At 67.6% G+C, this 57,671-nt stretch carries 47 protein-coding genes (1 of these 47 running past the window's edge); 21 read left to right on the forward strand and 26 right to left on the reverse strand.

The window, feature by feature from the left end; all coding sequences use genetic code 11:
• Positions 1–107: 107 nt before the first annotated feature.
• From CXY91_RS19355 to CXY91_RS19365, 3 genes are all read left to right on the forward strand, one after another.
• On the forward strand, positions 108–3,284 hold the full coding sequence (locus CXY91_RS19355; RefSeq protein ID WP_100962934.1) for an efflux RND transporter permease subunit: 3,177 nt from the start codon (positions 108–110) through the stop codon (positions 3,282–3,284).
• Complete coding sequence (locus tag CXY91_RS19360; protein ID WP_280141477.1) at positions 3,281–6,433, forward strand: efflux RND transporter permease subunit; 3,153 nt, start codon at positions 3,281–3,283, stop codon at positions 6,431–6,433. The genes CXY91_RS19355 and CXY91_RS19360 overlap by 4 nt, the downstream gene beginning before the upstream one ends.
• Positions 6,434–6,514: 81 nt before the next feature.
• The gene (locus CXY91_RS19365) at positions 6,515–7,894 is read left to right on the forward strand and encodes an L-serine ammonia-lyase (protein WP_100962860.1); all 1,380 of its coding nucleotides are present in this window, start codon (positions 6,515–6,517) and stop codon (positions 7,892–7,894) included.
• Between the two features lie 36 nt (positions 7,895–7,930).
• Here the strand turns inward: CXY91_RS19365 and CXY91_RS19370 are convergent, their stop codons facing one another.
• Both CXY91_RS19370 and CXY91_RS19375 read right to left on the reverse strand, forming a co-directional pair.
• A complete protein-coding gene (locus tag CXY91_RS19370) occupies positions 7,931–9,403 on the reverse strand; it encodes a protein adenylyltransferase SelO (RefSeq protein WP_100962861.1) in 1,473 nt (490 codons plus the stop codon).
• Between the two features lie 89 nt (positions 9,404–9,492).
• Complete coding sequence (locus tag CXY91_RS19375) at positions 9,493–10,836, reverse strand: aminotransferase-like domain-containing protein (protein ID WP_100962862.1); 1,344 nt, start codon at positions 10,834–10,836, stop codon at positions 9,493–9,495.
• Between the two features lie 175 nt (positions 10,837–11,011).
• Between CXY91_RS19375 and CXY91_RS19380 the strand changes: the two genes are divergently transcribed.
• Both CXY91_RS19380 and hmgA read left to right on the forward strand, forming a co-directional pair.
• Positions 11,012–11,248, forward strand: a complete 237-nt coding sequence (locus CXY91_RS19380; RefSeq protein WP_100962863.1) for a DUF1127 domain-containing protein — start codon at positions 11,012–11,014, stop codon at positions 11,246–11,248.
• Between the two features lie 440 nt (positions 11,249–11,688).
• Positions 11,689–13,041 carry a homogentisate 1,2-dioxygenase gene (hmgA, locus tag CXY91_RS19385; protein ID WP_100962864.1) on the forward strand — a complete coding sequence of 451 codons (1,353 nt, stop codon included), beginning with the start codon at positions 11,689–11,691 and terminating at the stop codon, positions 13,039–13,041.
• Between the two features lie 28 nt (positions 13,042–13,069).
• Here the strand turns inward: hmgA and CXY91_RS19390 are convergent, their stop codons facing one another.
• From CXY91_RS19390 to CXY91_RS19410, 5 genes are all read right to left on the reverse strand, one after another.
• Entirely contained in the window at positions 13,070–13,771 is a 702-nt protein-coding gene (locus CXY91_RS19390) for an ABC transporter ATP-binding protein (protein WP_091833204.1), read from the reverse strand.
• Complete coding sequence (locus CXY91_RS19395) at positions 13,758–14,543, reverse strand: ABC transporter ATP-binding protein (protein WP_100962865.1); 786 nt, start codon at positions 14,541–14,543, stop codon at positions 13,758–13,760. Before CXY91_RS19395 ends, CXY91_RS19390 begins: the two co-directional genes overlap by 14 nt.
• Entirely contained in the window at positions 14,543–15,496 is a 954-nt protein-coding gene (locus CXY91_RS19400; protein WP_199777510.1) for a branched-chain amino acid ABC transporter permease, read from the reverse strand. Before CXY91_RS19400 ends, CXY91_RS19395 begins: the two co-directional genes overlap by 1 nt.
• Positions 15,497–15,498: 2 nt before the next feature.
• Positions 15,499–16,371, reverse strand: a complete 873-nt coding sequence (locus CXY91_RS19405; RefSeq protein WP_091833196.1) for a branched-chain amino acid ABC transporter permease — start codon at positions 16,369–16,371, stop codon at positions 15,499–15,501.
• A 185-nt stretch (positions 16,372–16,556) separates the two neighbouring features.
• A complete protein-coding gene (locus CXY91_RS19410; protein ID WP_100962935.1) occupies positions 16,557–17,693 on the reverse strand; it encodes an ABC transporter substrate-binding protein in 1,137 nt (378 codons plus the stop codon).
• A 223-nt stretch (positions 17,694–17,916) separates the two neighbouring features.
• On the opposite strand from CXY91_RS19410, the gene paaG reads away from it, so the two are divergent.
• Genes paaG through CXY91_RS19430 form a run of 4 tightly spaced genes read left to right on the forward strand, consistent with a single transcriptional unit; the run spans position 17,917 to position 21,112 of the window.
• Positions 17,917–18,717, forward strand: a complete 801-nt coding sequence (gene paaG, locus CXY91_RS19415) for a 2-(1,2-epoxy-1,2-dihydrophenyl)acetyl-CoA isomerase PaaG (protein WP_100962867.1) — start codon at positions 17,917–17,919, stop codon at positions 18,715–18,717.
• Positions 18,714–19,160 (forward strand): hydroxyphenylacetyl-CoA thioesterase PaaI, encoded by a 447-nt coding sequence (gene paaI / locus CXY91_RS19420; RefSeq protein ID WP_100962868.1) that lies wholly within the window; start codon positions 18,714–18,716, stop codon positions 19,158–19,160. Before paaG ends, paaI begins: the two co-directional genes overlap by 4 nt.
• Before the next feature lie 38 nt (positions 19,161–19,198).
• The gene (gene paaK / locus CXY91_RS19425) at positions 19,199–20,509 is read left to right on the forward strand and encodes a phenylacetate--CoA ligase PaaK (protein ID WP_100962869.1); all 1,311 of its coding nucleotides are present in this window, start codon (positions 19,199–19,201) and stop codon (positions 20,507–20,509) included.
• Between the two features lie 6 nt (positions 20,510–20,515).
• On the forward strand, positions 20,516–21,112 hold the full coding sequence (locus tag CXY91_RS19430; protein WP_100962870.1) for a TetR/AcrR family transcriptional regulator: 597 nt from the start codon (positions 20,516–20,518) through the stop codon (positions 21,110–21,112).
• Positions 21,113–21,119: 7 nt separating this feature from the next.
• Here the strand turns inward: CXY91_RS19430 and paaZ are convergent, their stop codons facing one another.
• From paaZ to pcaF, 8 genes are all read right to left on the reverse strand, one after another.
• On the reverse strand, positions 21,120–23,180 hold the full coding sequence (paaZ, locus tag CXY91_RS19435; RefSeq protein WP_100962871.1) for a phenylacetic acid degradation bifunctional protein PaaZ: 2,061 nt from the start codon (positions 23,178–23,180) through the stop codon (positions 21,120–21,122).
• A 63-nt stretch (positions 23,181–23,243) separates the two neighbouring features.
• The gene (locus CXY91_RS19440; protein ID WP_248307558.1) at positions 23,244–24,008 is read right to left on the reverse strand and encodes a Phenylacetic acid catabolic protein; all 765 of its coding nucleotides are present in this window, start codon (positions 24,006–24,008) and stop codon (positions 23,244–23,246) included.
• On the reverse strand, positions 23,998–25,071 hold the full coding sequence (gene paaE / locus CXY91_RS19445; RefSeq protein ID WP_091833174.1) for a 1,2-phenylacetyl-CoA epoxidase subunit PaaE: 1,074 nt from the start codon (positions 25,069–25,071) through the stop codon (positions 23,998–24,000). Before paaE ends, CXY91_RS19440 begins: the two co-directional genes overlap by 11 nt.
• A complete protein-coding gene (gene paaD / locus CXY91_RS19450) occupies positions 25,071–25,574 on the reverse strand; it encodes a 1,2-phenylacetyl-CoA epoxidase subunit PaaD (protein ID WP_091833171.1) in 504 nt (167 codons plus the stop codon). The genes paaE and paaD overlap by 1 nt, the downstream gene beginning before the upstream one ends.
• Before the next feature lie 10 nt (positions 25,575–25,584).
• A complete protein-coding gene (paaC, locus tag CXY91_RS19455) occupies positions 25,585–26,364 on the reverse strand; it encodes a 1,2-phenylacetyl-CoA epoxidase subunit PaaC (RefSeq protein ID WP_100962872.1) in 780 nt (259 codons plus the stop codon).
• Positions 26,364–26,648, reverse strand: coding sequence for a 1,2-phenylacetyl-CoA epoxidase subunit PaaB (gene paaB, locus CXY91_RS19460; protein ID WP_038360406.1), 285 nt, complete (start codon positions 26,646–26,648; stop codon positions 26,364–26,366). The genes paaC and paaB overlap by 1 nt, the downstream gene beginning before the upstream one ends.
• 24 nt (positions 26,649–26,672) lie before the next feature.
• Entirely contained in the window at positions 26,673–27,677 is a 1,005-nt protein-coding gene (gene paaA / locus CXY91_RS19465) for a 1,2-phenylacetyl-CoA epoxidase subunit PaaA (protein ID WP_100962873.1), read from the reverse strand.
• Between the two features lie 28 nt (positions 27,678–27,705).
• Positions 27,706–28,911, reverse strand: coding sequence for a 3-oxoadipyl-CoA thiolase (gene pcaF, locus CXY91_RS19470; RefSeq protein WP_100962874.1), 1,206 nt, complete (start codon positions 28,909–28,911; stop codon positions 27,706–27,708).
• 432 nt (positions 28,912–29,343) lie between these two features.
• Here pcaF and CXY91_RS19475 point away from each other — a divergent pair, with 432 nt between their 5' ends.
• Positions 29,344–30,255, forward strand: a complete 912-nt coding sequence (locus CXY91_RS19475; RefSeq protein WP_248307559.1) for a cell wall hydrolase — start codon at positions 29,344–29,346, stop codon at positions 30,253–30,255.
• Between the two features lie 38 nt (positions 30,256–30,293).
• Here the strand turns inward: CXY91_RS19475 and CXY91_RS30990 are convergent, their stop codons facing one another.
• On the reverse strand, positions 30,294–30,632 hold the full coding sequence (locus tag CXY91_RS30990; protein WP_248307560.1) for an SDR family oxidoreductase: 339 nt from the start codon (positions 30,630–30,632) through the stop codon (positions 30,294–30,296).
• Between the two features lie 186 nt (positions 30,633–30,818).
• On the opposite strand from CXY91_RS30990, the gene CXY91_RS19485 reads away from it, so the two are divergent.
• Entirely contained in the window at positions 30,819–31,619 is an 801-nt protein-coding gene (locus CXY91_RS19485) for an HpcH/HpaI aldolase family protein (RefSeq protein ID WP_100962875.1), read from the forward strand.
• Positions 31,620–31,945: 326 nt separating this feature from the next.
• On the opposite strand, the gene CXY91_RS19490 is transcribed toward CXY91_RS19485, so the two are convergent.
• Positions 31,946–32,818 carry a flagellar motor protein MotB gene (locus tag CXY91_RS19490; RefSeq protein WP_091833156.1) on the reverse strand — a complete coding sequence of 291 codons (873 nt, stop codon included), beginning with the start codon at positions 32,816–32,818 and terminating at the stop codon, positions 31,946–31,948.
• A gap of 65 nt (positions 32,819–32,883) precedes the next feature.
• Positions 32,884–33,741: a flagellar motor stator protein MotA gene (gene motA, locus CXY91_RS19495; protein WP_091833153.1), complete on the reverse strand. Its 858-nt coding sequence runs from the start codon at positions 33,739–33,741 to the stop codon at positions 32,884–32,886.
• A gap of 359 nt (positions 33,742–34,100) precedes the next feature.
• On the opposite strand from motA, the gene CXY91_RS19500 reads away from it, so the two are divergent.
• Positions 34,101–34,661 (forward strand): aromatic amino acid lyase, encoded by a 561-nt coding sequence (locus CXY91_RS19500; RefSeq protein ID WP_158673504.1) that lies wholly within the window; start codon positions 34,101–34,103, stop codon positions 34,659–34,661.
• 4 nt (positions 34,662–34,665) lie between these two features.
• Here CXY91_RS19500 and CXY91_RS19505 read toward each other — a convergent pair whose 3' ends face one another.
• The 7 genes from CXY91_RS19505 to CXY91_RS19535 all read right to left on the reverse strand — a co-directional run bounded on the left by CXY91_RS19505 (position 34,666) and on the right by CXY91_RS19535 (position 44,108).
• On the reverse strand, positions 34,666–37,149 hold the full coding sequence (locus CXY91_RS19505) for a glycosyl hydrolase 2 galactose-binding domain-containing protein (RefSeq protein ID WP_100962877.1): 2,484 nt from the start codon (positions 37,147–37,149) through the stop codon (positions 34,666–34,668).
• Between the two features lie 3 nt (positions 37,150–37,152).
• Positions 37,153–38,166 carry a DUF1839 family protein gene (locus CXY91_RS19510; RefSeq protein WP_248307564.1) on the reverse strand — a complete coding sequence of 338 codons (1,014 nt, stop codon included), beginning with the start codon at positions 38,164–38,166 and terminating at the stop codon, positions 37,153–37,155.
• Positions 38,167–38,171: 5 nt separating this feature from the next.
• Positions 38,172–39,092, reverse strand: a complete 921-nt coding sequence (locus CXY91_RS19515) for an amino acid--[acyl-carrier-protein] ligase (RefSeq protein ID WP_100962878.1) — start codon at positions 39,090–39,092, stop codon at positions 38,172–38,174.
• Positions 39,093–39,096: 4 nt separating this feature from the next.
• Entirely contained in the window at positions 39,097–40,332 is a 1,236-nt protein-coding gene (locus tag CXY91_RS19520; protein WP_282569388.1) for an acyl-CoA dehydrogenase family protein, read from the reverse strand.
• Positions 40,332–40,577, reverse strand: coding sequence for an acyl carrier protein (locus tag CXY91_RS19525; RefSeq protein WP_091833139.1), 246 nt, complete (start codon positions 40,575–40,577; stop codon positions 40,332–40,334). The genes CXY91_RS19520 and CXY91_RS19525 overlap by 1 nt, the downstream gene beginning before the upstream one ends.
• A gap of 286 nt (positions 40,578–40,863) precedes the next feature.
• Complete coding sequence (locus CXY91_RS19530; RefSeq protein ID WP_100962879.1) at positions 40,864–42,120, reverse strand: UDP-phosphate alpha N-acetylglucosaminyltransferase; 1,257 nt, start codon at positions 42,118–42,120, stop codon at positions 40,864–40,866.
• Positions 42,117–44,108: a GumC family protein gene (locus CXY91_RS19535; protein ID WP_158673500.1), complete on the reverse strand. Its 1,992-nt coding sequence runs from the start codon at positions 44,106–44,108 to the stop codon at positions 42,117–42,119. The genes CXY91_RS19530 and CXY91_RS19535 overlap by 4 nt, the downstream gene beginning before the upstream one ends.
• A gap of 425 nt (positions 44,109–44,533) precedes the next feature.
• Between CXY91_RS19535 and CXY91_RS19540 the strand changes: the two genes are divergently transcribed.
• From CXY91_RS19540 to CXY91_RS19580, 9 genes are all read left to right on the forward strand, one after another.
• A complete protein-coding gene (locus CXY91_RS19540; protein ID WP_100962881.1) occupies positions 44,534–45,760 on the forward strand; it encodes a glycosyltransferase family 4 protein in 1,227 nt (408 codons plus the stop codon).
• Positions 45,757–47,139 (forward strand): lipopolysaccharide biosynthesis protein, encoded by a 1,383-nt coding sequence (locus tag CXY91_RS19545; RefSeq protein WP_100962882.1) that lies wholly within the window; start codon positions 45,757–45,759, stop codon positions 47,137–47,139. Before CXY91_RS19540 ends, CXY91_RS19545 begins: the two co-directional genes overlap by 4 nt.
• The gene (locus CXY91_RS19550) at positions 47,136–48,920 is read left to right on the forward strand and encodes an alpha/beta fold hydrolase (protein ID WP_158673501.1); all 1,785 of its coding nucleotides are present in this window, start codon (positions 47,136–47,138) and stop codon (positions 48,918–48,920) included. Before CXY91_RS19545 ends, CXY91_RS19550 begins: the two co-directional genes overlap by 4 nt.
• The gene (locus CXY91_RS30995; protein WP_158673502.1) at positions 48,917–49,945 is read left to right on the forward strand and encodes a glycoside hydrolase family 5 protein; all 1,029 of its coding nucleotides are present in this window, start codon (positions 48,917–48,919) and stop codon (positions 49,943–49,945) included. Before CXY91_RS19550 ends, CXY91_RS30995 begins: the two co-directional genes overlap by 4 nt.
• Positions 49,942–51,093: a glycosyltransferase family 4 protein gene (locus tag CXY91_RS19560; RefSeq protein ID WP_248307561.1), complete on the forward strand. Its 1,152-nt coding sequence runs from the start codon at positions 49,942–49,944 to the stop codon at positions 51,091–51,093. The genes CXY91_RS30995 and CXY91_RS19560 overlap by 4 nt, the downstream gene beginning before the upstream one ends.
• Positions 51,094–51,219: 126 nt before the next feature.
• Positions 51,220–51,927, forward strand: a complete 708-nt coding sequence (locus CXY91_RS19565; protein ID WP_091833113.1) for a GntR family transcriptional regulator — start codon at positions 51,220–51,222, stop codon at positions 51,925–51,927.
• An 82-nt stretch (positions 51,928–52,009) separates the two neighbouring features.
• Positions 52,010–53,593, forward strand: coding sequence for an ABC transporter substrate-binding protein (locus CXY91_RS19570; protein ID WP_100962886.1), 1,584 nt, complete (start codon positions 52,010–52,012; stop codon positions 53,591–53,593).
• Between the two features lie 66 nt (positions 53,594–53,659).
• Positions 53,660–55,255: a gamma-glutamyltransferase gene (ggt, locus tag CXY91_RS19575; RefSeq protein ID WP_100962887.1), complete on the forward strand. Its 1,596-nt coding sequence runs from the start codon at positions 53,660–53,662 to the stop codon at positions 55,253–55,255.
• Positions 55,256–55,351: 96 nt separating this feature from the next.
• Complete coding sequence (locus tag CXY91_RS19580; RefSeq protein WP_100962888.1) at positions 55,352–57,055, forward strand: IlvD/Edd family dehydratase; 1,704 nt, start codon at positions 55,352–55,354, stop codon at positions 57,053–57,055.
• Between the two features lie 101 nt (positions 57,056–57,156).
• Here the strand turns inward: CXY91_RS19580 and CXY91_RS19585 are convergent, their stop codons facing one another.
• Positions 57,157–57,671, reverse strand: the 3' portion of a protein-coding gene (locus tag CXY91_RS19585) for an ABC transporter ATP-binding protein (protein WP_100962889.1). 454 nt of this gene lie beyond the right edge of the window; the window shows 515 of its 969 coding nt (coding positions 455–969); its start codon lies off the right edge, out of view; it ends in the stop codon at positions 57,157–57,159.

Genomic DNA, 57,671 nt, shown 5'->3' on the forward strand with positions numbered 1-57,671 from the left:
GCGCAATGGCGGGGCGCGCGAGGGCGCAGCACCCGGCGGGCAGGGTTCCCCGGCCGGCGGATCGGGTGCACAAAGACCGCAAGCGCAGCCATGACGGGGCAGCCGCGATGAGCGTGTCCGCGCCTTTCATCAGCCGGCCGATCGCGACCTCCCTGCTCGGCGTCGCGGTACTGCTCTGCGGCATCCTCGGCTATCTGCGCCTGCCGGTCTCGGCCCTGCCGCAGGTCGATTTCCCGACCATCCAGATCACCACGCAGCTTCCCGGGGCGAACCCCGAGACGATCGCGTCGCTGGTGACGGCGCCGCTGGAGCGGCAGTTCGGGCAGATCCCGGCGCTCTCGACAATGTATTCGCAGAGCTCCTTCGGGCTCAGCCAGATCACGCTGCAATTCGATCTCGATCGCGACATCGATGCCGCCGCCCAGGACGTGCAATCGGCGATCAATGCGGCAGGCTCGACCTTGCCGCGCACGCTGCCCTATCCGCCGACCTATTCGAAGATCAACCCGGCCGACGCGCCAATCATGGTACTGGCGCTGACCTCAGAGACGGTCTCGCTGCGCCAGCTCAGCGATCTCGCCGACACGCTGCTCTCGCCGCGCCTCTCGGAAGTCTCCGGGGTCGGCCATGTCTCGATCGAGGGCGGCGTCAGGCCGGCAATCCGCATCCAGGCCGATCTCGCTCGCCTTGCCGCCTACGGCCTCGGCATGGAGGACCTGCGCACCGCCATCGTCAACGCCAATGTCGCCGGCTCGAAGGGCGCGCTCGACGGCAATCATCAGGCCTATACAATCAGCGCCAACGACCAGATCGGCAGCGCCTCGGCCTATCGCGACATCGTCGTCGCCTATCGCAGCGGCGCACCGATCTTCCTGCGTGACGTGGCCGTGGTGCTGGAGGACCTCGAGAACAGCCGCGTCGGCGCCTGGTTCCGCGGCAAGACGGCAGTCGTGCTCGACGTGATGCGCCAGCCCGGCGCCAACATCGTCACCACGGTCGCGCGGGTGAAAGAGGAGATTCCGCGCCTGCGCAACGGCATGCCGGCGGGCGTCGAGCTGCAGGTGGTCAGCGACCGCACCGAGACGATCCGCGCCTCGATCGCCGACGTCCAGTTCACGCTGGTTCTGGCCTGCGCGCTGGTGGTGCTGGTGGTGCTGCTGTTCCTGCGCACGGTGCGTGCCACGATCATCGCCGGCGTGGCGCTGCCGCTCTCGCTGATCGCGACCTTCGCGGTGATGTGGCTCGCCGGCTTCAGCCTCGACAATCTCTCGCTGATGGCGCTGACCATCGGCACCGGCTTCGTCGTCGACGATGCGATCGTGATGATCGAGAACATCGTGCGCAACATGGAGCAGGGCAAGAAGCCGCTCCGCGCCGCCTATGACGGCGCCAAGGAGATCGGTTTCACCGTGATCTCGCTGACGGTCTCGCTGGTGGCGGTCTTCATCCCACTGCTGTTCATGACCGGGCTGGTCGGCCGCATGTTCCGCGAATTCGCGCTGACGCTGACCATCGCGGTCGTGGTCTCGGCGGTGGTCTCGCTGACGCTGACGCCGATGATGTGCGCCCGCATGCTGCGCCAGGGCGGCCATGGTGCCGGCCAGGAGCGCGAGAACTGGCTGATGCGGCTGGCGGAGTGGCCGGTCACTGCGATGGCGCGGCTCTACGAGATCACGCTCGGCTGGGCGCTGAAGGCGCGCGGGCTCGTGCTGCTCGCCACTGTCGCCACGGCGGTGCTGACGGTGTGGATGTACATCGTCATCCCCAAGGGCTTCCTGCCGAGCCAGGACACCGGCCTGCTCAATGTCGTGCTCGAATCCTCGCCGGACGTCTCCTTCGTCGAGATGAAGCGGCTGCAGGAGAAGGCGACACGGGCCTTCGAGCAGGATGGCGACGTCACCGGCGTTGTTTCCGTGCTCGGCATCGGCCAGGCCAATGCCACCCTGAACACCGCCCGCCTGACGGTGACCCTGCGGCCCAAGGACGAGCGGCGCGACGACGCGGTGGTGATCGCCGAGCGGCTGCGCCTCGCCGCCGCCGCGATCCCGGGCCTAGTGGCCTATGTCCAGCCGGTGCAGGACATCCAGATCACGACCCGCGCCAGCCGCTCGCAATACCAGTACACCCTGACCGGAGCCGAGCAGGCCCAGGTCATGGAATGGGCGCGCAAGCTCTCGGAGGCACTGCGGCGCGAGTCGATCGTGCGCAACGTCGCCAACGAGACACAGGATGGCGGGCTGCGCGCCCATGTCGAGATCGACCGGGCCAAGGCGGGCCGGCTCGGCATCTCGATCCAGGCCGTCGACGACACGCTCTACGACGCCTTCGGCCAGCGGCAGATCGCGACGATCTACGAGCAGTCGAACCAGTATCGCGTGATCCTGGAGGCTGCGCCGCAATATCTGCGCGACCCGTCCGCGCTGTCGAAGCTCTACGTCACCGGCAACACCAACACGCAGGGGCAGACCAACACCGCCGGCACCATCACGGTGACGCAGAACAGCGTGCAGGTACCGCTCTCGTCCTTCACCCGGCTGATCCGCGAGACGGCGCCGCTCTCCATCGCCCATCAGGAGCAGTTCCCGGCGGCGACCATCAGCTTCGATCTCGCGCCCGGCGAAGCGCTCGGCGATGCCGTCACGATGATCGCCGCGGTCGAGCGCGAAATCGGCATGCCGAGTGCGATCTCCGGCGCCTTCAGCGCCGATGCCGCCGAATTCAATCGCTCACTCGCCAATCAGCCCTGGCTGATCCTCGCCGCGATCGTGACGATCTACCTCGTCCTCGGCATCCTCTACGAGAGCTATGTCCACCCGTTCACGATCCTGACGACGCTTCCTTCCGCTGGCGTAGGCGCCCTGCTCGCTTTGGTCCTGACCGGCCGCGAGCTCTCGATCGTCGCGCTGATCGGCATCATCCTGCTGATGGGCATCGTCAAGAAGAACGCGATCATGATGATCGACTTCGCGCTCGACGCCGAACGGCAGGAGGGGCTGTCGGCGGAGGAGGCCATCGTCAAGGCCTGCCTGCTGCGCTTCCGGCCGATCATGATGACGACGCTCGCGGCGCTGCTCGGCGCCCTGCCGCTGGCACTGGCGACCGGAACGGGGAGCGAATTGCGCCAGCCCCTCGGCATCACGATCGTTGGCGGCCTGCTGCTCAGCCAGCTCCTCACCCTCTACACCACGCCGGTGATCTATCTGGCGCTCGAGAACCTGCGCCGGCGCCTCGGCGGCGGCCGCGACGGCGTCGTGGCCCGTCCTGATCCGGAGGCGGCCGAGTGAGCGAGGTCTCCGACAAAAGCGACGACGACAAGGGCTGGAAGTCGGTCAGGGGCCTGTCCGACGCCTTCATCCTGCGCCCCGTCGGCACCACGCTGATGGCGATCGGCCTCTTCCTCGTCGGCATGGTCGCCTATGTCTTCCTGCCGGTGGCGAGCCTGCCCAGCGTCGACTTCCCGACGATCCGCGTCTTCGCCAGCCGGCCGGGCGCCGATCCTGCGACGATGGCCGGCAGCGTCGCCGCGCCCCTCGAGCGACGCCTGGGCTCGATCCCCGGCGTCACCGAGATCACCTCGACGAGCTCGCTGGGTTCGACCTCGATCGTGCTGCAGTTCGACCTGACGCGGAACACCGACAGCGCCGCCCGCGACGTCCAGGCCGCGCTGAACGCGGCTGCTACCGATCTGCCCGGCGACCTGCCGACCCTGCCGCAATTCCGCAAGGCCAACCCCAACGCCGCGCCGATCCTGATCCTGGCCCTGACCTCGGACACGATGACGCCGAGCGCGATGTACGACGCCGCCGATACCGTCATCGCCCAGCGCATCTCGCAGGTGGAGGGCGTCGGCGAGGTCACGGTCAACGGCGCCGAGCAGCCGGCGATCCGCGTTCGCGTCGATCCTGCCCAGCTTGCTGCCATGGGCCTGAGCCTCGACACGATCCGCACCGCCATCGTCGGCGCCAACACCGTCTCCGCGGTCGGCTCCTTCGACGGCGAGCGGCGCAGCGAGACGCTCTCCGCCAACAACCAGATCCGCGAGCCGGAAGATTACGGCAATATCGTCGTGCGCTCGGCCAGAGGCACGGTGGTCCGGCTCGCCGATGTCGCGACCGTCGAGCGCGGCGTGCGCAACAGCCGCGCCGCCGGCTGGTACAACGGCAAGCCGGCGATCCTCATCACCATCACCAAGCAGGCCGACGCCAACGTCATCGACACCGTCGACCGGGTGAAGGCGTTGCTGCCCGAGATCCAGCGCTGGGTGCCGGCCGGGATCCAGTTCTCGATCATGTCGGATCGCACGGTCACGATCCGTGCCTCGATCGCCGATATCCAGCATACGCTGCTGATCTCCATCGCCCTGGTGATGCTGGTCGTCTTCCTGTTCCTGCGCCGCACCACGCTCACCATCGCTGCCGGCGTCACCGTGCCGCTCTCCATCGCAGGCACCTTCGCCGCGATGTGGCTCGCCGGCTTCACGCTCGACAATCTCTCGCTGATGGCGGTGACGATCTCGGTCGGCTTCGTCGTCGACGACGCCATCGTCATGATCGAGAACATCGAGCGCAACGTCGCCCGGGGCATCTCGCCGCTGCGCGCCGCCTTGCTCGGCGCCGGCCAGATCGGCTTCACCGTGGTCTCGATCAGCCTCTCGCTGATCGCGGCCTTCATCCCGCTCTTCTTCATGGACGGGGTCGCCGGCCGCTTCTTCCGCGAGTTCACGCTGACGCTGACCTTCGCCATCCTCGTCTCGACGGCGGTCTCGCTCAGCGTCACGCCGATGGTCTGCGCGCATTTCCTGAAGAGCGGCCCACATGCCCCCAACCGCTTCGACCGGGCGGTCGAGCGCCTGCTGGCGGCGATGATCGGCTTCTATGCCCGCACGCTCACGGTCGTGCTGCGGCATAGCTGGCTGATGCTGGTCGTGATGGTCGCGACGGTGGCGCTGACCGTGCAGATGTTCCGCAGCGCCCCGAAGGGCTATTTCCCGCAGGACGACACCGGCCTGATCATCGGTTTCACCCAGGCTTCGACCGACATCTCCTTTCCGGCGATGGCGCAGCTCCAGCAGCAGGGGGCGGCGATCGTCGCGAGCGATCCTGCGATCCTCGGCGTCGCCTCCTTCATCGGTGGCGGCGGCTCGGTGAACACCGGGCGCTTCTTCGTCAGCCTGAAACCTCTGGAGGAACGCGGCCTGAGTTCGGCCCAGGTGGTCAATCGCCTGCGCGGACGCCTCGGCTCGATTCCGGGTCTGCGCATCTTCCTGACCCCGGTGCAGGATGTGCGCGCCGGTGGGCGGCAAGGCCGTTCGCAATACCAGTTCACGCTCTGGGATCCCGATCTGCCGGAGTTGCAGGAATGGGTGCCCAAGGTGCTGGAGAAACTGCGCACCCTGCCCGAACTCGTCGACGTCTCCACCGATCGCGAGCAGGGCGGCCTGCAGGCCAATGTCGTGATCGACCGTAACAAGGCTTCGCAATTCGGCGTCGCGATCCAGGCCATCGACAACGTGCTGGCGGACGCCTTCAGCCAGCGCCAGATCTCGACGATCTACGGCGCACGCAACCAGTACCGCGTCGTGCTCGAGGTCGCACCTTCGCGCAGCCGCGACCCCAATGACATCCTCGATCTCTATGTGCCCGGCCGCAACGGCGTGCAGGTGCCCCTGCGCAGCCTCGTCAAGGTCGAGCGCGGCACCGCGCCGCTCGTCATCAACCATCAGGGCCAGTTCCCGGCCGTGACGATCACCTACGATCTGGCTCCCGGCGTCGGCCTGCAGGAGGCGAGCGACGCGGTCGTCGCCGCCGTCGAGGGCCTGCACATGCCGGCCTCGCTGCGGGCGGAATTCGCCGGCGACGCCAAGGCGTTTTCGCAAGGCGCCGGCAGCCAGGGCATGATGATCCTGGTCGCGATCCTGGCGGTCTACATCATCCTCGGCGTTCTCTACGAGAGCCTGATCCACCCGGTGACGATCCTCTCGACCCTTCCGTCGGCCGGGCTGGGCGCGCTGATCGCGCTGCGGATCGCGGGGGCAGACCTCACCATCATCGCCTTCATTGGCATCATCCTGCTGATCGGCATCGTCAAGAAGAACGGCATCATGCTGGTCGACTTCGCCATCAGCGCCGAGCGCCAGCGCGCGATGCCGTCGCGCGAAGCGATCTTCGAGGCCTGCCTGGAGCGCTTCCGGCCAATCCTGATGACCACCCTCTCGGCCATGCTGGGTGCGGTGCCGCTGATGATCGCAACCGGTCCAGGCGCGGAGCTGCGCCGCCCGCTCGGCATCACCATCGTCGGCGGGCTGGTCCTCAGCCAGATCCTGACGCTCTACACCACGCCGATCATCTATCTCTGGATGAGCAAGCTGAGCGCGCGCCGGAAAGGTGAGGCAGCCGCCCCGGAGCCGGTTTCGGCCGGCACGACGCCAGGCTGATCCTTCCGGCCGGGCGCAGATCGCGTCGCTCGCTCTCCCGCCCGGACCGTGTAGGATCGCGCGCTCGGCTGGAGGCGGTTGATGTTCCTGAGTGTGTTCGACGTCTTCAAGATCGGGATCGGCCCGTCATCCTCGCATACGATGGGGCCGATGACGGCGGCGGCGCATTTCCTGGAGCTCCTGCGCCGGCACCCGTCCCGCGCGGATGCCGCGGCGGTCGGCGCCACGCTCTACGGCTCGCTCGCCTTCACCGGGAAGGGCCACGCCACGGATCGCGCCGTGGCGCTCGGCCTGCTCGGCTGGACGCCGGCCGAATTCGATTTCGACGCGGCAGCGCGTCAGCTCGATGCGCTCGGGGAAACGCATCTGCTGCGCCTCGACGGCCTGCCGCCGCTCGCCTTCGACCCGGCCGTCGACATCGTCTTCGACTACGGGCCGCCCTTGCCCGGCCATGCGAATGGGCTCGTCTTTTGCGCTCGCGATTCCGCCGGAGCCGAGTTCCTGTCCGAAACCTATTATTCGATCGGCGGCGGCTTCGTGGTGACGGCGCAGGAGCGCAAGGCGCCTCCCCTCGCCGCCACCACATCCTCCTGGCCCTATCCGTTCGCGAATGCGGCAACGATGCTGCGCATGGCGCGCGAAAGTGGGCTCTCGATCGCGCAGATGAAGCGTGCCAACGAGATCCACCTGCGCTCGGCGGACGAGGTCGACAACGGCCTTGCCCGCCTCTGGGCGGTGATGAACGGCTGCATCGAGCGGGGCCTTTGCCAAGAGGGCGAATTGCCGGGTGGCCTGCGCGTGCGCCGCCGGGCCGCGAAGATCCACCGGCAACTGGAGGCAGAGCGGCAGAGCAATCGCGCCCAGCCCCATGCGGCCTCGGACTGGCTCGGCGTCTATGCCATGGCCGTGAACGAGGAGAACGCGGCGGGTGGCCGGGTGGTGACCTCGCCGACCAACGGGGCGGCCGGCGTCGTGCCTGCCGTGCTGCGTTACTATCTCGACCATTGCGTCGGGGCCGAGCCCGGCAGGATCCCCGACTTCCTGCTGACGGCTGCGGCGATCGGCGGACTGATCAAGCACAACGCCTCGATCTCCGGCGCCGAGGCCGGCTGCCAAGGCGAAGTCGGCTCCGCCGCGGCGATGGCGGCGGCCGGGTTCTGCGCAGTGCTGGGCGGATCACCCGAGCAGGTCGAGAACGCTGCGGAGATCGCCCTCGAACACCATCTCGGCATGACCTGCGACCCTGCGGCAGGCCTCGTCCAGGTGCCCTGCATCGAGCGCAACGGCATCGGCGCGATCAAGGCGGTCGCGGCCGCCTCGCTCGCCCTGCGCGGCGACGGCTCGCATTTCATGCCGCTCGACAATTGCATCGAGGCGATGCGCCAGACCGGCGAAGCCATGAACGAGCGCTTCAAGGAAACCAGCCTCGGCGGTCTGGCGGTCAATCTGCCGGAATGCTGAGCCCTGAAGGCGAACCGGCTTTCGCCGGAAACGTCCTCAAGTCCCGCAAAATGTCGCGATCACGCGCTCATGTGCTGCAGGCGGGCGTGCGTGATCCTCACGGCCGGGCTGCGCGTCGAAAGGCCTGGAGAGAACGTCGATCAGGGTCTCGAACGGAGCGAAGTCATCGCGCTCCACGGCAGCCTGGATCGCCGCCTCGACCAGATGGTTTCGCGGGATGAACAGCGGGTTCGTGCCCAGCATGGCATCCTGCCGCTCATTCGCCGATGCAGGCTCCCGCGACAGGCGCCGGCGCCAGCGCTCGTCCCAGGCATCGAACGCGGCGGGGTCGGCAAAGAGGCCGCGGCAGGCCTGCGCGCCGTCAGCTCGCCCGGCCGCCTCGCTCAGGCGCCGGAAGACCAAAGTGAAATCGGCCTCGCCGCGCTGCATCGTCTCGAGCAGCGCCTTGATCAGCTCGACATCGTCAGCCTCCTCGGTGGCGAGGCCGAGCTTGCGACGGAAGCCTGCGATCAGGTTGTGCTGGAATTGCGGGTCGAACCGGCCGAGCGCCGCCTGCGCGATCGCCACGGCCCTGTCGGGGTCGTCGGCCAGCAGCGGCAGCAGCGCCTCGGCCAGGCGCGCCAGATTCCAGCGGGCGATCGGAGGCTGGTTGCCGAAGGCATAGCGCCCGTGTTCATCGATCGAGCTGAACACAGTCGTCGGATGATAGATATCCATGAAGGCGCAGGGCCCGTAATCGATGGTCTCGCCGGCGATCGACATGTTGTCGGTGTTCATCACGCCGTGGATGAAGCCGATCGTCATCCACTGCGCAACGAGCGCGGCCTGCGCGGCGACCACCGCCTCGAAGAGGGCGAGATAGCGACCATCGCCGGTGCAGTCCGGATAGTGCCGCTCGATCACGTGGTCGGCGAGCAGGCGCAGCGCCTCGACATCGCCGCGCGCGGCGAAAAACTGGAAGGTGCCGATCCGGATATGGCTGGAGGCGATGCGGGTCAGGACAGCGCCGGGCAATGCCGTCTCGCGCCTGACAGCCTCGCCGGTCAGGACCGCAGCTAGCGCGCGCGTCGTCGGGATGCCCAGCGCAGCCATCGCTTCGCTGACGATGTATTCGCGCAGGACCGGCCCCAGCGCCGCCCGGCCGTCGCCGCGACGCGAGAACGGGGTCGGGCCAGATCCCTTGAGCTGGAGATCCCGGCGCCTGCCGCGCCGATCGACCAGCTCGCCGAGCAGGATGGCTCGACCGTCGCCGAGCTGAGGGCTGAAGCCGCCGAACTGATGGCCCGCATAGGCGGTCGCGATCGATGCTGCGCCGACCGGTACGTCGTTGCCGGCCAGCATGGCCACGCCCTCCGGGCCTTCCAGCCAGTCGGGATCGAGCCCGAGGTCCAGTGCGAGCGGCGTGTTCAGCCGGATCAGACGGGGCGCAGCCACGGGCGTCGGGGCCACGGTCGCGTAGAAGCGCTCCGGCAGGCGCGCATAGGAATTGTCGAAGGCGATCGGGCTCATCGATCGTAGATATACGCGGAAAGCGCCATCGCAACATGAGGCCGAGCTCCGGCAGGCCGTTCCGCCGGCCGTCGCCTGCGGTGCCTCGCTTACTCCGTCGAGTCGAAATCGTCCTCCCGGGCGTGCAGGAGCGCGGCCAGCGTATGCAGGCCGAGATCGAGCTGCTCCATGCTCGGCGTCGCCAAAGCCAGCCTGACCGCGTTCGGCGCATGACCAGGCGTCGCCGCGAAGGTGCTCGACGGGGTCAGTGCGATGTCGCGCCGGGCCGCGGCCGCAACGAAGCTCTGCGAGCGCCAATGCGCCGGCAGCGTCAGCCACAGATGGTAGCAGTTCCTGTTGGCCTGGACCTCGAAGCCGGCGAGGCGCTCTGCCGCGAGTGCCTGGCGCGCGCGGGCATCGAGGCGCTTCGCCTCGGCGAGCTCGGCGATGGTGCCGTCGCTCATCATCCGCTGGGCGGCCGCGAAGGCGAACCCCGTCGCCGTCCAGCCGCCGGAACGCACCGAGGCCTTGATGCTCTCGCGCAGGCGTAGCGGCACCACGACGAAGCCCAGCGTCAGCCCCGGCGCGACCTTCTTGGACAGACTGTCGATCACGATGCAGGAGTCCGGCGCGAGCGCCGCCAGCGGCGGCCCATCCTCGAGGAAGCCATAGACATTGTCCTCGATGATCGGCAGGCCGAGCGCCTGGGCGACCCCCAGCAGATCGGCCCGGCGCGCCTGCGGCATCGTCGTTCCCAGCGGGTTCTGGACCGCCGGCTGGATATAGAGCGCCGACAGATGGGCTTCGCGATGCGCCTTCTCCACGGCGTCTGGCCGTATGCCACTCTCGTCCATCGCCAAAGGCACCAGCGTGATAGCCAATCGGGCGGCGATCCCCTTGATGAAGGGGTAGGTCAGGGCCTCGACGCCGCAGCGGCCGCCGGTCGGAACGAGAGCGGCGAGCGCCGCAGCGACGGATTGGCGGCCATTGCCGGTGAAGACCAGCTGCTCGGGCGCCGGAGTCCAGCCGCCTTGCGAGAGGAAGGCGGCACCAATGCTGCGGATCGCCGGCGTGCCGACGCTGGTTGCCTGCCGCAAGGCGGCATCGAGCGCCGCGGCCTCATCGAGGCCGGCGAGACTCCTGGCGATCAGAGCGGCCTGCCGCGGCAGGATCGGGTAGTTGAACTCGAGATCGATCCTTGTGCCGCTCGGTTCGCCGGGCGCCGCGACGCCACGCCTGGCCTCGCCCGAGACGAACGTGCCCCGGCCGACCTCGCCGACGACGAGCCCGCGGCGCAGCAGCTCGGCATAGACCCTGCTCGCCGTCGAGACGGCGATCTTGCGCTCATAGGCGAAGTTGCGCTGCGGCGGCAGGCGCTCGCCCGGCTTGAGCGTCCCGGCGGCGATATCGGCCGCGATCATGTCGGCCAGCCTCAGATAGTCGGATTTCGACATTTATTGCACCGAGATCAATGTTTTCATTGATCCGATATTTGTATCGGATCATTTTGCCTTCATCAACCTAGCCGCACCGGAAATCGCGAAGGTTACGACGGCCGAGGATCACCTCGTCGACGTGACGAGAGCGTGTTGCCGACGTCTGGCCCGGTGCTGCCCAACGGAGGCCAACATGTCTGCGGTTCTGCCGACCATCGCCCGCCTCGTCAGTGCAAAGCGCTCCGAGGCATGGCTCCGCTTGCCGGCCGCATGGTGCCAGGCCGTCGTGCGCTATTTCGAGCGCCGCGGCGCGATCGACCACCTGCGCGAGCTCGACGAGTGCGCCCTGCACGACATCGGCATCGCCAGAAGCCAGATCGAGGCGGCCGTGCAGGGGCGCATCCCACGCACCGGCCGGAAGCGCATGTGACGGACATGCGCGGCCGACACGCTGCCGATCGCAGATCATCGTCAGATTGAGGCCGACCGGTCAGCAGCTTCCCGAGCCCGTCCTCGGTGGTCATCCGATTCCGAGGCGAGGAGGACGGCAGGGGCTCGAACGCCGCCGGCCAGAGCTCGAGCGGCAGGTAATCTCGCGCGAGCGGTCGCTGACGCGGCGCATCCAACCGTGCCGTCGGTCGGCTACCGCCATCGCGCCCATTGAGGCTACCCCTCTTCCGAACGACGTCCCCTCGGGCCGGCGCGGCGAGACCTCGCCAATCCGGAACGGCCGGCCCATGATGCGGATCATGAGCGCCTGCGAAGCGAGCTATCCTCGCTTGTTAGTCACACGAAAAATGGTTACAAACGCAACTATATGATACCTCCTGCCGGCGGCGGGAGGGCTGCCGTGTCTTTCGGGAGGGTGTCATGAACGTTCGGAACACGGCTGCCGCGCAGGACGGCACGACCAGGAGCGCGATCGCGACCGGCTATATGTCCGGCTTCGGCAACGGCTTCGAGACCGAGGCCCTGCCGGGCGCGCTCCCGCTCGGCCGCAATTCGCCGCAGCAATGCGCCTACGGGCTCTATGCCGAGCAGCTCTCCGGCTCGCCCTTCACCGCGCCGCGCACCACCAATGAGCGCTCCTGGCTCTATCGCATCCGGCCGACGGTCGCCCATTGGAACACGTTCAGGAAGGTCGATACCCGCCTCTGGCGCACGGCACCGGCCCGCGAGGTCGACATGCCGATCGCGCCGCTGCGCTGGAGCCCGATCCCGATCCCATCGGAGCCGCTCTCCTTCGTCGAGGGCGTCCATAGCATCACCACGGCCGGCGATGCCGGCAGCCAGGGCGGCATGGGCGCGCATGTCTACCTGATCACGCGCTCGATGGTGGACGAGTACTTCTACAATGCCGATGGCGAGATGCTGTTCGTGCCGCAGCAAGGTTCCTTACGCCTGTGGACCGAGTTCGGCATCATCGATATCGAGCCGGGCGAGATCGCGGTCATCCCGCGCGGCGTCAAGATTCGGGTCGAGCTCACGGATGGCCCGGCCCGCGGCTATATCTGCGAGAACTATGGCGGCGCGTTCACTTTGCCGGAGCGCGGGCCGATCGGCGCCAACTGCCTCGCCAATCCCCGTGACTTCCTGACGCCGGTCGCGGCCTATGAGGACCACGACGCGCCCTCGAAGATGTATGTGAAATGGGGTGGTAATCTCTGGGCCGCCGATATCGCGCATTCGCCGCTCGACGTCGTCGCCTGGCACGGCAACTACGCGCCCTACAAATACGATCTCAGGCGCTTCTCGCCGGTCGGCCCGATCCTCTACGACCATGCCGATCCGTCGATCTTCACCGTGCTGACCTCGCCTTCGGAGACGCCCGGCACCGCCAACATCGACTTCGTCATCTTCTCCGACCGCTGGCTGGTGGCCGAGAACACCTTCCGCCCGCCCTGGTACCACATGAACGTGATGAGCGAGTTCATGGGGCTGGTCTACGGCGTCTACGACGCCAAGACCGGCGGCGGCTTCGTGCCGGGCGGCATTTCCCTGCACAACACGATGCTGCCGCATGGGCCGGATGTGGCCGCGTTCGAGAAGGCCAGCACCGTCGAACTGAAGCCGCACAAGCTCGAAGGCACCCTCGCCTTCATGTTCGAGACGCGTTTTCCCCAGCAGGTCACGGCCTTCGCCGCGCAGAGCGAGGCGTTGCAGCAGGACTATGGCGGCTACGGCCACAAGCTGACCAAGCATTTCGACCCGACCAAGCCCTGAGGCCGGGGCGTATTGGCTGCGCGGCACCTCAGATGCCGAGATAGGCCTCGCGGATGCGCGGATCGGCGATCAGTTCCTCGGCCGTGCCGCTGAAGCCGATGCGGCCTGTCTCCATGACATAGCCGCGATCGGCGATCCTGAGAGCCGCATAGGCGTTCTGCTCGACCAGCAGCACGGTGACCCCGAGCGATTTCAGGTTTTTCACCACGTCGAAGATCTGCGCCACCAGGATCGGCGCCAGCCCCATGCTCGGCTCGTCGAGCAGGAGGCAGGCGGGCCGGGCCATCAAGGCGCGGCCGATCGCCAGCATCTGCTGCTGGCCGCCGGAGAGGCCGCCGGCCGGCAGGTTGCGCTTCTCCTTCAGGATCGGGAACATGGCGAAGGCATCGGCCATGTCGCGCTCGACCCGTTCGTCGGCGAAGAGATAGGCGCCGAGCCGCAGATTCTCCTCGACGGTCAGGTTGGTGAAGATCAGCCGGCCTTCCGGCGACTGCGAAAGTCCCAAGGCCACGCGGCGATGCGCCGGAATCGCCTTCAACGCCTCGCCGCGGAAGATGATCGCGCCACCGCTCGCCGGCTGCACGCCGGAGATGCAGCGCAGCAGCGTCGTCTTGCCGGCACCGTTGGCGCCGACCACGGTGACGATCTCGCCCGAGCCGACTTCCAGGTCGACCCCGTGCAGGACCTCGATGCGGCCATAACGCGAGCGTAAGCCCTCAACCGAGAGCATGGCCCACCTCCGCGCTTTGTGTGCCGAGATAGGCCTCGATCACCCTGGGATCGCGCGAGACGGCGGCCGGCGCACCCTCGGCGATCTTCTCGCCGCGATCGAGCACGACGATGTGCTGGGATATCCGCATCACCATCTTCATGTCGTGCTCGACCAGGAGAATGGCGACGCCGGACCTGGCGACCTCGGCGATCAGGTGGTCGATCTCCTCGGTCTCGACGGCGTTGCAGCCGGCCGCCGGCTCGTCGAGCAGAAGGATGCGCGGCTCCAGCGCCAGAGCGCGCGCGATCTCCAAGCGCTTCAGCGCGCCATAGGAGAGCGAGGAGGCCTCCCGCTCGGCGCCGCGCGCCAGGCCGACGCGCTCCAGCAGTTCGGTGGCGCGCGCCCTGGCGTCGGCGCTGCGGCGGCGCGAGGACGGCAGGCTGAGGAGATCGCCGAGGATCGGCCCGCGTTCCCGGAGATGGCAGCCGGTCATGGCATTCTCCAGCACGCTCATGCGCTGGAAGATCTGCAGGTTCTGGAAGGTGCGGGAGAGGCCGCGCTCGGCGAGGCGGTTCGGCGCCAGGCCGGTGACGTCCTGCCCGTCCAGCGCGATCCGGCCGCGCTGCGGCTGATAGACGCCCGAGATCATGTTGAACAGCGTGGTCTTGCCCGCGCCGTTCGGACCGATCACCGAAACGATCTCGCCGGGCGAGACCGAGAAGCCGACATCGTTGACGGCGCGCAGGCCGCCGAAATCGATGCCGAGCCCTTCGACCGAGAGAAGCGTCATCAGCCCCTCCCCTTCAGGCGGCGCATGATCGAGGGCAGCAGCCCCTCGCGCATGAAGATCATCACCAGCATCATGATCAGGCCGAGGATGAGGTTCTCGTATTGCTGCAGCACAGTCAGCGCCTGCGGCAGCAGGGTCAGCGTCGCGGCGCCGAGGATGGCGCCGGGCACCGAGCCGACGCCACCGAACACCGTCATCGTCACCAGCTCGACCGAATGCAGGAAGCCGGCGACATCGGGCGTGATGAAGCGGTTCATCAGCGCCAGCAGCGAACCGGACAACGAGGCGTAGACGGCCGAGATCACGAAGGCCGAGAGTTTCAGCCGGGCGACGTCGACACCGACGGTGCGGGCCGCGACCTCTGAATCGTGCAGGGCACGCAGCGCCCGTCCCGAGGGGCTATCCTGCAGGTTGAGCGCGATCCAGGCGCCCGCGAGCATCGAGAGGCCGGTAGCGGCATACCAGAACTGGGCGTTGCTCAGGCCGATGCCGATGGCGGCAAGCACGCTGCGCAGGCCAAGCTCGGCGACCTCGCGCCCGTCCGGCCCGCCGGTGATCTTCGCCTCGTTGGCAAGGACCATCGAGACGAGGATGCCGAAGCCGAGGGTGGCGACGGCGAGGTAATAGCCCTTGAGGCGCAGGATCGGCCGTCCGATCAGCCAGGCGACGCCGCCCGATAAGACGGCGCCGAGCAGCATGGCGAGGCCGGGATGCAAACCGAGATAGCCCGGCGCCAGGGCGCAGGCATAGGCGCCGATTCCGGCGAAGCCGGCATGGCCGAGGCTGATCTGGCCGGCGAAGCCGATCAGCACGACGAGGCCGGTAACAGCGAGCCCGTTGACGAAGATCAGCGCGCCGATGCGGTAGTAGAAATTCGAAGGGAAGAAGGCCGGCGCCAGTGCGATCAGCGCCGCCAGCACGATCAGGATCAGATGCTTTTGGGACAGGCGCATCGTCAGACCCGGTCCATCGCCTTGCGGCCGAACAGCCCTTGAGGCCGCGCGAACAGGATCACGAGGATCAGCACGAAGGCGACCGCGTCCTTGTAGACCGAACTGACGTAGCCGGCGGTCAGCGCCTCGATCAGTCCGAGCAGCAGGCCGCCGATCAACGCCCCGGCCGGAACGCCCATGCCGCCGAGCATGGCGGCGGCGAAGCCCTTCAACGCCATCGCGACGCCGAGATCATAACTGGTGAGGGTGATCGGGGTGACGAGCACGCCGGCGAGCGCGCCGATCGCGGCCGAGACGGCGAAGCTCAGTGTCATCATGTGATTGGGATTGATGCCGACCAGGCTCGCCGCGATGCGGTTGTTGGCGGTGGCGAGCACGGCCTTGCCGGTCAGCGTGCGGGCGAAGAACAGCCACAGGACAACGAAGATCGCGACCGCCCCGGCGATGACCCAGAGGCCCTGCGGCAGCATCGTCGCGCCGAAGACCCTGAGCGGATCATCGCCGGAGAAGCTCGGGAAGCGGTGGAGTTGCTTGTCGAAGACGAGCTGGGCGCTGCCGCGCAGGAAGATCGAGGCGCCGATGGTGATGATGATCAGGCTGGCGACCGGCGCGCCGCGCGCCGGCTCGATCGCGAGCTTGTTGAGGAGCACGCCGATCGTCGCGGCGGCGAGGATGGCGAGCAGCGCCGCCAGCGGCAGCGGGATGCCGGCCTGCCAGGCGAAGAAGGTGATCATGCCGCCGAGCATGACGAACTCGCCCTGGGCGAAGTTCACCACGTCGGAGGCGTTGTAGATCAGGGTGAAGCCAAGCGCGACGAGCGCATAGACAGCCCCAACCGTCACGCCCGACAACAGGTATTGGAGAAGTTCGGGCACTCTAGGCTCCCCGTGGCGAGATCAGATGCTGAAGGCCAGTCCAGCCCGTCATGCTCGCCCTTGTGGCGAGCATCCACGTCTTGAACACCGCCTTGCCCGAGGGAAGACGTGGATGGTCGGGACAAGCCCGACCATGACGCAAAGGGCGTCGCTCAGCGACCGCAGACGCGCCCCATTCCGGCGCCCTACTGCACCAGTGCCCAGTTGCCGCCCTTGATCTCGAGCATGCGGAAGGCGGAAAGGTCGAGGCCGAGATGGTCTGATGCCGCCATGTTGAAGGTGCCGGTGACGCCGACGAAGCCCTTGGTGCCCTCGAGCGCGTCGCGGATCGCCTTCGGCTCGGCCTTGCCGGCACGCTTGATCGCATCGACCAGCAGCCGCAGGCCATCATGTGCATAGCCGCCGAAGGTGGAGGCGGGCTGGTTGAACTTCGCCTGGTAGGTGCTCGTATAGGCCGAGACGACCGCCTTCTGCGGGTCGTTCGCCGGCAGGAGGCTAGCGACGAGGACGGCGGTGCCTGGCAGGCGCACGCCTTCCGAGGCCGGGCCGGCGAGGTCGATGAAGCTCTTCGAAGCGACGCCATGCGACTGGTAGAGCGGTGTCTTGATGCCGAGCTGGCCGTAATTGCGGGTCACGATCGCCGGGCCCTGGCCGAAGCCGGGATTGAGGATCGCCTGCACATCGGCCTTGGAGCGGATATTGGTGAGCTGCGGGGTCATGTCGGCGTCGTTCGGGCCATAGGTCTCCTCCGCCAGCACGGTGATGCCGAACTCGCCGATGACCTGCAGGCACTGCTTGCGCATCGAGGCGCCGAAGCCGTCAGAGCCTGAGATCAGCGCGATCTTGCTGAAGCCCTTGGCCTTCATGTCCTCGAAGATCTTGCGGCAGGCCATCCGGTCGGTATGCGGCGTCTTGAAGACGAAGGGCTTCACGGGATCGACGATCTCGATCGCGCCCGCCAGCGAGATGAACGGGATCTTGGCGTTCTCGACGACCGAGATGATCGACATGGTGGTGCCGGTGGTCGAGCCGCCGACGATCGCGACGACCTCGTCGTCCTCGACCAGGCGGGTGGCGAAGGTGCGCGCCTTGTTCGGATCGCCGCCATCGTCATAGAGGACGAGCTTGAGCTTCTGGCCGAGCACGCCGCCGGCGGCATTGATCTCGTCGACCAGCATCTTGAGGGTCTTGGCCTCGGGGTCGCCGAGCGAGGAGGCCGGGCCGGTCTCGGAGACCGAGGCGCCGATCTTGATGTCGGCGAAGGCCGGGCCAGCCAGGCCGAGCGTCAGCGCGAGCGCGCCGCCGATTAGTCCGAACTTCATCGTTTCCTCCACCGTCCCAGGCGCTTTTTTGTCGAAGCGCTTTGTGGCTGTCGCCGCGCCGCCGAAGGTTCGGAGCACAGTCCTTATCGTTCCCCGCAGACTCGATCGGCTTGGATCGGGCGGACCCATCCAGCTTGCTCGCGCCTGTGTTGAGTTAATAATTGACCGACCGTTCGGACTATGCAAGGAATTTTTTGGAGCGACGGCCCAAGGCCGCGACGATATGGGAGGACGGCGCGTGTCCGACACGGTCAAGATCGAGCTCGCCGACGGCCTGCTGCGGCTGACGCTCAATCGTCCCGACAAGCTGAATGCCTTCAACGACGAGATGCATCTGGCGCTGCGTGCCGGCTTCCAGCGTGCGCATGACGAGAGCGACATCCGCGCGGTGCTGCTCACCGGCGCCGGCCGCGGCTTCTGCGCCGGCCAGGACCTCGGCGATCGCGATCCGCGCAAGGAGACGGCGCCGGATCTCGGCCGCACGATCGAAAGCTTCTATAATCCGCTGATCCGCCAGATCCGCAGTCTCGACAAGCCGGTCGTCTGCGCGGTCAACGGCGTCGCCGCCGGCGCCGGCGCCAATATCGCGATCGCCTGCGACATCGTGCTGGCGGCGCGGTCGGCGAAGTTCATCCAGGCCTTCTCGAAGATCGGCCTCATCCCCGATTCCGGCGGAACCTGGAGCCTCGCGCAATTGCTCGGCGAAGCCCGCGCCAAGGCGCTCGCGCTGACCGCGGAGCCGCTGACGGCGGAAACCGCCGCCGCCTGGGGCCTGATCTGGCGCACCGTCGACGATGCAGAGCTGATGAGCGAGGCCGAGGCACTCGGCAAGAAGCTCGCCGCCGGCCCGACCTTCGGGCTCGGCCTGATCAAGCAGGCGATCCAGGCCGCGGCCGGCAACACCCTCGACCAGCAGCTCGATCTCGAGCGCGATTTGCAGCGCCGGGCCGGCCGCAGCGCCGACTATGCCGAGGGCGTGCTCGCCTTCCTCGACAAGCGCCAGCCGAAGTTCAGCGGACGATGAGCCTGGACTTCTCCGATCCGGTCGCCGTCGCCCGCGCCTCTGCCGCGGCGATGTGGGAGAAGGACCTCGCTTCCCGCAGCCTCGGCATGAGCCTCGATGCGGTCGGCCCCGGCGAGGCGCGGCTGTCGCTGACCGTCACGGCCGAAATGACCAACGGCCACAAGACCTGCCATGGCGGCTACATCTTCACATTGGCGGATTCGGCCTTTGCCTTCGCCTGCAACAGCTACAACCAGAACACCGTCGCGCAGCATTGCTCGGTGACCTTCCTGCGCCCGGCCTTCGCGGGCGACCGCCTCACTGCGAGCGCGCGCGAAGTCTCGCGCATCGGCCGCGGCGGCATCTACGACATCACGGTGACGAACCAGAACGGCGAGCATGTCGCGGAATTCCGCGGCCATTCCCGCACCGTCAAGGGCACGCCGATACCCGTACCGGACTGAACGCACCGGCTGAAACAGGACTGAAGCGGAGGAGACCCATGGAAGACCTTTCGCCCCGCCCGGGCGAGCTCGACCCCATCGAAACGGCCTCCCGCGACGAGATCTCGGCGCTCCAGCTCAAGCGGCTGAAGACGACGCTCGACCATGCCTATCGCAACTCTCCGCACTACCGGGCGACGTTCGACGAGGCCGGCGTTCATCCGGACGATCTCAGGACGCTGTCCGATCTCGCCAAGTTCCCGTTCACGGTGAAGCAGGACCTGCGCGACACCTATCCGTTCGGGATGTTCGCGGTGCCTCGAGAAAAGGTCGCCCGCATCCACGCCTCTTCCGGCACGACCGGCAAGCCGACGGTCGTCGGCTACACCCAGAACGACATCGAGATGTGGGCGACTTGCGTCGCCCGCTCGATCCGGGCGGCGGGCGGACGGGCCGGCGACATCTGCCATGTCGCCTATGGCTACGGCCTGTTCACCGGCGGGCTCGGCGCCCATTACGGCGCCGAGAAGCTCGGCTGCACGGTCATCCCGATCTCAGGCGGCATGACCGAGCGCCAGGTCTGCCTGATCCAGGATTTCAAGCCGCGCATCATCATGGTGACGCCGTCCTACATGCTGTCGATCCTCGACGAATTCCGCCGCCAGGGCATCGATCCGCGCAGCTCCTCGCTGGCGGTCGGCATCTTCGGCGCCGAGCCGTGGACCAATGCGATGCGCGCCGAGATCCAGCAGGATTTCGACATGCACGCCGTCGACATCTACGGCCTGTCCGAGGTGATCGGCCCGGGCGTCGCCAGCGAATGCGTCGAGACCAAGGACGGCCTCCATGTCTGGGAGGACCATTTCTACCCGGAGATCATCGATCCCGAGACCGGCGCGGTCCTGCCCGACGGCGAGATGGGCGAGTTGGTCTTCACGTCGCTGACCAAGGAAGCGCTGCCGATCATCCGCTATCGCACCCGCGACCTGACCCGGCTGCTGCCGGGCACGGCGCGGGCGATGCGCCGGATCGAGAAGATCACCGGCCGCACCGACGACATGATGATCCTGCGCGGCGTCAACATCTTCCCGACGCAGATCGAGGAGCAGTTGCTGAAATGCGGCGGGCTCGCCCCGCATTTCCAGATCGAGCTCGTGCGCGCCGGCCGCATGGACGACATGGTCGTGCATGTCGAGGCGATGCCGCACGCAGCCGATGCCGACGCGCGCGCTGCGTCAGCCAAGGAGCTTGCGCACCACATCAAAAGCGTGGTGGGGGTGAGCACTAGGATCGAGGTCGGCGACCCCGATTCGGTCGAGCGCTCGGCCGGCAAGGCCAGGCGCGTCGTCGACAACCGGCCGAAAGGATGACAGGCGATGGCCCGCACCAGGGCTGCGGATTTCGACGAGAAGCGGCGCAGCATCCTCGACAGCGCCGCAGCCGTCTTCGCCAAGCTCGGCATGGAGCGCGCCTCGATGGCGCAGATCGCCCAGGAGAACAACGTCTCCAAGGCGCTGCTCTACCATTACTATCCGAGCAAGGACCTGCTGATCTTCGATATCGGCCGGACCCATCTCGTCGAGCTGGAGGCGGCGATCATCGAGGCCGACCGGCCCGATCTCGAGCCAAGGGCGCGCCTGCGCCATCTGATCGGCGGCGTGCTCGAGAACTATCGCACGGCCTCGAACTTCCACCAGGTCCTGCTCAACGGCACCGGCTCGCTCACCGACGCCCAGAGGCTGGAACTGCGCGAGATGGAGCGCCGCATCGTCAAGGCGTTCTCGGACGTGCTGGTCGACATCAACCCGGCGCTGGCGAAAAGCAGCGCCGGTGTGACGCCGGTCACCATGTCGCTCTTCGGCATCCTGAACTGGGTCTACACCTGGTTCCGGCCGAGCGGCGCGCTCAGCCGCGAAGGCTATGCCGACATGGTCACCACGCTGTTCCTCGACGGCGCCAGCGCGATGAAATAGGCGGCGCTCACGCCGGCCAGGTCTTCGCCACCATGGTCAGCACATCGTATTGCGCGACGAGCTGAGCCTCCTGGTTGCTGACCGCACAGTCCCACCGTACCTCGCCATAGTTTTCCGTCTCGCGCGGATTGATCTGCTTGCAGGTCAGCGTCACCTGCAGCGTGTCGCCCGGATTGACCGGGGTGAGGAAGCGCAGCGCATCGACGCCGTAATTGGCGAGCACCGGGCCCGGCGCCGGATCGACGAAGAGGCCGGCGGCGAACGACACGATCAGGTAGCCGTGCGCAACGCGCCCGTCGAAGAACGGGTTCGCCTTGGCGGCGTCCTCGTCCATATGGGCGTAGAAGGTGTCGCCGGTGAAATGGGCGAAATGCTCGATGTCCTCCAGCGTCACCGTGCGCGAGGCCGTGACGAGCTGGTCGCCGATCTCCAGTTCGGCGAGCGACTTGCGGAAGGGATGGATGCCGTCCTGCCGTGTCTTTGCACCCTGCATCCAGCGCCCAGTGACCTCCGACAGCAGCCAGGGCGCGCCCTGCACGGCGGTGCGCTGCATATAGTGCTTGACCGAGCGCATGCCGCCCAGCTCCTCGCCGCCGCCGGCGCGCCCGGGGCCGCCATGGACCAGCACCGGCAAGGGCGAGCCATGGCCGGTCGAGGACTTGGCGCTGACGCGGTTGCCGAGCATGACGCGGCCATGCCAGGGGCCGAGCGCCTCGACGGCCTCGCGTGCGAAGCCGGCGTCATTGGTGAAGACGGAGGCGACGAGACTGCCCTTGCCGCGCCGTGCCAGCTCCGCGGCCTCCTCGGCAGTCTCGTAAGGGATGATCGTGCTGACCGGGCCGAAGGCCTCGACATCATGCACGGCCTTGGCTGAGCCCGGCTTGTCGCAATAGAGCAGGACGGGGCTGAGGAAGGCGCCGGCCTCGGCATCGCCAGAGGTCAGCTTCGCCTGCCTCGGATCGCCGGCGACGATCTCGGCATCCCCCTGCAGTTCGGCGATCCGGGCGCGGACCTCGTCGCGCTGCGCGAGGCTGGCGAGCGGGCCCATCCGGGTCGCTTCCTCGCCGGGATTGCCGAGCGCGGTCCTGGCGAGACGCTCGCCGAGCGCCTTGATCAGCGGCTCGACCGTGGCACGCGGCGCGATCACGCGGCGGATCGCCGTGCATTTCTGCCCGGCCTTCACCGTCATCTCGCGGGCGACCTCCTTGACGAAGAGGTCGAACTCCTCGGTGCCGGCGACCGCATCGGGGCCCAGGATCGCGGCGTTGAGCGAATCCGCCTCCATGGTGAAGCGCACGGAGTGCTCGACGATCGCCTTGTGCGTCTTGAGCTTGCGGCCGGTGGCGGCCGAGCCGGTGAAGGTCACGACATCCTGGCAATCGACATGGTCGAGCAGGTCGCCGACCGAACCGCTGATCAGTTGCAGCGCCCCCTTGGGCAGGATGCCGGTCGCGATGATCCGGCGCACCATCAGTTCGGTCAGATAGGCGGTCTGGCTCGCCGGCTTGACGATCGCCGGCATGCCGGCGAGCAGTGTCGGCGCCAGCTTCTCCAGCATGCCCCAGCAGGGGAAGTTGAAGGCGTTGATATGGATCGCGACGCCTTCCAGCGGCGTCAGGATGTGCTGGCCGGAGAAGCTGTTGTCGCGCGAGAGCGCCTCGACATCGCCATCGACGAGCGTGCGCGTGTTCGGCAGCTCGCGCCGGCCCTTCGAGGCATAGGACAGCAAGGTGCCGACGCCGCCTTCGATGTCGATCCAGCTATCTGTGCGCGTCGCGCCGGTGGCGGTCGAGAGGGCGTAGAACTCCTCCTTCGCCTCCATCAGCGCCTGGCCGAGCGCTTTCAGCATCAGGGCGCGCTCATGGAAGCTGAGCTTGCGCAGCGCCGGACCGCCCTGCTCGCGGCCATGGATCAGGGCGCGCTTCATGTCGAGACCGCTGGCATCGATCAACGCGACTTCCGCCCCTGTCGCCGCATCGAGGAGCGGCACGGCCTTGCCGGCGCCGCGGACCCAGTCCCCGGCGATATAGGATTCGAGCTGGCGGACGGTCTTCACTGGCGCGTTCATCCCTTGAGATCCCTTGTCGGTCGCGGTGTGCGGCTTGTCGCCGTCGTCGGTTGAATGTGCTGGTCAGGCCATGCCGATGGCGTGCAGCAGCTTGCCGACCTGCCGCTCCCAGGCGGCGGCGAGTTCGGCATTGCCGGTATGGCGCAGGCCGAACTTCCTCTGCGTTTCGAAATGCGCCGAACTGCCGCGGCCGAAGCTCGCGGCGACGCGCGGGCGCCAATAGGCGAGCGCTGCGGCAATCTGCGGCCGGTTGCCTGCATCCTCAAGTAGCTTGCGCAAACCTTCCTCGCCCAGCTCGGTGTGCCGGCGCTCTCGCGGCAGGATGGCGCGGAAGATCTCGGCCAGCGGCTGGTAGGAAAGCCCGGCGAATTCCTCGATCTGGATCACCACGGCCTGGCCCATCAGCACGTTCATCAGGACCGCGTCGAGCCAGCCCTGCAGCGGGTAGTGCAGCACGGCGAGCCGCATGTCGGCGCCGTGGCGGGCCGCGCCGAGATCGCTGTCGCGCGCCACGCGCTCGGCCCAGGGATGGTGGTTGGCATAGCGCGAGATATCGGCGCCGAACTCGCCCATCACGGCGAGCACGCGCTCGGCGTGGTCGAGTTTTTCCAGCACGATGCGGGAGGCGGCGATGCGCTCCTTGATGCCGGGCCCCTGGTTGATGATGTCGGCGAAGCCAGCGGCGCCCGCGAGCTCGCTGTCGACGAAGGTCGCCATCAGCCTGAGCAGTTCGCCGCGATAGCGCGGCGGCGCGTTCTCGGGCGTGGTCAGCTTGCCGCCCTGCGCCAGATAGTCCTCGAGCGGCATGGTGTCGGCGTCACTGGTCATAGGTCACCACCACCCGGTCGGAGAGCGGATAGCACTGGCAGCTCAGCACATAGCCCTGGCGGACCTCGTAGTCCTCGAGGGCATGGTTGGTCGCCATCTCGACCTCGCCCTCGACGACCATGGCGCGGCAGGTCGAGCAGACGCCGGCCTTGCAGGCATAGGGCGCATCGAGGCTGGCACCGAGTGCAGCCTCCAGGATGGTCTGTCCGGTCTTGGCCATCTCGATCACCCGCGTCATGCCGTCGAGCGTGATCGTCGCGGTGCAGGTCGCGGCCTTGCCGTTGTCGACAGCACTCTTGACCACATGCTTGCCGCGGCGCGGGGCGGAGGCGAACAGCTCGAACTTGATCTGGTCGTCGCGCAGGCCGTGCTCGCGCAGCGCCGCCGCGATCGCCAGCATCATCGGCTCGGGACCGCAGATGAAGGCCATGTCGATGGCGGCGATGTTGATCCAGCCCTTGAACAGCCTGGCGCATTTCTCGGCGTCGATGCGGCCGGAGAAGAGCTCGACCTCCTGCGCTTCGCTCTCCAGCACATGCACCACGTTGAACCGGCCGAGATGGGTGTTCTTGATGTCCTCCAGTTCCTCGCGGAACATGATCGAGTTGATCGAGCGGTTGCCGTAGACCAGCGTGAAGCGCGAGCCCGGCTCGCGCGCCAAGGTCGTCTTGATCAGCGAGAGCACCGGCGTGATGCCGCTGCCTCCGGCGAAGCCGAGATAATGCCGCTTCTCCTCCGGCTTCAGCGGCACGTGGAAGGCGCCCATAGGTGGCATCGCCTCCACCATGTCGCCGGGTTTCAGCTCCTCGTTCGCCCAGGTCGAGAAGGCGCCACCATCGACGCGCTTGATGCCGACCTTGAGCACGCCCTCGTCCTTGCCGGCGCAGATCGAATAGGAGCGGCGCAGCTCCTCGCCCTCGAACTCCCTTCGGAACGTCAGGTACTGGCCTTGGGTGAAGTCGAAGGCGGCGCGGTCCTCAGGCCGCGGCGCGAGCGTGACGACGACCGCATCGCGCGTTTCGCGGCGGATATCGGCGACCTCCAATGGAAAGAAGCGTGCCATCAGATGCTCTTGAAGTAGTCGAAGGGTTCGAGGCAGTCGGTGCAGCGGAAATGCGCCTTGCAGGGCGTCGAGCCGAACTGGCTGATGCGCTCGGTCCTTTGCGAGCCGCAGCGTGGGCAGGAGACCTGAAGCGGCACCAGCGCGCCGGCGCAAGCGGCCGTGCCCTCGACTGGCGGAGCGATGCCGTAGTCGCGCAATTTGGCGCGGCCCTCAACGCTGATCCAGGCGGTGGTCCAGGCCGGCGACAATTGCCGCTTGAGCCTGAGCTTCTCGATGCCATGCTCGCGCAGGCCGCGCTCGATCTCGAAATTGATGACGCCGGTCGCCGGGCAGCCGGAATAGGTCGGCGTCACCGTCACCTCCAGCAGGTCATCGACCCAAGCGACATCACGGATGATGCCGAGATCGACCAGCGAGATCACCGGGATCTCGGGATCGGGAATCTCGCCGAGCCAGGACCAGATCTCGGCGACGGCCGGGCGGGAGATGGTGGCGGCGTCCATCAGCGCCTCCTCACCAGCTGGCGCCGGGATAGGCGCGCTGCAGGAACTGCATCTCGGCGAGGATGTAGCCGAGATGCTCGGAATGGACGCCGCGCCGGCCGCCCTTCTGGACGAAGCTCTTCTCTGGCGCCTTCAGCGTCGCCTCGGCGAAGGTGGTGCCGACATGCACCTGCCAGGCGGCCTTGAGCAAGCCCGGCTCCGGTGCGAGGCCCGCCGACGCCAGCTCGTCGTCGACCGCATCGGCGAGGAACATCTCGCCGGTATAGGGCCAGAGGAAATCAACGGCCGCCTGCATGCGGGCATGGCTTTCAGCCGTGCCGTCGCCAAGGCGGATGACCAGATCGGCGCTGCGTTCGAGATGATAGGCGACCTCCTTCGAGGCCTTCTCGGCGATCTCTGCGATGCGCCTGTCGGCCGAGCCGATCAGCGCCTTCAGCAGCGGCAGATGCCAGGCGTCGAACAGGTATTGCCGCATCAGCGTGCGGCCGAAATCGCCATTAGGCTGCTCGACCAGCAGGAGATTGCGGTAGCCGGAGACGTCGCGCAGGAAGGCGAGATTGTCGGGCGTGCGGCCCTTGCCCTCGGCCTCGCAGGCGAGCCCGAGCCAGAGCTGGGTCTGGCCGATCAGGTCGAGCGCCGTGTTGGCGAGCGCGATATCCTCTTCCAGCGCCGGGGCATGGCCGCACCATTCCGAATTGCGATGGCCGAGGATCAGGCAGCTGTCGCCCATGCGCAGCGCGAACTCGGCGACCGCCGCAGAAACCGCAGAGGAAGAGGCCGGGGCGCTCATCACATGTGCCCCACTTCGTCCGGTACGTCAAAGAAGGTCGGGTGCCGGTAGACCTTGGCGTTGGCGGGATCGAACAGCGGCCCCTTGTCGGACGGCGCGCTGGCGACGATGTCGGCCGAGCGCACCACCCAGATGCTCACGCCCTCATTCCGGCGCGTATAGACGTCGCGGGCATTGAGGATCGCCATCTCGGCGTCGGGCGCGTGCAGGCTGCCGACATGCCGGTGGTTGAGGCCATGCTGGCCGCGGATGAAGACCTCCCAGAGGGGCCATTCGCTCGACATCATCAGCTCCCTTCCGTCGGAGTGTTACTCGGCCGCGATGCGCGAGGCCTGACGCCGCGCCGCCTGCTTGCCGGCATGGGCGGTGAGCCCATCGCGGAACCAGGCGCCGTCGTTCCAGGCCTTGCGGCGCGCTTCCAGCCGCTCGCGATTGCACGGGCCCTCGCCGGCGATCACAGCGAAGAACTCGGTCCAGTCCGGCTCGCCGAAATCATGGCCGCCCTTCGCCTCGTTCCACTTCAGCGCGGGATCGGGGACGGTGAGGCCGAGATACTTGGCCTGGGGCACGGTCTGGTCGACGAATTTCTGGCGCAGCTCGTCATTGGAATCCTGCTTGATGTTCCAGGCCATCGACTGCGCCGAATGCACCGAGGCGTCGTCCGAGGGGCCGAACATCATCAGCGACGGCCACCACCAGCGGTCGAGCGCGTCCTGCGCCATCGCCTTCTGCTCTGGCGTGCCCTTGCTGAGCACGGTCATGATGTCGAAGCCCTGGCGCTGGTGGAAACTCTCCTCCTTGCAGATGCGCACCATGGCGCGGGCGTAAGGGCCGTAGGAGCAGCGCTGCAGCGGCACCTGGTTCATGATCGCCGCGCCATCGACCAGCCAGCCGATCGCGCCGATATCGGCCCAGCTCAGCGTCGGATAGTTGAAGATCGAGGAGTACTTGGCCTTGCCGGAATGCAGCTGCTCGTACATCTGGTCGCGGCTGATGCCGAGCGTCTCCGCCGCGCAGTAGAGATAGAGGCCATGACCGGCCTCGTCCTGGACCTTGGCGAGCAGGATCGCCTTGCGCTCCAGCGTGGGCGCGCGGGTGATCCAGTTGCCCTCGGGGAGTTGGCCTACGATCTCGGAATGGGCGTGCTGGCTGATCTGGCGGATCAGCGTCTTGCGATAGTCCTCCGGCATCCACTCCTTCGGCTCGATCTTCTGGCCGGCGTCGATGCGCTGCTGGAAGGCGCGCTCCTGCGGCTCCATCTCGTCGAGGCTGCGGACCCGCTTCGCCTCGGTCTTGACCATCTGGGCATACATCGGCTCGCCTCCTGTTCCGCCTCGCGCGTCAGACGCGCTCAAGGATCACTGCAATTCCCTGCCCCACCCCGACGCACATCGTGCAGAGGGCGTAACGCCCGCCGCTGCGTTGGAGCTGCCACATCGCCGTCGTCGCCAGGCGGGCGCCACTCGCCCCCAGCGGATGGCCGAGCGCGATCGCGCCGCCATTCGGGTTCACCTGCGGAGCGTCGTCCGGCAGGCCGAGCTCGCGCAGCACCGCAAGTCCCTGCGCCGCGAAGGCCTCGTTCAGCTCGATCACTTCCATCTGGCCGAGGTCCAGCCCGGCGCGCTGCAAGACCTTGCGCACCGCTGGCACCGGGCCGATGCCCATGATGCGCGGCGCAACGCCGGCGGCCGCCATGGCGACGACGCGAGCACGCGGCGTCAGGCCGTTGGCTTTCGCGGCTGCCTCGCTCGCGACGATCAGCGCCGCCGAGCCGTCGTTGACGCCCGAGGCATTGCCGGCAGTGACGCTGAGATCGGGGCCGTTGACGCCTTTCAGCTTGGCCAGCTGATCGAGCGTCACATCCGGACGCGGATGCTCGTCGCGATCGACGATGAGTGGATCGCCCTTCTTCTGCGGCACGGAGACCGGCGCCATCTCCTCAGTGAAGCGGCCGGCGGCCTGAGCCGCGGCCCAGCGCTGCTGGCTGCGCAGCGCGAACGCGTCCTGGTCGGCGCGCGAGACGCCGAAATCGGCGGCGACATTGTCGGCCGTCTCGGGCATGGAATCGATACCGAAGGCCTTCTTCAGCTTCGGATTGACGAAGCGCCAGCCGATCGTGGTGTCGTAGACCGCATTGGCCCGCGAGAAGGCGGCCTCGGCTTTCGGCATGACAAAGGGCGCGCGCGACATGCTCTCGACGCCGCCGGCGAGCATCAGCCCGCAATCGCCGGCGCGGATCGAACGGGCGGCAAGCCCGAGCGCATCAAGGCCCGAGCCACAGAGCCGATTGACCGTGGTGCCGGGCACATCGACCGGCAGCCCGGAGAGGAGGACAGCCATGCGCGCGACATTGCGATTGTCCTCGCCGGCCTGGTTGGCGCAGCCGAGAATGACGTCGTCGACTTGGCTCCAGTCCACGGAGGGATTGCGCTGCATCAGCGCCGTGAGCGGGATGGCTGCGAGATCATCGGCACGGACGCCGGAAAGCGCCCCGCCATAGCGGCCGACGGGCGTGCGAACCGCATCGCAAATGAAGGCGTCCGCCACGATGTCTCTCCCCGCGTTTCGCCGCTTTGTTTTTATCAACCGACCGGTCGGTCATTTAATTGCACGAATTCGAGGAGAGATCAACCGGCCGGACGGATTGCCGCAACAGGCCACGCTATAGGTCTAGAAGCGAGACCCCGAGGCGCGACGTCGATGAGAGGTTGGCCGCCTGCCACCATGCCGGTAAAGCGCCGATGGAAACCGCGATCAATACCCGTATCCTCGCCTACGGCGCGGAGAGCACGCAACGGGACAGGGCTCGGCAGCGCGCCGCTGAACGGCCTGAGGGGTCCACTGCCGCCACTTTCGGCCGTGTCATCTTTGCCTCTTCCGTCCGAAATTAACTTTCTGGTAAGAGGTTCGGGTTTCCTTGCCGGTGACGATGGCTCGCTGATTGCGGCAGCCGAGATCCCGTAATCAGGAGGTCACCGCATGAAGCGGACCGCGATCGCTGCAGATGCCGTTCGTTCTCTCGACAAGAGCCGCCACGGCCGCACAGCGATCCCGCTTCTGATGGCTCTGGCCGCGCCGGCGCTGGCCGCCTGCAGCACCGCCCCGGTCCAGACCGCTTCGACGACGACGGCCGGCCCCGGGACGACGACGAAGCAGGCCCACGAGACCCGCAAGCGCGCGATCGAGCTGGCCAAAGCCGACCCGCGCGAGCGCGAATGCCTTGTCCGCGCGATGTATTTCGAATCGAACCGGTCGAGCGAATCAGGCCTGCTTGGCGTCGGTACCGTCGTGATGAACCGGGTCGGGGCGCCGCGCTACCCCGAGACGATCTGCGGCGTCGTCGGCGCACCGCGCCAGTTCGCCCCGGGCGTGCTGACCCGCCAGATGGTGGCGCGCGACCTGCCCAAGGCCGAGGCCGCCGCCGACGCCATCCTCGCCGGCAAGCGCAACGAGGCTGTCGGCAATGCCAAGCATTTCCACATGGCCGGCCTGCGCTTCTCCTACGCCAACATGCATTACGTGACGGTGGCTGGCGGCAACGCCTTCTATGTCAAGGGCGAGCGTCCGGAGCGCCGCCGCATCGAGGAGCCGAGCTACCAGCTGGCCGCGGTCACCGCGCCGGCGCCAGTTGCCGCCAGTGCCTCGTCCGTTCCGACCTCCTTCGCCAATGCGCCGCTGGCCTTCGCTCCGGAAGCCCCTGCTGCCGCCGAACATGCCAGCCCGGCCACACATATGGTCAGCAAGGCGACGTTGCCGCCGAGCCGGCCCTTCGATCTCGACATGCCCAAGAGGCTGGCGCGGACCTTCATCGCGCCGCCGAAGAGCGACGCCCGGATCGCGGCGCTGATGCCGAGCCCCCGCGGGCTGCGTGGCAGCGTGGCTCAGGACTGAGCTGTACTGCGGGTCTGGCAACCGACTGGCCGGCCGGATCACATCGGGCCGGCGTCGACCTTGATGCGCTCGGAGGTGATCGAGGAGGCCTGGTCGCTCGCCAGGAACAGGGCGGCGCGCGCCACCTCCTCCGGCTCGACCCAGCGCTTCAGCGCCGCCTTGTCGGTGTAGTTCGCCCGGACGATCTCCTCCGCCGGCTGGTTCTCCTTGGCGGCGCGGGCAGCGATGACCCGCTGCATCAGTTCCCCATTGACCGCGCCTGGGCAGAGCGCGTTGACCCGGATCCCGTGGATGCCGACCTCCTGTGCGACGGCCTCGGTGATGCCGATCACTGCGAACTTCGTCGCGGCATAGGCGCTGCGCAGGCGAGTCTTCATTCGGATACCCTTCCCCCCGAGTGTCGTATCCGACGTTTCCCCGTCAGATCCCAGAGCGATCCTGACGGCTTTCTGACGCGGGGGCGCGCGCCTCGGCTGATTTCGAGATGTGAAACGGCGGGACTTCCGGCCATATCCGGGAACGGGAGTGCCATCATCCGATGATCGACATCGGCACGGCAGACCATGCAGACATCCGCCCAGTCCAGCTTTCGCAAGCGCCTCGTCAGCGGCGCCTTCCTGGCGGGGAGCTTCGTCAAGACGCCGAGCCCGCATGCCACCGAGATCCTCGGCAATAGCGGCTTCGACTTCATCGTCGTCGACCAGGAGCACGCCCCCTTCGACCGCGTCACCACCGACCTCGTGCTGCTGGCGGCGCGGGCAGCCGGCATCGCCGGCGTCGTGCGCGTCCCGACGCTGACGAGCGACGCGATCCAGGCCTCGCTCGATTGCGGCGCGGTGGGGATCCTCGCCCCGCATGTCGCGAGCGTCGCTGATGCGCAGGCGCTGGTCGCCGCCTGCCGCTATCGCGGCGGCAAGCGCGGCTTCTCCGGCGTTACCCGCGCCGGCCGCTATGGCGGCAGCAAGATGTGGGACCTCGTCGACGCCGCCGATGCGGCGGTGGCGACGATCGCGATGATCGAGGATCCGTCGGCGCTGGCTGAGATCGACGCCATTCTCGCGGTCGAGGGGCTCGACGCCGTTTTCATCGGCCGCGGCGACCTCACCGTCGCGCTCAGTGCGCCGACCCGCGACGCGCTCGAAGTCCGCGACGCCGTCGATGCGATCCTGCGGGCCGCCAAGAAGGCCGGCAAGCCGGTCTGCGTGATGACCGACAATGGCGAGGAATCCGCGGGGTTCGCCGAGCGCGGCGCCAGCGCCTTCATCCTCTCGTCCGACCAGGGTTTTTTGCGCAAGGCGGCGAGCGAAGCTCTTGGGCAGATGCAGGCAGCCAGGAGCCGGGTCGAGAACCCCGGCGCGCGCTAGGAGAAACGGACCCGTGAGCTATCCCTCCAGCGAGCCACGCTCGAAGCTCGCCGCTCCGGCAGCGGCGAAGGCGGTCCCGGTCAAGGCCTATGCCGGCGCCGACTATGAACACCGTACTCTGCTCGCATCTCGGGCTGGTAGGCTCACCGCGCCCGATCGACGGCTATCGCGAAATCGTCGGCCAACCTGCTCGACCTGCAGTTCACGGAGGCCGAGATCAAGCGGCTGACCGGCGGGCATGCGGCGGAGTTGCTCGGTTTGGAGGCGGCCGCCTGATAGAAAGCCCACGGAACTGGTGGGAAGTCCGCTCGCGCCCTTGCGGGCACTCAGCGAACGAGGTTCGGGGGCAATGGCGGCTCTTCGCTGAGCAGCGTGATCCGCACCCGTCGGTTCGGCGAGATGTAGGGATTGTCGGGGAAGACCGGCTCGGTGTCGGCGCGCCCCACCACGGAGGCGAAGCGGTCATTGGGGAACCCTGCACCCGACAGGATTTCGCGCACGGCGAGCGCGCGCCCGGTGGTCAGGCTCCAGGGATCGACGCCAGCCACCGCGCCCGGGCGCGTGGCGGCCGTGTGGCCGGTGATAGCCAAGCGGTTGGGCAGGCGGCGCAGAGTGGGCGCGAGCGTCTCCAGCACACGACGGGTGCTCGGATAGGGCTGGACGGAGCCCTCGGGGAACATGGAGCGGCCGGACTCGTCCATGAGGGCGACATCCAACCCCTCCTTGGTCGGCTCGATGACGATACTGCGCGACAGATCGGCGATTTCGGGCATGCTCTGGAGCGCCTGCCGGAGGCTGGCGATCGCGCTGTGGCTGGCCTGCTGGCCGGCGGCCGAGCGGTTGATCTCGCGGTCGCCGGCGCCGCCAGCGCTGGCCCGGCGCACCTTGTCGTCCGGCTTGGAGGTCCCTGTCGCCACCTCGCGCGGCGGCGACGGCTTGCTGCCCGATTTGTCGAGCGCGGTACCCCACAGCATGCCGCCGGCGCCACTGGTGCTGGGGCTCAACGACCCCGGCGCGAAATACTCCGCCAGGCCTTCCTTCTGCTCCTGCGTCGTCATGCTGATCAGCCACATCAGCAGAAAGAACGCCATCATGGCGGTCACGAAGTCCGCATAGGCGATCTTCCAGGCGCCGCCATGATGCGCATGAGCGGCCTTCTTGACCTTCTTGACGATGATCTGCTGGGCGGGCTTGCTCATCTAAGTCCCTGCTTGAGATTGGGCCGGTTCTAGAGACTGTCAGTGACCATGCGAACGAACAGGCTTCAGGCGGCCAGTTTGGCGGTAGCCGCTTCCACTTCGCTGAAGGTCGGGCGGACGTCGCTCATCAGGGCCTTGCGGGCAAACTCGACCGCCATCACCGGCGGCTGGCCGCTGATATGGGCGAGGAGACCCGCCTTGAGCGACTGGAAGTATTTGGCTTCCGCCTCGAAGGTGCTCTTGAGCGACGCCGCCATGGGCGCGAAAAAGCCGTACGCGACGAAGACGCCGAAGAAGGTGCCGACGAGCGCGCCGCCGATCAGATGTCCCAGTACCTCCGGCGGCTCCTTGATCGCCCCCATCGTCTTGATCACGCCGAGCACGGCGGCGACGATGCCGAGCGCCGGCGTTCCGTCGGCGAGCGACTGCATGGCCGAGACGAGACGCTCCTGCTCCTGATGGTGCGTCTCCAGCTCCTCGTCCATCAGTGCGTCGATCTCGTGGGCGTTGTTGGCGCCCAGCGTCAGCATCCGCATGTAGTCGCAGACGAACTCGACGGCATGATGGTTCGCGGCGAATGTCGGGAAGGCATTGAACAGCGTCGATTTCTCGGGATTTTCAATGTGTTCCTCGACAGCGAGCATGCCCTTCTGCTTCACGAGCTTGTACAGGGAATACTGCATTCCCAGCAGCTCGACATAGCATTCCTGCTTGTACTTGGAGCCCTTCATGATCGTGCCGAGCATGGACGGCACGGCCTTGAGGACCGGCGCGGGATTGCCGATGACGAAGGCACCGATCGCTGCACCGAGGATGATGACGAACTCGAACGGCTGCCAGAGGACCAGGACGTGTCCACCCATGGCCGCGTAACTGCCGAAGACGCAGACGAAGACAATGATTGCGCCGACGATCAGCCGCATGGTGTGTCACCCTCGCACCGCAGCAGCTACAGCCCGCGCGAAGCCACCACTCCCTTGAAGGAAATGACTGATCAAGGTTAAGGGCGAGTTAGGGGCATGGCAGGCTTGGGGCGACAAATTGGCCCAGGGGTGCAAATCGGTCCGATCGCGACATTCGTCACGTCAGGCAACCCGATCAGCCAAAGCCGAATGGAAGACGGGAGCACGGCCCAGGCGAAGCCCGGGCCAAGCTCTGCAGCGATTGTCCGGACACTAGGCAGGGGCGGTGCACCTCCCTCGGGAAAGCGCCGCCGATCTGCAGCGCAGCCTCGACCTCTGGAGCCTGATCGGCGCGTTCAGCATGGAGGGAGGAGCGCTCGCTGGTCTCGGTCGCCAATTTCGACACGGTCTCGCTCTCGATGGCGCTCGACATCGCCCGCCTCGTCTTCGCGCCGGTGGTGACGGCCTCGGCAGAGCGCGTCGCCAAGCAGGTCGATTCCTTCTGGTCGGGGCTGACGGTCGGGCTGATCGAAGAGGATGGCGTCGGCCTGCCAGGCTTCAACGGCCTCGCCCAGTTCCACAAGGCGATTACCTCGGAGGCGCGGCTGGCAACGGCTCCGGTGGTTCAGGAGTTCGCCAGCTCGAGCCACTCCAACGGCAATCTCGACCGGGCGGGCATGGCGACCTTCGCGGCGCGCAAGACGATGGAAGTGGCGGGGCTGTCCGGTCGATCGCCGGGGTCGAGCTGCTGGTCGCGGCCCAGGCGACCCAGAGCCGCAAGGCGACGCCGCTCGGCGAGGCCACCGGCAAGCTCTTCGCCTTGGCGCGCGAGGCCGTCCCCTTCGCCGCGGCCGGCGACCGTGCCGCATCTCGATCCGCTGCTGCGGCATGTCGAAGCGAGGCGCAAGGAGATTGATCCCCTTGTCGGCGCGGATGGCTGAGCGTTCACGCCCCCACGGCGTAACTGGCGTGGTCGATCGCGTTGACGGCGCGAACCTCGCCGGAGGGCTCACTGCTGGTGCCCGGACGGCGATTTAGGCGGACCCGCCGCGGCTCGCCGGGCGCGAGATGGAACCAGCTGTGTTCCGGCCGCCAGGCGTGATCGACGATCTCGACCGATTGCGCGAAGCGCTGGGTCGAGAGGACGAGGCTCCAGTCGTCGCCCTCGCACTCCAGCTTTGCGGCGAGCCCGCAATGATGGCGCTCATGGCCGCGCCCGAGCGGGAAATGAAAGGCCTCGGCCAGGACCTTGCCGCTCGCAGCATCGCGCAGCACCGCCGAGGTCACGTCATGGCCGGGCGGGCCGAAGCGATAGGCATAGGCGATGTCGAAGAAGCGGCCGATCAGCTCAAAGGCGGAGAGTGTCGTCGCCGAGTGCGGCGCGAGCGCGACCTCGCGCTTCGCCTGGACGACAGCAACTTCACCGGCACGCCAGCAAGTCAATTCGACGGTCGCAGTCAGCGGCTCCGGGCACTCGTTCAGGACATGCAGGCCGAGGCCGTTGACGCCCTCGTCGGTCAGCGCGAGCTGGACCGGGCGGAAGGCGCGGGCGAGCCCGTGCCAGGCCGATTTCGGTTCGCCGTCGCTGGCGATCACGCCCCAGCCGGCGCCGGGTTGCAGGTCCTGCAGGAGCCAGACCAGCGCACCCCGCGTCGGCGAGGCCGGCCGGCGCCATTCGGCGAAGGTTTCCTCCATCACCTCAGCGACGACCGCCCGCGACAGGGCGAAATAGCGCTCCGGGTCCTCTCGCCGCAAACGCGCCGGTTCAAGCCCGTAGAGCCGTTCGAGATAGTGGTCGCGCACATCCTCGAAATCCCAGGAGGCCCCGGCATCACGCGGGACGGCACGCTTCCAATCGGGATGATGGGTGATCGCCGGCGGCTTGCCGGGGCGCAGCGAGACCTCCTCCGGCACATTGGCGAAGGCGAGACTCTCGGCGGCGAAGCGGACATTGGCGCGGCGGGCATCGTCGAGCCCGCGCATATAAGCGCCGACCCCGTAATAATGCGTCACGCCCTTGTCGGCGACGAAGGGCAGCGGCCCGCCCGAGGGCGAGTTCGGGACATAGGCGATGTCCGGCCTGAAAGTGGCGACCGCATCCGGCAGCACCTCGTCGAAGACAGGGCCGGACCAGGCTTCGGCCGGCGCGCCCAGCATCGCCGACTGCTGGAAGACCTCGCTGCCGCCGCAGAGCACGGCGAGGCTCGGCGAGCCCTGCGTCCGGCCGAGCAGCGCTTCGACCTCCGTCGCGATCGCGGCACGAAAGCCGGCATCGCCCTGCGGATAGTCGAAATTGGCGAGCATCATCTCCTGCCAGACCATGATGCCGAGTTCGTCGCAGAGCGCGAAGAAGGCCTCGCCCTCATAGGTCATCACGCCGGGCAGGCGGATCATGTTCATGCCGGCCTCGCGCGCCAGCCGGAGCCAGGGCTCATAAGCCGCGCGTCCGCCGGCCAGCGTGGTGACGTCGGCATTGCTCCAGCAGGCGCCGCGGCAGAACACTGGCACGCCGTTGACGATCAGGCCGAAGCCCTCGTCATCATCGCCGCGATCGACTTCGAGCGAGCGGAAGCCGATGCGGCCGAGATCGATCGTCTCGCCATCCAGCATGAGCGTGAGAGCATGCAGCGCCGGCTCGCCATGGGTGTGCGGGAACCAGGGCGCGATGCCGGGCACGGACAATGTGCCAGCTAATCGACTGTCACCATCCGGGTGCAAGGCCGCTTCGTCGCCGGCGCAGCGCATAGTCGCGCGAGCCGGCAGCGCCACGTTCTCGGCCAGCGTGAGACTGAGCGCGATGGTGCCGGTCTGCCCATCATAGCGCGTGCGCAGATCGACGGCTTCGAACCGCGGCGCATTCGCCTCGCTCTCGATCCGCAGCACCGGACGATACGGCCCGGTCGGCAGGCCGGGCGGGCACCAGCCCGGCATCGAGCCGAGCGCACTGGTGCGGAACCAGCGCAGGCCGTTGGGCTGGATCATTGCCAGGCGCCAGCGGGAACGGCGCGGAGCCGCAGCGAGCTTCGGCACGAGCGCACGGAAGCACAACGCGATCTCGGTTCCGGCCGGGCAATCGACGGCAAGCTCAACGGGCGCGAACATCGAGGCGTTGTCGGCCTGCTTGACGCCGCCGACCCAGATCTCGGTAACGGTCGCCAGCCCCTCGAAACGCAAGCGTCCATTCAGGGCTTCCGTCAGCCGCGTGCGATACCAGTGATCCTGCTGGCCGATCGCATTGGCGCTGGCATCGTCGAGCCGGCCGAGGGCGCGCAGCGTCCCGGCGACCGTGCCGGGTACTGCGGCCTCCTGCCAATCGCCGGCCTCCGGCAGATCGGCGGGCGTTGCGGCGGCATCGGCAGCCGTCGCGAGCCAGGACCAGCCTGCGAGCGGCTCTAGCCGTTCACCGCTACGCGCGACGATGCGGGCCATGGCTCAGCCGGGGAAGCGCTGCCCGAGCGCCTCGCTGACCTGATCGTGCTCACCGACGAGGCCGGCGACGGTCGCGTCGAAACGCTCGAAGCGCTTCTGCTTCATCGCCCTGGCGAGATGGAACTGCGCCACCTTGGCACCCTCGGCGATACGCAGGGAACCATCGCGGGCGGCCTCCAGCCCATCGACCGACTGGCTGAGCCAAGTCAGATGGCTGGCGAGCAGTTCGAAATTGGCGCCGAGCTGGCGCAGCGTGTTGAAGGCGTAATGGTGGAACGCCGAGCCCGGGCGCTCGGCCAGCGCCTCGGCCTGCGCGGTCGCGACTGCCCGAAAGGCTGCGACGGGATTGTCGCTCGGCCGGCGCGCGACATGGCGGGCGAGCAGCCTCAACGCGGCAGCGCGCAAAGCCGCCTCGTCCGGCCGACGCTGCGGCAGCCGCACCATCTCGGCATAGGGGAAGAGGGTGTCGTCGTGCATCTGTCCAGGCAGCAGCCGGAACAGCCCGTCGAAATCCTCACCTTCGGCCCGATGCAGGCCGTCATTGTGGAAATAGTCGAGCTCGCGGGCGGCGCGGTCGAGCCGGTTCACCGCGATCGTCGTCTTGCCGTGGCTGTCGCGATAGGAGACGCCTCGGGTATCGGGCATGTAGAAGGAATCGAGTTCGAGCAGGACGAGACGGCCGAGCCCGATCTGCTGCTCGATATGGCCGATCAGATCGTCATAGAGCGCGAGTTCGGTCACCCTGAGGCCGTAGAGCGCCTCGAGGTCATCGAGCGGCGGCTTGAAGAAGGTGAACTGGTCGCCCTCGAAATCCTGCGTGATCGTGAAACCGAAGGCCGCCGCCGGCTCCAGGCCGAGCGCGTGAAGGATCTCGATCCAGAGATCGGCATAGCAATTGGTCTGCGGCCAGTGCCGCTCGCCGGCATGCATGGCATGCCGGTCATAGGCGAGCGGATCGACCGGCAGGAGCCGGCCCGCCATGGCGGCGGGCGCGGCGATCTTGTGCTGGGCCGTCATCGCGCTCACGGCCAGAGAACGTTGCGGACCGAAGCCGGCCAGCGCTCGACGTCGTAGCCATGGTGCTTGAACAGGGCGAGGGCGACCCGCTCCATGCCGAAGCCGACGCAGGCGGTGTGGGCGGTTTCGCCGGCGGCGGTCTGGATGCCCCAAGTCGTGCCGAAATGGTCCTGATGGTAGTTGAAGGAGAGGCAGGCGGTCGGCTTCTCCTCGCTCTCGATCGGGATCAGGAGCTCGAATTTCAGGCGCTGGTCGCGCTGGTTGTTGGCGAGCATGCGCCCGGCGCGGCCGAAGAACGGATCGTTGGCGACGTCGAGATTGAGCGGCACGCCGAGCGAAGCCATCATCGCCTGGCCACGGTCCAGCCAGGTCGCTCGGAACTCGGTGACCTGCTCGGGCGTGCCGAAGCGGACATATTCGCGCATCCGGAAGAGCTGCATCCGGGCCGGGTCCTTCGAGGGCTCGTGCCGGAAGCAGTAGGATTGCAGGTCGAACAGCGCGCCCTCAGTCTTGAGCGGGCCGCGCTTGGCGACGACCGGATAGAGGGGATAGCAGGCTGCCGGGGTCAGAACGACCTCGGTCGAGATCTGCCCGTCGGTCCAGTCGACGCCGTCAGCCACATTGTGCAGCAACTGGGCATGGGCACGCTCGTCACCGGCAAAGGAATGCACGGTGCCGGCGAGCTGCGGGAAGCTCTTGAGATAGCCGCTCTTCTCGAAATGCTTGCGGCTCATCGCCGGCGGAAAGCGCACGATCTCGGCGCCGTCCTGCCCGCCATGGCGGGTGATCAGGTCGTCGAAGCGGGCGATGACCTCCTCGAACAGGCCGCTGCGGCCATAGAGGCCGTCGACGCCGGTGTCGATCAGCAGGCCGCTATCGATCAGTTCCGCGAGGAAACCCTGCGGCTGGGGGCAGTTCTGGCACATGCGATCACCTGGAAAGGCTGGGGTCGTGCTTGTAGACCGCCAGCAGGTTGGAGGTGTTGCCGAGGACTCGGTCGTTGTTGATCATGATCGGCGCTGAGAGCGCATCGCGCATCAGCCGCGCCAGGCTGGCCGGGCTGTCATTGCGATAGCCCTGGATGCCGCAGATCAGGAAGGCCTGCATCACGATCTCGCCGACGCTCTGCGAGGCCACGACCTTGATGCTGTTCATCGCCACGACGAAGCCCATCGAGGAGAGTTCGTCGGCATCGCCGCGGGCGCGCTCGTAGCGGTCGAGCCCGGCGACGACCAGCGCCTTGAACTGCTGCAGGCGGGCGAGCAGCTCGGCCAGGCGCAGCGCGCTCGGCGGTGTCGAGCCCGGGCGCTTGCGCGCCTCGCTGCGCACAAAGCCCTCGGCACGGGCGACGGCCTCGGCCGCGATGCCATACCAGACCGAGGCCCAGAGCAGATGCGCGTTGGGGAGCATCGACTGCGCCGCGATCTCGGCGAAGGAGACCGGGATGATCTGCTCGGCAGGCGCGCGCCCGGAGAAGGTGAAATTGTCGGAGCAGGTGCCACGCATGCCCATCGTGTCCCAGGCGGCGCTGCGCTCCAGCGTGTACTGGTCCTTGGTCAGGACGGACATGACCTGGTCGGAGGGCGGGGCCTCGGGCGTGCGCCTGGAGGTGATCAGGATGGCGTCGGCCTGCGCGCCGTAGGAGATCAGGCAGCCTTCCTTGTCGAGGGTGAAGTCGTCGCCTTCGCGCACCACGCCGCAGATCGACGAGCGCAGATCGCCACCGACCCCGCCGCCCTCGGTTGTGGCCGAGGCGAGCAGGAGCTGCTCGCGAGCAATGCGCGCCATGAAGCCGGCGTGCCAGGGATCGTCGTTGCAATGCACGACCAGGCTCGACGCCTTGATCTGGTGCATCGCGTAGATCATGCCGGTCGAGGCGCAGGCCTGAGCCAGCACAGAGCAGATCTCGGCGATGGTCGCGTGGCTTGCCTGCTCGCCGCCATGGGCCGCCGGGATCATGATGCCGAGAAGGCGCTCGCGCTTCAGCGCCTCGAAGGCCTCGTGCGGGAAGCGCGACTTGGCATCGACATCGCCGGCATGCTCGGCCGCGATCTTGGCGATCTTGCGCGCCTTGGCGATCATCGCCTTCTGCGCCTCGGCGCTGGCGCCGGACGCCTCCGACGTGAGCTGGTAGCCGGCTTCGGCCAGGCGGGCGAGCGTCGTCATCAGACGTGCTCGCTCTGGATGGTGCGGATCGCGCTCTCGATCGCGGCGATCGAGGCGAAGTTGCGCCGGTTCATCATGTTGTCGGGGAATTCGACCTCGAAGGCCTCTTCGAGCGCCATCATCAGCTCGACCGTGCCGAAGGAGGTCAGGCCGGCATTATAGAGATCGGCCTCGTCGGCGAGGGTTGCGACATCGACCGGCAGCTTGCCGGTGGTCTTGAGGATTTCGCGGATCCTGGTCTTCATCTTTCGGTCCTGCCCTGTCTGATGCCATCGCTGCTGCGGTGCAGCCCCGTCTTGGCTCCGTCCTCGGCGTGCGGCGGCAAACGCTGGCGCAGGGCGCTCGCGATCACCGTATGGACGCTTAGGTCGGTTGGTTTGACGCCGTGTTGTTCGTTGCGTCAGGCCTAACGCATAAAATTTAAAGTTACCTTGCGCCTGCCGTAGAATGACTGGCGGAAGCGTCGCACAGCCGGACGTCTGGAGATGTGGTAAACGGCGGATTGCCGCGAATACTCGATTTTCAGTGAATTCAGCCGGGCGCTGCCGCGGAATAGTTGACAACCATGCTGCGCTCGGCGACCGGTGCGGGCTCAGGCCCGGCATCGGCATCACTCGACCCCGTCATGAACCAGAGCAGGGCCGCGGTCTTGATCGAGTAGACGGAGTCGCTGACGATCATCAAAAGGCAGATATAGGTCGCGACACAGACCTTGAAGCGCCAGGCTCGCGGCGACTTCTCCGGCGCGAAGATGAACAGACTCCAGAAGCCGATGACGCCGAAAAGCCCGATCTGGTTCAGCGAGTAGGCATAGCCGGAGTCCGACAGGAAAGGCTTGTCGGGCGACAGGCCGAAGACCGCGGCCGGCGACAACGAGGTGATGAGGCGCGACGTCCAGAGCATGCGGCCGGCGAAGTTGTTCTGCCAGTTCACCTCGGCGCTGACGAAGCCGTAGATGGCAAAGCCGATCAGCATGACGAAGGGCGCCACCAGCCAGACGAAGCGCGGCGTGATCGGCGCGGCGAGATAGGCGACGGTCGCGACGATGCAGACATTGGCGCCGAAGCGGGAATCGCTGAGCACGATCGCGGTCATGCCCGCGGCCATGGTCAGCCAGCGCTTGGCCATCTGCGGGCGATTCAACGCCCAGATATAGAGGATCGCGCCGAAATTGCCGGTCGAGATCGGCTCGAGGAAGACCGAGGAGGCCCGGTGCGGCCCGAGGAATGGCAGCAGCGTCCGCGAATCCGGCCTGAGGCCGCTGGCGAAAAGCGCGCCGGTCTGGCTGCTGACGTCGCTCGGCGCCACCGTGCCGCGCGCGACATAGTATTTGATGATGTTGAAATAGGTGACGTAGAGGTCGAGGGCGAGGAACTCGAACAGGCCGAAGACGACAACGATGAGCCCACTGATCAGGGCAGCGCGATCGGCCAGGCGCGGATCGTTGCAACTCTTGCCGAGCAGATAGAAGGCGACCGGAATCAGGAAGTCGCGCACCGCCTTGGGGTCGATCAGCGGCCGCATCGCCATCAGCAGCACGGCATAGGAGAAGAACACCGCCAGCAGCAGATAGGGCGCGGCGTTGCGGCCGAGGCCGAGATAGAGCGCGGTCGCGACCAGCACGACCTCGCACCCCATCACCATGGTGTCGTTGATGCCCATGACGTTGGTGTTGATGAAGCACAACGCCATGTTGAAGGTGAGCGCGCCGATCAGCAGGGCGAGCGGCAGGACCGGCATCGGGCGGGCGGGATCGAGGCCACCGGCCATCGCCGCCTGGCTGCTCACGCGGCCGCCTGCGCCGGACGGCGCAACCAGCGCGACGCCAGGCCCCGCACGCCGGTTCCGGAATCCTCGGGGACGACGAGTGCGACGATATGCTCGCCCACCGGATCGATCGCAGCGGCCTGATCGACGAGGCTGCGCGGCGTCTCGCCTGCGAGGGACGAGGCGAGGACGATCGCATCCGGGCGCGCGCCTGCCTTGCCGTCCGAAGGAGAGGTTTGCCGCATGATGATGAAATTGCGCCGCCGCCCGGGCTTGGCCGTGGCCGAGGCGGCTGGCTCGATCCGGCGGATGTTCATGTCGCGGCCCGAGCCGTCCTGGCAGAGCAGAACGCTCTCGCCATGCGCCGCCAGGCTGTTGGCGAGATGCTCGGCGAGCGCCGCCTGCGTCGCATCGTCGACCGAGCCCGCGATCATCACGGAGGCCGGCAGATGCGGGCCGAGCGTCCGCTGCAGCAGGCGTGTCACAGGTATGAGCGCATCCTCGCGACGGGCGGCAGCGGCCGGCAGCGACACCACCGTGCCGACCCCGATCGCCCGACCGGCGGCTTCCGGCGTCAACGCTGCCATCGGCTTCAGTCGCTCGGGGATGATCCGCGAGGATGGCAGCCATTCCAGCAGATAGGCGATGCCGAGGCCGGCGCAGGCGCCGAAAAGCAGGGCTGCGGCGAGCACGATGGGAGCGGGCGGCTTCGTCGGCTGCGCCGGCGCGACCGCTTCCGACAGCATGCGCGAATTATTGGTCTCGATCCGCTTCTGCTGCTCCAGCTCCTTGGCGCGCTGCAGCGAGGCACTGTAGACGACGCGCACCGCCTCGGCCTCGCTCTCGAGCTGGCGCAGCTTGATCTGCGCGGCGCCGCTGACCTCCTGCGACTTGGTCAGCTCCGTCGCCCGTTTCCTGAGATTGGCGAGATTGGCCTCGCTCTGGCGATAGCTTTCCTGCACGGTCGAACGCAGGCGGGCGAGCTCTCCGGACAGCAGCCTGCGCGTTTCGGCGAGCTCGGCCCGGATCTCGATCAGGCGTGGATGCTGCGGCGCGAGCGTCTGGGCAAGGCTCGCCGCCTCGCGCGCGCTCTGGGCGTATTGCCCCCTGAGCGAGGTCACCACCGAGGAGGTGAGCGCCTCCGGCAGGGTGTCGGACAAGGGATCGCGGCTCTGATAGCGGGCGAGCTGGTCGCGCCTTGCCTGCTGGCGCGCAAGCTCGGCCTCCGCCTGGCTGATCTGGCCATAGAGGTCGCGCAATTGCTGGGAGACGATGAGCCCGCCCTCGCCCGTGCTGACGAGGCTGTGCTGGCTGCGGAAGCTCTGGACGGCGCGCTCCGCCTCGTCGAGCTGCGTGCGCAGGCCGGCGATCTGGCCGATCAGCGAGATGTTGGCGCGCTCGACGACAGCACGGCGGCCATCATTGCCCTGGCGGAAATAGGCCTGGGCCAGCCCATTGGCGATGTCGGCCGCCTTTTGCGCCTGCGGATGCGAGACGGTGATGCGGAAGACCAGCGAGTTGTCGACGCGCTGGATCACGATCGCCTTCTTGAGCGCATCGACCGCCTGGGCCAGGCGCTGCTCCGGCGTCGGCTGCACGAGCTTGCCGAGCAGGCGCGAGACCAGCCCCGGCGGCCGGACGAAAGCGGGATCGTTCTCGAGGTCGAGCTCCTCGATCAGCTGGCGCAGCACGCCGGTGGAGGTCATCACCAGCGCCTGGCTGTCGACATTGGCGAAGTCGATCGAGGCCGAGGTGTCGGTGCGCACGATGTCCTTGCCGACGACCTGCAGCGCCTGCGGGTCGACGAGCAGTTCGGCGGTCGCGCGATAGACCGGGACTTGCACCGCAAGATAGGCGAGCGCGAACAGGATGCAGATCGCGGCACTGGCGATCACCAGCCAGCGGCGGCGGCGCAGCAGCTGGAGCAATTCGGACAGACTGAAAGCGGCGGAGTCGCGGTCCTTCGCCGGCGCCTCCTCCCGTCTCCCCGCCTCGAACGCAGCCGACACCACAAGCCTCCTCGATCCGGCCCGGCACGGCGCATCCACGGCCGGACGCGCCGACGGCTCGGCTGGAATTCCACCGCGCATCCTGCCGAGGCGTAGTTAACATTTCGGCAACAGACTCAGGGCGATTTGATTCAAGTATTCAATCAATCAGCTCGCCGAAAATTAACTACACGGCCAAAGCATTTTCAAAGAGCTGTTCCGCTCCGGGGACGCCGATGATAGTTCAACATTTACGAAAATCAGCGTGATCGGAACGATTTTTCGACCGCCCTACCTGTGGCCTGCGCGATCCCGTTCACGCCTCGTTTACAACACGAAGAAATCCCCCGGGCACGCCAACCTTTGCTTAGCCCGCGCCGGGTATTGCTGCCCTTGGGAAAGGCCGCCCCGGCAAACGCGCCGTGACGAGGACGAGTCCAGACAGCATGCGTATCCTGATGGCCTGTGCAGCGTTCCCGCCCTTCATCGACGGCGGCGGGCCGATCTCGGCGATGATCGTCGCCAAGCTGCTGCTCGCGGCCGGCCATGACCTGACCGTTGTCAACGTCTCCGGCGAGGACAGGCACGAGACCTATGACGGCGTGCCGGTGCACCGCCTGCGCTCGCTCAACATCGACTGGAACTACCGGCTGCCTCGGCCAGGCTGGAAGAAAGCGATCTGGCACGCGCTAGAGAACTTCAATCCGCGCGCCTTTTTCGTCATGCGCCGCGAGATCAGGCGCCTACGCCCCGACATCGTGCTGACCGACTCGATCGAGAACATCAATGTCGCGACCTGGGCGGCGGCGAAAAGCTGCGGCGTGCCGGTCGCGCATATCCTGCGCAGCACCTTCCTGCTCTGCTGGAAGGGCAGCATGTGGAAGGGCAACGACAATTGCGGACGCGCCTGCGGTTCCTGCCAGGTGAGCTCCTACGGCAAGAAATTGAACTCGCGCTTCGTCGACGCCGTGATCGGCGAGACCGATTTCATCATCGGCCGCCACACCGAGCACGGCTATTTCCCGAACGCGACGACGCACGCCATTCCCGGCGCGATCGCGCCCGTGCCCGGCGCTCTGCCCCGCTCAGCTCCGCCGGCGGAGCGCCCGCTACGCATCGGCTTCATCGGCGTACACGACCCGATCAAGGGCCTCGACACGCTGGCCGCAGCCGCGCAACGGCTCGCCGGCGAACCGGTCGAGTTCCTGATCGCCGGCACCGGCCAGAGCGACTATGCCAAGGCCCTGCCCGGGCGCTTCCCGGCGCACAACACCCGCTTCCTCGGCTGGACCAAGCCGGATGCGTTCCTGCCCGAGATCGACGTCCTCGCCGTTCCCTCGCTGTTCCGCGAGCCGTTCGGGCGGGTGGTGATCGAGGCTTTCGCCCATGGCGTGCCGGTGATCGGCGCCAGGTCCGGCGGCATCCCCGAGACGATCCAAACGGGCGTCAATGGCGCCCTGTTCGAGCCGGGTGACGATGCCGCGCTGGCGGCGCAGATCACGGCCTACGCAAGGGATCGCGGGCTCGTCGCGGTGCAATCGGCCGGCGCGCTCGCCGCCGCCGCCCGCTACAGCCCGGACCGGATCGCCGCCGCCTACGGCGCCGTCTTCGATGGCCTCGTCGGCAAGCCGGCCGGGACCGCGCTCCTGCAGCCGCGGGAGGCGCGGCCGTGAGGGAATTCCTCGATCTCGCCTGGACCGGGGCCGGCCGCTTCCTGCCGGCCTTCTCGTCGCGCTTCAGCAGCACGCTGCTGAGCTTCCTCGTGCTGCTGGCCGCGAGCCATTTCCTGCCGACCTCGGAATACGGGCTCTATGTCTTCCTGTTCTCGATCGGCAGCGCGCTCGGGCTGATCGCCGTGCTCGGCCAGCAGATCCTGGTGGTGAAGCATTATCGCCGGGCCGAGGCGAGTGGCCATCCGCTCAACCAGGCCCTCCTCGGCGTCAACGCGCGCTGGCTCGCGCTCGGCTGCTTCGTGCTGCTGGCGGCGGCGCTGCCGCTCTGGCTCTTCGCCGACCGGCTGCCGCCGACCTACCACTATCTCTGGCTCGCCTTCGTCTTCGCCGCGATCTTCGCGCTGAGCGAGTACCTGCAGAACTATTTCCGCATCCATGGCCGCATCAACATGTCACTGGTGCCGCGCGAGATCGTCTGGCGCGGCAGCTCGATCCTGTTGATCGCCGGTGCCGGGTTCGTCGGCCTCCTCGGCGGCGGCGCGGGCGCCATGGCGATCATCACCGGACTGCTCGCCGCCACGACGCTCTATCAGAGCGTCTGCTTCCTCCAGGACGAGGGGGTGGGTTGGCTCAAGGCGCGTGACCAGGTGCCGGCGGAGACCCATGGCGAGTGGCGCCGGGAAAGCGGCTATTTCATCGCCAACAACGTGCTGAACTCGGCCTCGGCCTATCTCGAGACGATCCTGATCGGCGCGCTGCTCGGGCTGAACGAAGCCGGATTCTATTTCGTCGCGCTGCGGATTTCGATGCTGCTGCTGCTGCCGCTGGCAGCGATCGATACGGTCGGCATCCCGATGATCGCCGCCCGCTTCCAGAAATCCGACACGGCCGGGGCGCAACTGCTGATCGGGCGGCTCTCCTTCGCCAGCTTCTGCATCTCGCTGCTGGGTGCGCTGGCGCTCGCCGTGGTGGCGCCCTTCATCCTGCATCTGTTCAATCCGGAGTTCGTCCAGCACGAGAACGTTCTGGTCGCGCTCTGCGTGATGTCGGTCTCGCTCGCCTTCTTCGGCCCCGGTTCCTGGCTGCTGATGATCGGCGGCGGCGAGCGCTTCTTCCTGATCGCGCGGGCGATCATGTTCGTCCTCTATCTCGGCCTGCTCTATGCGCTGGCGCGGGTCGGCGGGCTGATGGGCATCGCCATCGCCGGGCTGGTCTTCAGCACCGCCTCCAGCCTCGCCGCCTGGTACTGGATCAAGCAGAAATGGCGGATCGACAACATGGCGACCGCCTTCTTCCGGCCCTTCCTGTTCGGCGGCGCGCCGCAGGACCAGCCAGACCCGCTGCCGCCCGGCCGCGCCAGCGAAGGAGCCGGCCGATGACGGCAGCTGCAGCCTATCGTATCGATCCGGCCGGCGAGGCGAGGACGGCCCCATCGCCTTTCGGCACGCCCGTGACCTTCGGCGGCAGCATGGGCATGCTCCATGCCGGCCGTGCCCCGGTCGCAGTGCTGATGCTCGGCGCCATCGGCTATGAGGAGCTCTGCCTGCGCGCGACCTGGCGCAGCCTGGCGCAGGCGATCTCCGACAGAGGCATCGCCTGCCTGCGCTTCGACTATCCCGGCCAGGGCGACGCCCATGAAGCCGCCGATGTGCAGGGGCTGGACGACTGGTTCGAGACCATCCGCGCCGCCGCCGACCTGCTGCGGCGCGCCAGCGGCTGCGAGCGCCTCGTGCTACTCGGCCAGGGGCTCGGCGGGACGCTGGCGCTCAAGCTCGCCGAGCAGCTCGCTCCGGTCGCGGCCAGCGTGCTGATGGCGCCGGTCGGCAACGGCAAGCGCTATCTGCGCGAGCTCTCGGCCTGGACGCGGATCGTCTCGGACCGGATCGGCATCGGCACCGACCCCGACGACGAGACACGCTGCGCCGTGGCGGGCCTGCGCATCGCGCCCGGCCGCCTGCCGGCGATCGCGACGCTCGGCACGGCAGCGCTCCGACAGGCGCCGTCCGAGCAGATTCTGCTGCTGTCGCGGCCGGGCCATGGTGGCGACGCGGCACTCGCCGAGACACTCACCGGTCTCGGCGCCACCGTGACGCAGCGCGACTATGACGGCTATGAGACGCTGACGACCGACCCGACCGCGGCGCGCCCGCCAATGGCGACCATAGCCGGGATCGTCGACTGGATCGCCGAGCGGGCGGCGGCTGCCGGCTCTGCTCGCGCCGACATCGGGACGTCGCAATTGCCCGGCCCGGCGGAAGGCCTGCTCGGCGATGGTTTCATCGAACGGCCGATCCGCTTCGGCCCGGATGGCCGGCTCTTCGGCGTGCTCTGCGAGCCGCTCGGGCCGGCGGCGCGCGAAACCATCGTCTTCGTCAATGCCGGCCGCGACTACCATATCGGCTGGGCCCGAGTCAGCGTCAGCCAGGCGCGCGCCTTCGCCCGGCGTGGCGTCGCCTCATTGCGATTCGACGCCAGCAGCGTCGGCGACAGCGGCGTCGCCGCTGACGGGCCGGAGGAGATCCTCTACTCGCAGGCGCAGATCGACGATGTCCGCCTCGCCATCGATGCCATGCAGGCGCGCGGCTTCGACGCACCCGTCCTGATCGGGCGCTGCAGCGGCGCCTATGCCGCCTTCCATGCCGCCGTTGTCGACGAGCGCATCCGCCGCCTCGTCATCGTCAACAACGAGCGCTTCGTCTGGGATCCCGACGAGAGCGTCGAGGATGCGATCCGCTATGCCCATCGCAGCGCCGGCGACCTCGGCGCGACATTGGCCCGCAAGGACGGCTTGCGCCGCCTGCTCACCGGCAAGCTCCGGGTCGGACCGGCCGGGCGCTATCTGATCTGGCGCTATCGCAAACGGCTCTCGGTCAAGCTCGCGCCACTGCTCGGGCGCCTCACCAAGCATGGCCGGCTCCACCACCAGTGCCATCGCCATTTCGCGACGCTCGCGGCACGCAATGTCGAGCTCTCGCTGCTCTATGCCGATGGCGATGTCGGCCTCGCCGAGCTCGAGACCTATTTCGGCGAAGCCGGCAAGGGGCTTGCCGCCTATCCGAACACCTCGCTGACCATGCTCGCCGACGCCGACCACAATTTCACGCATCTCGCCGCCGGCCGCCGGCTGCTCGATGCGCTCATCCGGATCGTCACGCCGTGAGACTGACTGTTCTTGCCCTGGCCCTGCTCGCCACCTTGCCGGCGCGGGCCGAGACCTGTCTGCGCGGCGTCAACCTGTCTGGCGCCGAGTTCGGCGACACCCCCGGCAAGGTCGACACCGACTATACCTATCCGAGCGAAGAGGCGATCCAGCGGCTCGGCAAGCTCGGCGCCAGCGCCATCCGCCTGCCCTTCCGCTGGGAACGCATCCAGCCTGACCTCAATGGCGGGCTCGACATCATGGAGCTGGCCTATCTCGACCAGACGGTCCGCCGGATCAACGAGGCTGGGCTGATCGCCATCATCGACCTCCACAATTACGGCTATTACGCCAAGAAGCAGCTCGGCTCGAAGGAGCTGCCGGCCGAAGCGCTCGCGGATGTCTGGCGCCGGCTCGCCGAGCATTATCGCGAACGGCCCAAGCTCGTCTTCTCGCTGATGAACGAGCCCTACGACATCACCAGCGCAAACTGGGCGAAGATCCAGAACGTCGCCATCGCCGCGATCCGCAAGGCCGGCGCCAAGCAGCTCCTGCTGGTCACCGGCACGGCCTTCGGCGGCGCCCATAGCTGGACCTCCGACCTGCCGGTCGGCAACAACGGCCGCGACCTCCTCGGCGTCGTCGACCCGCTCGATCGCTACGCCTACGACTTCCATCAATATCTCGACGCCGACTATTCCGGCCGTGCAGCGGAATGCTCGGCCGCGGCCGGTGCGCTGAAAGCGATCGACGACGTCACCGCCTGGCTCAAGGCCAATGACCGCCGCGGCTTCCTCGGCGAGTTCGCGGCCTCGAACAAGCTGGAATGCCTGACCGCGCTCCGGCAGATGGCGGCGAAGGTCGACGCCAGCCCGCAGCAATGGCTGGGCTGGACCGCCTGGGGCGCCGGGCCCTGGTGGCCGGCGGACTACATCTTCAACCTCGAGCCGACCAAGGCGGGCGAGCGCCCGCAGATGAGGGTGCTGCTCGAACGCCTGAAGGCGAAGCGCCCCAGCGCCGTCTGCGGCCGGGAGGCCAAGCCGTGACCGCTCCATTCTCCCATCGCGCCGCGCCCGCTCTGCCGGCCGGCACGCGCGTCATTCATGTCGTGCGCCAGTTCCTGCCCAATCGCGGCGGGCTGGAAGACGTCGTCGCCAATCTCTGCCGGGCGCAGCTGGCGCTCGGCCTCAAGCCCTCGGTTGTGACGCTCGACCGTCTGTTCTCGCGGCCGGAGCTCGTCCTGCCGACGAGCGAGGTGATCGACGGCATCCCGATTACCCGCATCCCCTTCCGCGGCTCGACGCGCTATCCGCTCGCTCCGGAGGTGTTCAAGCACCTGCGCGAGGCCGATCTCGTCCATGTCCACGCGATCGACTTCTTCTTCGATGCGCTCGCTCTGGGCTGGCTGCTGCACCGCAAGCCGCTCGTCGCCACCACCCATGGCGGCTTCTTCCACACCAGCGACTTTGCCGGCCTGAAGAAGCTCTGGTTCAACGGCCCGACCCGGCTCTCGGCACAGGTCTATCGCGGTATCGCCGGCTGCAGCACGAACGATGCCCGCATGTTCGAGCGGCTCGCGCCCGGCAAGGTCCGGGTGATCGAGAACGGCGTCGACCTCGACAAGTTCGCCGGTGCCTCCAGTCCCGACCCGCAAAGGCGCCTGGTCAGCATCGGCCGCTTCTCCAAGAACAAGCGGCCGGACCGGCTGATCGCGACGATGGCGGCCCTGGCGCGGCGCGATCCATCCTGGCATCTCGACATGCTCGGCGTCGCCTCGGATTGGACCGAAGAAGCGCTGCACAAGGCGATCGCAGACGCCGGCATGGAGCAGAACGTCACCCTTCATCTCGGCCTCGACGATGCCGCGGCTAGGCAGGTGATGAGCCGCGCCTCGCTCTTCGTCTCCGCCTCGGAGTTCGAGGGTTTCGGCCTTGCCCTGGTCGAAGCAATGAGCGCCGGCCTCGTGCCGGTCGTCCAGCCCAATGCCGCCTTCGCTGGCCTCGCCAGCAAGTTCCCGGTTGTCCGCACCGTCGATTTCGCCGACGCGGACGAGGCTGCCCTGGCCGTCGAACAGGCTCATGCCGATCTCGTCCGCTATCCCGGCAATACGCGCCCGCGTCTTTCGAACCTCGCATCCTATTCCTGGCACGAGGTCGCCCGCCGCTATCTCGAATTCTACACCGCCGCGCTCTGACCCTCCGACGCCATCGCGCTGTCGCCGCGCAAGCCCCCTTGCGTATCGTCTGATTCTAGCTTTGTAATAGTGGATACACTCATACAAAGCGGCTGACCGAGTGCAGATGGCTTGCGGGGAAACGGGATGAGCTTCGCCTCGAAAGGCATGGCTGCGACGGCGCAGGACGAGGCCTATCGCGCCATCCTCCAGGACATCCGCAGCGGCCGCTATCAGCCTGGCGAGCGCCTGATCCCGGAGACGATCGCGCGCGAGCTGGCCATGAGCCGCATGCCGGTGCGCGAAGCCTTCCAGCGCCTCGCCAATGAAGGCCTCGTCCTGATCCGCCCCAATCGCGGTTGCGTCGTCTCCGGCCTGACGATCGACGAGATCTACGAGCTCTTCGAAATCCGCTCCGTGCTGGAGGGTCTCGCGGTTCGCCTCGCCATGCCGCGTTTCGATGCAGCGGCGCTCGCCGAGCTCGACGACCACGTCGCCCGCATGCACCGCGCCGGTGCGGCCGGCGGCGGCGACTGGCTCGGCCGTCACCAGGAATTCCACGCCTATATCTGCGGCCTCAGCCGGCGGCCCAAGCTGATCGCCCAGATCGCAGCGCTGCATATCGCCGTCGAGCCCTATATGCGCGTCTGGCTCCACCATGTCGCCCAACCCGCCCACGCGACCGAGCGCCAGGACGAGGTCGTCGAGGCGATCAGGACCGGCGACGCCGAGCATGCCGAGGCGGTGATGCGCGAGCACGTCCTGCGCACCGCGCCGCGCCTCGCCGAGTTCCTGCGCAAACGCAGTCAGGCTGCCGGAGCGTCTTCGGCGCTTCCGGCGAGCACCCAGCCCTGAACCGAACGATCGAGCGGCTCGCCAGAAGGCCGCTCCGACGAGGGACACCCAAGGCTCAACCAAAACAACGAGGGGGTCCACAATGGATCGACGCCAGTTCCTGAAAGCCTCGGCCGCGGCCGCCTTCCTGCCGGCCGCGCCGCATCTCGCCAGCGCGCAGGATGCCAAGACCTTGCGCTTCGTGCCCTATTCCGACGTCGCGATCATCGATCCGATCTGGACCAACGGCTATTCGACCCGCACCCACGCGCTGCTGGTCTGGGACACGCTCTACGGGCTCGACGACCAGTTCCAGCCGCAACCGCAAATGGTCGAGGGCCATGTCGTCGAGGAGGACGACAAACGCTGGACGCTGACGCTGCGGCCCGGCCTCGTCTTCCATGACGGCAGCAAGGTGCTGGCGCGCGACGCCGTCGCCTCGATCAAGCGCTGGAGCGCCCGCGACACCTTCGGCCAGGCGCTGATGGCCGCGACCGACGAGCTCTCGGCGCCCGACGATCGTACCATCGTCTTCCGGCTGAAGGCGCCCTTCCCGCATCTGCCGGCGGCGCTCGCCCGCCCGAGCGCGCTCGTCGCCGCGATCATGCCGGAGCGCCTCGCCGCAACCGACCCGTTCAAGCAGATCCCGGAAGCGATCGGCAGCGGCCCCTATCGCTATCTCACTGCCGAGCGCATCGCCGGCGCCCGCCATGTCTATGCCAGGCACGAGGGTTACGTGCCGCGCCAGGGCACGCCGAGCTTCACCGCCGGCCCACGCACGCCCTATCTCGACCGCATTGAGTTCACCGTCATGCCCGATGCCGCGACTGCGGTCGCAGCGCTGCAGACCGGCGCGGTCGACTGGGTCGAGCAGCCGATCATCGACCTGCTGCCGCTGCTGCGGAAGGACCCGAACATCACCGTCGAGGTCAAGGACCGGACCGGAATGGCCGGGCAGCTCAGGCTCAACCATCTGCAGCCGCCCTTCAACAATCCGGCGGTGCGCCGCGTCATCCTCCAGGCGATCGACCAGGAGGAGTGCATGAACGCGGTCTGCGGCGGCGATCCGCAGGTCGAGCGCGGCAGCATCGGCTTCTTCCCGAACAACTCGCCGATGGCATCCGACGTCGCGGGCAAGGTCCTGAAGGGCCCCAAGGATTTCGGCAAACTCAAGCAGGAGCTCGCTGCGGCCGGCTACAAGGGAGAGCGCGCCGTCTTCCTTGCGGCGCAGGACGTGCCTCGCATCGCCCTGGTCTGCGACGTCGCGGCGGATGCGCTGCGCAAGATCGGCGTCAATGTCGACTTCGTCGCCGCCGACTGGGGCACCGTCCTCCAGCGCATCAGCAGCCGCAACCCGGTCGAGCAGGGAGGCTGGAGCTGCTATGTCACCTATTGGGCCGGGCTCGATCTCGGCTCGCCGGCGACGAGCTCGCCTTTGCGTGGCAACGGCGCCAAGGGCAGCCCGGGCTGGCCCGACAGCCCCCAGATCGAGGCACTTCGCGCCCGCTTCCTGACCGCTGCCGACCCGGCCGAGCAGAAGGCGATCGCCCGCGAGATCGAGCTGCAGGCGATGCAGGACGTGCCTTACGTCCCGGCCGGGCAGTACCTCCAGCCGGTTGCCTACCGCAAGAACCTGACCGGCATGCTGAACGGCGTCCCGGTCTTCACCAATCTGCGCAAGGGCTGAGCGCCCTTCGCCTCCTTCCCCATGGCCGGCGACCAGCGCCGGCCAGATTTCCACGAAAGCCAGCCTATGCGTGATCTCGAGCTTCCCGGCCGCTCCCTCGCAATCAGCCGCAATGCGATGGCGGCGACCTCGCATCCCGCCTCGACGCTCGCCGCGCTCGACATCATGAAGGCTGGCGGTAACGCCATCGACGCAGCGATCGCCGCCTGCGCCGTGCAATGCGTCGTCGAGGCCGGCTCGACCGGCGTCGGCGGCGACTGCTTCGTGCTCTATTCGCAGGGCGGATCGACCGATGTCATCGCCTATAACGGCTCGGGCCGCACGCCCGCCTCCGCGACGCTGGACTGGTACGCGAAGGCCGGCATCACCACGCTGGAGCGGCACTCCCCGCATGCCGTTACCGTGCCTGGCGCGATCGACGCCTGGACCCGGCTCAACAAGGATCATGGCCGCCTGCCGCTGGCCGAGGTCCTCGCGCCCGCCATCGCCTATGCCCGCGACGGCTATGCGCTGACACCGCGCGTCGCCTACGATCTCGCGGCCCAGCGCGAGCTGCTGATCAAGGACGCCAACGCCGCCGCGACCTTCCTCGCCGACGGCAAGGCTCCGCTGGCCGGCACGGTCCAGCGTCAGCCGGCTCTCGCCGAGACGCTCGAAGCGATCGGCCGCGAGGGCCGCGACGCCTTCTATCGCGGCGAGATCGCCAGAGAGATGGTCGACTATCTCCAGGCCGCCGGCGGCCTGCACACGGCGGACGATTTCGCCGCCGCCGAGGGCGAATACGTCACGCCGATCAGCGCGACCTTCCGTGGCCGCACCGTCTATGAGTGCCCGCCGAACGGCCAGGGCGTGATCGCATTACTGATCATGAAGATCCTCGAGCGCTTCAAGCCGAAGGGTGGCCCGCTCGTGGTCGAGAACCTGCATATCGAGCTGGAGGCGACCCGGCTCGCCTATGCCGCGCGCGACCGCTTCCTGGCAGACCCCGCCAAAGCCGAGGTGCCGGTCGAGCACCTGCTCTCGGATGCGCTCGCCGACGAACTCGCCGGGATGATCGATCCCGATCGCGCCCTAGATCCGTTGCCGGTCATCCCCGGCGGGGCCGAGCACAAGGACACCGTCTATATCAGCGTCGTCGACAAGGACCGCAACGCCGTCTCCTTCATCAACTCGATCTTCTCGCCCTATGGCAGCGGGCTGATGACCAAAAAGTCCGGCGTGCTCTTCCACAATCGCGGCCAGAGCTTCGTGCTGAAGCAGGGTCACCCGAACGCGATCGCCCCGCGCAAGCGTCCGATGCACACGATCATCCCCGGCATGCTCGCCGAGAACGGCCGCGTCGTCATGCCCTTCGGCGTGATGGGCGGGCACTACCAGGCGATGGGCCATGCCCATTTCCTGGCGAAGCTGTTCGACCACGGCCTCGATTTGCAGGAGGCGATCGACCTGCCGCGCCTCTTCCCCCTGCCCGGCACGAACACGGTGGAGGCGGAGGCACGCCTGCGCGAGAGCGTCGGCGCGGCCCTGACCGGACGCGGCTTCAAGGTCGAGGTGCCGAAATCGCCGATGGGCGGCGCCCAGGCGATCTGGATCGACTGGGAGAAGGGCACGCTGACCGGCGGCTCCGATCCGCGCAAGGACGGCTGCGCCCTCGGCTACTGAGTGTCCAGTGCGAGGCCGCCCTGCATGAGGTGGCCTCGACAGCGCCGGCGATCCCGGCAAGCTTCTTCTTCAGAACAGGTCGAGGGAGAAGCGGGCATGGCGGGCGAGGAATCGAAGGGGCGCGGCATCGCCGGCGGGCTGACCAATTACGGCGACTCGGACTTCGCCGCCTATCTGCGCCGCTCCTTCGCCCGCTCGATGGGCTACTCCGACGAAGCGCTGGCGCGGCCGATCGTCGGCATCGCCAATACCTATAGCGGTTTCAACAACTGCCACCGTCACTTCCCCGAACTGCTAGAGGCGGTGAAGCGCGGCGTGCTGATGGCCGGTGGCCTCCCCGTCGAGTTCCCGACCATCTCGCTCGGCGAGGTCTTCCTCAACCCGACCAGCCTGAAATTCCGCAATCTGATGGCGATGGGCACGGAGGAAATGATCCGGGCTCAGCCGATCGATGCCGTCGTGCTGATGGGCGGCTGCGACAAGACCGTGCCGGCGCAGTTGATGGCGGCGCTCTCGGCCAATATTCCGACCGTCCAGCTCGTCGGCGGGCCGATGTCGACCGGCCGCCACAAGGGCGAGCGCCTGGGTGCCTGCACCGATTGCCGCCGCTTCTGGGCCCGTTTCCGCGCCGGCGAAATCGACCAGGGCGAGATCGACGTGGTCGAAGGCCGGCTCGCCACTACGGCCGGCACCTGCGCGGTGATGGGCACCGCCTCGACCATGGCCTGCATCGCCGAAACTCTGGGGCTCGCTTTGCCGCGCTCGGCCGCGATCCCCGCCGTCCATGCCGACCGGCTGCGTTGCGCCGAGGCAAGCGGCAAGCGCGCCGTCGAACTGATCGGCACGCAAACGCTGCTGCCGCGCCAGATCGTCACCGAGCAGGCGATCGAGAACGCCTGGCGCGTGCTGCTGGCCATCTCCGGCTCGACCAATGCCGTCGTCCATCTCACGGCGATCGCCCGCCGCGCCGGCATCAAGGTCGACCTCAACCGCCTCAACCGGCTCTCCGACGAGACGCCGGTTCTGGTGAACCTGAAGCCGGTCGGGAACAACTACATGGAGGATTTCTTCGCCGGTGGCGGCGTACCGGCCGTGCTGAAGGAGTTGCGCGACCTGCTCCATCTCGACTGCCTGACGATCACGGGCAAGACGCTGGGCGAACTGATCGACGGGCCCCTGCTCGATCAGCTCGACCGCACGATCATCCGCTCGCGCCAGGACCCAGTCGATCCCGATGGCGGCCTCGTCGCGGTGTTCGGTTCGCTCGCCCCGCGCGGCGCCATCGTCAAGCGCGCCGCGGCCGAGAAGCGGCTGCTGGAGCATGAGGGCCGGGCGGTCGTGTTCTCATCACTGGAGGACCTCTCGGCCCGCATCGACGATCCCGATCTCGATGTCGGTCCGGACGATATCCTCGTCCTGCAGAACGCCGGCCCGAAGAGCGCCGCCGCCATGCCGGAAGCCGGCTATCTGCCGATCCCGCGCAAGCTCGCGGCCAAGGGCGTCAAGGACATGGTCCGCATCTCCGATGCCCGCATGTCCGGCACCGCCTATGGCGCGATCGTGTTGCATGTCGCGCCGGAGGCGGCGGTCGGCGGCCCGCTGGCGCTGGTCCGCAATGGCGACCGCATCCGGCTCAGCGTCGCAGAGCGGAAGCTCGATCTGCTGGTCGACCCAGCCGAGCTCGAAGCGCGGCGGGCCGCCCTGCCGCAGCCGCCCGCAAGGCAGCGCCGCGGCTATGATCGGCTCTATGACGAGCACGTGCTCCAGGCCGACGAAGGTGTCGATTTCGACTTCTGCTGAGCTGTCGTCATCGCGAGCGCAGCGAAGCGATCTATGGGGAACAAGCCACTTCGCCCTGCCGCTCCTGGGTTGCTTCGCTGCGCTCGCAATGACGGAAACGTTCAAGCCAAATGGCAGGCGATCTCCAGCTCGACCTCGCGCCGCAGCGCCGGCGCCTCGGTGCGACAGCGCTCGACCGCCTGTACGCAGCGCGGATGGAATGCGCAGCCCGGCGGTGGCGCGATCGGGCTCGGCACCTCGCCCGACATCGGCCGCCGCTCTCGGTTCGGCCTCTCGACATCGGGGATCGTGTCGAGGAGGAGCCGCGTATAGGGATGGCGCGGCCGGCCGAACACGTCCTCCGCTGGCCCGCTCTCGACGAAGCGGCCGAGATACATGATGGCGAGATGGTCCGACATGTGCCGGACCACCGAGAGATTATGGCTGATGAAGAGATAGGTCAGCCCAAACTCCTTTTGCAGCCGGACCATCAGGTTGAGGATCTGCGCCTGAACTGACACGTCGAGCGCCGAGGTCGGCTCGTCGCAGACCAGGAAGTCCGCCTCGGTCGCCAGCGCGCGGGCGATCGAGATGCGCTGGCGCTGGCCGCCGGAGAATTCATGCGGGAAGCGGTTCG

This window comes from Allobosea sp. FBZP-16, assembly GCF_002831785.1.
GTDB classification, from domain to species: Bacteria; Pseudomonadota; Alphaproteobacteria; order Rhizobiales; family Beijerinckiaceae; genus Allobosea; species Allobosea lupini.

Bases quoted from the DNA above. Each gene is read 5' to 3' on its own strand.
- CXY91_RS19370 (WP_100962861.1), bottom strand. From the start codon at position 9,403: ATGAGCCCGATCGCCTTCGACAATTCCTATGCGCGCCTGCCGGAGCGC.
- paaB (WP_038360406.1), bottom strand. From the start codon at position 26,648: ATGTCGAGCGAATGGCCCCTCTGGGAGGTCTTCATCCGCGGCCAGCAT.
- paaC (WP_100962872.1), bottom strand. From the start codon at position 26,364: ATGAGCGCCCCGGCCTCTTCCTCTGCGGTTTCTGCGGCGGTCGCCGAG.
- paaA (WP_100962873.1), bottom strand. From the start codon at position 27,677: ATGTATGCCCAGATGGTCAAGACCGAGGCGAAGCGGGTCCGCAGCCTC.
- CXY91_RS19380 (WP_100962863.1), top strand. From the start codon at position 11,012: ATGTCTGCGGTTCTGCCGACCATCGCCCGCCTCGTCAGTGCAAAGCGC.
- paaI (WP_100962868.1), top strand. From the start codon at position 18,714: ATGAGCCTGGACTTCTCCGATCCGGTCGCCGTCGCCCGCGCCTCTGCC.
- CXY91_RS19395 (WP_100962865.1), bottom strand. From the start codon at position 14,543: ATGACGCTTCTCTCGGTCGAAGGGCTCGGCATCGATTTCGGCGGCCTG.
- CXY91_RS19485 (WP_100962875.1), top strand. From the start codon at position 30,819: ATGCAGACATCCGCCCAGTCCAGCTTTCGCAAGCGCCTCGTCAGCGGC.
- CXY91_RS19515 (WP_100962878.1), bottom strand. From the start codon at position 39,092: ATGTGCCAGAACTGCCCCCAGCCGCAGGGTTTCCTCGCGGAACTGATC.
- hmgA (WP_100962864.1), top strand. From the start codon at position 11,689: ATGAACGTTCGGAACACGGCTGCCGCGCAGGACGGCACGACCAGGAGC.
- CXY91_RS19490 (WP_091833156.1), bottom strand. From the start codon at position 32,818: ATGAGCAAGCCCGCCCAGCAGATCATCGTCAAGAAGGTCAAGAAGGCC.
- CXY91_RS19375 (WP_100962862.1), bottom strand. From the start codon at position 10,836: ATGTCGAAATCCGACTATCTGAGGCTGGCCGACATGATCGCGGCCGAT.
- CXY91_RS19365 (WP_100962860.1), top strand. From the start codon at position 6,515: ATGTTCCTGAGTGTGTTCGACGTCTTCAAGATCGGGATCGGCCCGTCA.
- CXY91_RS19400 (WP_199777510.1), bottom strand. From the start codon at position 15,496: ATGCGCCTGTCCCAAAAGCATCTGATCCTGATCGTGCTGGCGGCGCTG.
- CXY91_RS19570 (WP_100962886.1), top strand. From the start codon at position 52,010: ATGGATCGACGCCAGTTCCTGAAAGCCTCGGCCGCGGCCGCCTTCCTG.
- CXY91_RS19440 (WP_248307558.1), bottom strand. From the start codon at position 24,008: ATGACCAGTGACGCCGACACCATGCCGCTCGAGGACTATCTGGCGCAG.
- paaE (WP_091833174.1), bottom strand. From the start codon at position 25,071: ATGGCACGCTTCTTTCCATTGGAGGTCGCCGATATCCGCCGCGAAACG.
- CXY91_RS19475 (WP_248307559.1), top strand. From the start codon at position 29,344: ATGAAGCGGACCGCGATCGCTGCAGATGCCGTTCGTTCTCTCGACAAG.
- CXY91_RS30990 (WP_248307560.1), bottom strand. From the start codon at position 30,632: ATGAAGACTCGCCTGCGCAGCGCCTATGCCGCGACGAAGTTCGCAGTG.
- CXY91_RS19540 (WP_100962881.1), top strand. From the start codon at position 44,534: ATGCGTATCCTGATGGCCTGTGCAGCGTTCCCGCCCTTCATCGACGGC.
- CXY91_RS19430 (WP_100962870.1), top strand. From the start codon at position 20,516: ATGGCCCGCACCAGGGCTGCGGATTTCGACGAGAAGCGGCGCAGCATC.
- paaG (WP_100962867.1), top strand. From the start codon at position 17,917: ATGGGAGGACGGCGCGTGTCCGACACGGTCAAGATCGAGCTCGCCGAC.
- CXY91_RS19390 (WP_091833204.1), bottom strand. From the start codon at position 13,771: ATGCTCTCGGTTGAGGGCTTACGCTCGCGTTATGGCCGCATCGAGGTC.
- CXY91_RS19565 (WP_091833113.1), top strand. From the start codon at position 51,220: ATGAGCTTCGCCTCGAAAGGCATGGCTGCGACGGCGCAGGACGAGGCC.
- CXY91_RS19510 (WP_248307564.1), bottom strand. From the start codon at position 38,166: ATGACGGCCCAGCACAAGATCGCCGCGCCCGCCGCCATGGCGGGCCGG.
- CXY91_RS19355 (WP_100962934.1), top strand. From the start codon at position 108: ATGAGCGTGTCCGCGCCTTTCATCAGCCGGCCGATCGCGACCTCCCTG.
- CXY91_RS19505 (WP_100962877.1), bottom strand. From the start codon at position 37,149: ATGGCCCGCATCGTCGCGCGTAGCGGTGAACGGCTAGAGCCGCTCGCA.
- paaZ (WP_100962871.1), bottom strand. From the start codon at position 23,180: ATGAACGCGCCAGTGAAGACCGTCCGCCAGCTCGAATCCTATATCGCC.
- paaD (WP_091833171.1), bottom strand. From the start codon at position 25,574: ATGGACGCCGCCACCATCTCCCGCCCGGCCGTCGCCGAGATCTGGTCC.
- CXY91_RS19410 (WP_100962935.1), bottom strand. From the start codon at position 17,693: ATGAAGTTCGGACTAATCGGCGGCGCGCTCGCGCTGACGCTCGGCCTG.
- CXY91_RS19520 (WP_282569388.1), bottom strand. From the start codon at position 40,332: ATGACGACGCTCGCCCGCCTGGCCGAAGCCGGCTACCAGCTCACGTCG.
- paaK (WP_100962869.1), top strand. From the start codon at position 19,199: ATGGAAGACCTTTCGCCCCGCCCGGGCGAGCTCGACCCCATCGAAACG.
- motA (WP_091833153.1), bottom strand. From the start codon at position 33,741: ATGCGGCTGATCGTCGGCGCAATCATTGTCTTCGTCTGCGTCTTCGGC.
- CXY91_RS19525 (WP_091833139.1), bottom strand. From the start codon at position 40,577: ATGAAGACCAGGATCCGCGAAATCCTCAAGACCACCGGCAAGCTGCCG.
- CXY91_RS19550 (WP_158673501.1), top strand. From the start codon at position 47,136: ATGACGGCAGCTGCAGCCTATCGTATCGATCCGGCCGGCGAGGCGAGG.
- ggt (WP_100962887.1), top strand. From the start codon at position 53,660: ATGCGTGATCTCGAGCTTCCCGGCCGCTCCCTCGCAATCAGCCGCAAT.
- CXY91_RS19580 (WP_100962888.1), top strand. From the start codon at position 55,352: ATGGCGGGCGAGGAATCGAAGGGGCGCGGCATCGCCGGCGGGCTGACC.